Source organism: Flavobacterium sp., assembly GCF_027531905.1.
In the GTDB taxonomy this organism is placed as follows: domain Bacteria; phylum Bacteroidota; class Bacteroidia; order Flavobacteriales; family Flavobacteriaceae; genus Flavobacterium.
In genome coordinates this window covers 57,672-115,342 of sequence record NZ_JAPZSU010000008.1, presented here as the reverse complement: position 1 = coordinate 115,342, position 57,671 = coordinate 57,672, and the positions used below count along the sequence as shown (strand labels likewise).

The window sequence follows — 57,671 nt, the reverse complement described above, 5'->3', positions numbered from 1 at the left end:
AACATTACTGGTATTTGCTTGTGCAAATCCAAAGACCGAAACTAGCATCGCTGAGACGCTTAAAACTACTTTTTTCATAATAAATATATTTAATTGGTTATTAATACAACTTATCATGTAGGTTTTCAAAAAAGTAATTAGGGGCATCACTTTTTCGTTATAAGCAGGCTTAATCTGTAAAATAAATCAAGCTTTGCTTATTTGTTGAGCCAAAGATAGTATGGTTTAGAGACACATCAAAAATCTAATTTGTTGTATTTTAAATTATTAATCAACTTTTCGATGAAGTGTGTTTGTAGTCCGACTAACTGCAATTTGAAGTTAAAACTACGTAGGAAAAAATATATGTAAATAGAAAGAAAATACGTAAAAAAAAGGAACCTAAAATTAGGTTCCTTTCAAAGTAAGTAGTAGTTGTATATTATTTAGTAAACAATAACTCTCTGTATTTAGTCAAAGTCCATAATTCATTGTCTACTAAGAGCTCTAATTTATCACAGTGATTACGAATCTCTTCAAAATAAGGCTTTACCTTATTACAGTATGCTTCAGCCATTTCTTGTGCATCTGTCAAGTTATTTGCAACTTTTCTTTCATCAGTCATCAAAGCTACTTTAGAATTGATTCCTTCGATGTGACCAGAAATTTGTTTAATCAAAATAATTTGCTCTTTGGCAACGGTTTCATAATCCGAACCAAAAATATCTTTTAATCCTTTAACATTTTCGATCAAGGTATTTTGATAACGAATAGCTGTTGGAATCACATGGTTTTTAGAAATATCACCTAAAACACGTCCTTCAATTTGAATTTTCTTAGTGTATTCTTCTAATTCAATTTCATAACGAGCTTCAACCTCAACATGATTCATGATCCCTAACTCAGCAAATAAATCTAATGCTTTTTTAGACGCTCTAGCTTTTAATGCTTCAGGTGTAGTTTTGAAATTGCTTAGCCCTCTTTTTGCAGCTTCATTAGCCCACGCATCGCTGTATCCGTCTCCTTCAAAAAGAATCTTTTTAGATTGCTTAATATATTCTCTTAACACATTAAAAATAGCATCATCTTTTTTCATGTCCTTTGCTTCGATCAAAGCATCAACTTCCACTTTAAAATCTCTCAATTGTTTTGCAACAATAGCATTCAAAGTAGTCATTGCATTAGAACAGTTGGCAGAAGAACCTACTGCTCTAAACTCAAACTTATTTCCTGTAAAAGCAAATGGAGACGTTCTGTTTCTATCTGTATTATCCAAAAGTACGTCTGGAATTTTGCCAACAACGTTCAATTTTAAGTCTGTTTTTTCTTCAGGAGATAATTTTCCAGCGGTTACACCTTCTAACTCAGCTAGTACTTTTGTTAATTGCTCACCAATAAATACCGAAATAATTGCTGGTGGTGCCTCATTAGCCCCTAATCTATGATCATTACTAGCAGTAGCGATAGAAGCTCTTAACAATTCTTCATAATCATTAACGGCTTTGATTGTATTTACAAAGAAAGTTAAAAATTGTAAGTTGCTCATAGGTGTTTTACTTGGACTCAACAAGTTAACCCCCGTATCTGTTGCTAATGACCAGTTGTTATGCTTCCCTGAACCATTTACGCCTTTGAATGGTTTTTCGTGTAACAAAACCGTTAAGTTATGTCTTTCTGCAACTTTACCCATCACATCCATTAACAAACAGTTATGATCTACAGCTAAGTTTGTTTCTTCAAAAATAGGTGCTAACTCAAATTGGTTTGGTGCTACCTCATTATGACGCGTTTTTACAGGAATTCCTAATAACATACATTCTTGCTCCAAGTCTCTCATGTACATTAAAGCACGAGAAGGAATAGAACCAAAATAATGATCATCTAATTGTTGTCCTTTTGCAGAAGTATGTCCTAATAAAGTTCTACCAGTCATCATCAAGTCAGGACGAGAATTTGCCAAAGATTTATCAATTAAGAAGTATTCTTGTTCCCATCCTAGAGTAGCAGTAACTTTCTTAACGTTTTTATCAAAATATTTACATACTTCAGTAGCGGCTTCATCCATAGCTGACAAAGCTCTTAACAATGGAATTTTGTTATCTAAAGCTTCTCCTGTATAAGAAATAAAGATAGTAGGGATACATAAAGTTGTACCATAAATAAACGCTGGAGAAGTTGGATCCCAAGCCGTATAACCTCTTGCTTCAAAAGTATTTCTAATTCCTCCATTTGGAAAACTTGAGGCATCTGGTTCTTGTTGTACCAATTGTGCGCCACCAAATTTTTCTACAGGATCGCTTCCGTCATAAGATGTTTCAAAAAAAGCATCGTGTTTTTCAGCAGTTGTACCTGTTAAAGGCTGAAACCAGTGAGTATAATGAGTAACTCCTTTAGACAAAGCCCACTCTTTCATACCCATTGCGATATAATCAGCAATCTTTCTATCAATTTTTGTTCCGTGCAAAACAGCTCCTTTAACTGCTTTATAAGCGTCTGAAGTCAAATATTGCTTCATGGCTTTATCATTAAACACATTTGAACCAAAAAGAGATGATTTTCTATCTGATTCTTCAAATTTAACTGGCTTTCTTGTAGATGCTTCTCTTAAAGCTTGAAAACGTAATGTAGACATAAAAGATTATTTTTATTTATTAAACCCCTATTATTTTGTGCAAATATAAATGATTTATTAGTTTAATGAAATTTTACCTATACATTTTAAGGGGTACAAATTAAATTTTAAACATTTCTCATTTTAACCCCCAAATAATAACAAGTTGATAATTTTAAAGCTCTTTTATTTTTTACCTTCAAGAATTAAATTTCCTATTCTTAAAACTTTAGCGACTTGCAAATAACTTTTAATCAAAAAATTTCACTAATCTAAAACCAACAACTACATTTGTAGCAATTCTAATCTTATTTTTATGCTTGTTTGGATTTTATTTATCACACTGATTATGGGTATTTTGGCACTAGATTTAGGTGTCTTTAATAAAAATCCTCATATAATCAATACTAAAGAAGCCAGTAAATGGACATTAATATGGTTCACTTTATCCATGATTTTTTCGGGAGTAATCTATTGGCTTTACAATTATGGATATGTTGAAAATCCAACCGCTCTAAAACCTACTGTAGCTGCAATGAAGTTTATCACAGGCTACTTAATCGAATTATCATTGAGTGTTGATAATATTTTTGTTATTGCCATTATCTTTTCTGCTTTCAAAATTCCACAGAAGTATCAACATCGAGTGCTCTTTTGGGGAATATTAGGCGCTATCATTTTTAGAGGATTAATGATTTTCTTTGGTGTATTAATCATCAACAAATTTGCTTGGACAACTTATTTATTTGGAGCATTCTTGCTTTTTACTGCCATCAAAATGTTTTTTGCTGGCGAAGATGATGAATTTGAGCCCAAAGAGTCTTTTATTTACAAAACTCTTGGCAAAATCATGCCTTTAACTTCACATACAGACAAGGAACATTTTTTTATTAAAATCAATGACAAGAATCATGCGACTCCTCTTTTTGTAGCCTTAATAGTTATTGAAGTAATGGATGTCTTGTTTGCCGTTGATAGCGTTCCTGCTATTTTAGCCATTACTTCAGATCCATTTTTGGTATTTAGCTCAAACATTTTTGCTATTCTAGGATTACGTTCTATGTATTTCTTCTTAGCTAATATGTTGACTAAATTTAGCTATTTAGAATACAGTTTAATCGCAATTTTAAGTTTTGTAGGATTAAAAATGTTGCTCCATGACTATATTCAAGTTCCTGAATGGGCTTCGCTTGGATTTATTGCCCTATCACTACTTACCGGTGTATTAGTTTCTTTAAAACTAAGCAAAGACGAAGATGTAATCGAGTAATAAAAGCACAAAAAAAGCTGTGAATTATATACTTCACAGCTTTTTTTTTGTATTCAATTATAAAGTACAACTACAATCTAATTTGTTGCACTTGATTTTCTTTTAAATTCAAAGCTTTCATCACTGATATGTAATTATTTGTATCCAAAGTTTTGGAGAAATAACCCGGTACAATCACGATTCTAAAAGTTTGATTATTTAGAAATTGCGGCGTCAAAGCCAAGTTATAATTTCCACCAGCATAGATTGTAAAATCTTCTTTACTGAAATCAAAATCATAATCCAACTCTCCTTGAGTTGTGTACAAAGTTCTTGGAATTTGCTGCCAAACAGGTGTAGAAGAATCTATCGTTCCAATCATTCGATAAATTAGAATAACATCTGAAGAAAAAATTTTAGGATTTAAAGATCTATAAATATTATAACCATCTGTTGCATTATAATCAAAATTCACATTCTTTAACTCAAACACTTCAGCAATAGTATCTGAATCTACATTGTCTTCATTTGTACAACCTGAAAATGCTACTAATCCTATAATAGCAAATAATGTAATTATTCGTTTCATAATTATTTAATTTTTATGTTATGTAATGCGTTGTTCAAAAATCGAACCAAAGTTTTGAAATAAACCAAATTAACTATTTTCTAGAGACTATTTTGTTAAAAAACAAAACATGAAATGGCAGAGCGTTCTCCCAATATTCCCAGGTATGCGCACCAGGACGCTCGGTATAGTCATGTTCTATTTTATTATATAGTAATCTGCGGTGTAATTCTCTGTTGGGTTCGATTAAAAAATCATCAACGCCACAATCTAGTATTAAAGGCAATTTATTAGACTTAATGGTATCTAATAATTGTAACACGGAGTATTTTACGTACATCTCTTGATTAGCGCTTTGATCACCAAAAACAGGCTTCATGAGTTGTACGACTTGTGCTGATGATTCCCTATTAAGCATAGCACTCATGTCAACAGCACCACTCATACTTCCAGCCGCACAAAACAACTCTGGATGTTTGGCAGATAAATAAAGAGCACCATGACCTCCCATAGACAAACCCGTGATAGCACGAGCACGTTTATCTGCAATTGTTCTGTATGTTTTATCAACAGTACTAATAACTTCTTTGGTGATAAATGTCTCAAATTGGCTTCCCGAATTTATTGGGCTGTCCAAATAAAAACTGAACGTTTCTCCTTCTGGCATCACAATAATCAAATCATATTGATCCGCAAGATTTTTGACTACCTCTTTATTGGGCGTTCTACTTAACCAATCATTAAAATGACCGTAAGCACCATGTAACAAATATAATACTGGATATGCCGTTTTGCTTTTTGTATAAGAATTTGGAAGCACAACTGCGGCTTTGTATGTTTTATGCATCGCAATACTTGCTACTTGAAGGGTATCGACTTTGGCTGCAAAAAGAAATGGACAGCTAAAAAACAAACACCAATAGATAACGGATTTCAGTTTTTTCATTTTAAAAAATTTATAAACTGCAATTTACAAAACTTAAAGTTTGAAACTTCTATAAAATATAACAACTTACTTTAAAATTGTTTTCAATTCGTTACGGTATTGAGAAGCACTTTTGCCCGTATAAGCTTTAAAAGATTTATTAAAATGACTAAAATTATTAAAACCGCTCTCAAAACACACCTCATTAATACTCATGGGTTTTTCAGCTAAAAGCTTAGATGCATGTACGATTCTGTATTCGTTTACAAAAGTGGTAAAAGTCTTATTCGTTATTTTCTTAAAATACCTACAAAAAGAAGGAATCGTCATACTCACTAAATCAGCCACTTCTACCAATGCAATTGGCTCTTGAAAATGATCTTTTACATAATTAAAAACCACATTAATTCTGTCGTTATCTTGGACTTGCAATTCTAAAGAAAAACCAACTGCATTCAAAACAAGATTTTCATTAGACACACTCATATCATGAAGCACGCTCCAAAGTGCCATCAATCTATCAAAAGGATCCATTTGATTCATCAATTCAATTTTTGCTCCAATTTTTTCTTTAGTTCCTCCCAAAAAAGCTATGCCTGCTTTAGCTTGTTGCAACAAATTCTTTACTGCAGCCATTTCAGGAATAGAGAAGAAATCATTCCCCAAAAAATCAGGTTTCATTTGGATAACCGTTTCAGATTCATTACCCGTTTGAGAATTGGTAAAACCACAATGAGGTAAATTACTGCCAATCAGTATAAGATCACCATCAGTGAAATAAGAAAGATGACTTCCTATTTGACGCTTTCCTGATCCTCCATGCACATAAACCAATTCAATTTCTGGATGATAATGCCAAAGATTTGCCTTACTGTTGGTACTTTCTTCATATTTAGCTATGGTAAACGAACTACCATAGGACGGAGTAATAATTTCTAATGCAGCTTCTACTTTTTTCATTACGCCAGAATTGATTACAAACAAAACTACTAAAACACAACTCAATTTTACCTTTTTTTAACATAAAACGTTTTCTTAAATGGTAAAATAACACACATATATGAAAACCATGTTGCGTTAATTCTTTTAAAATCAGCGTAATTTAGCAAAATAATTAATGACTAATAATTTAAATAATAGAGATTATGAAAATGATGAAAAAATTAGGTTTAGTAGCAGTATTTGCATTAGCAAGTTTTAATACTTATGCAGTAGAGGGAGATTTTTTACTTAACGTAAAAAAAGGAAAAGGTAACGAAATTAGCTTTGCAATGAATGGCGTTGAAAAAGCCAGCATTGCTATATATGATGCAGAAAACAACTTAATTTTTTCTGAAAAAGCTTTGGGTCAGAATGGAATTGTAAAAAACTACAACTTAGATGAATTACCAATGGGAACTTACACATTGGTAGTAAAAACTGATCTTAAAGAAGTAACACACGAAATAAAAGTTTCAGCCTCTGAAGCTTCCTTGAGCAAAAGAGCTTACTTAGAAGTTTACAAGACTTCTTCTGCAAACCAAAATGTTGCTTCTAATTAAATAGTACTTCGACAATAAAAATTCATACTTTTTAAAAGGCTGCCCAAATTTTTTTCGGACAGCCTTTTTTTTTAGAACTTATTCAGCATTACATATTTCTTCTGTATTGTCCACCTACTTCAAACAAAGAAGCTGTAATTTGCCCTAAAGAACATACTTTTGTTGCTTCCATCAAATGATCGAAGATATTTTCATTCTTAATAGCTGCTTCTTGCAAGGTTTTTAAATGTTGAGCAACCAAATCTGCATTGGCTTTTTGCAAATTATTCAACATAGTGATTTGGTATTGCTTTTCTTCTTCGGTAGCTCGAATCACTTCCGCTGGAATTACCGTTGGAGATCCTTTAGAACTTAAAAATGTGTTTACCCCAATAATTGGAAACTCACCTGTATGTTTCAATGTTTCGTAATACAAACTTTCTTCTTGAATTTTAGAACGTTGGTACATGGTTTCCATAGCTCCAAGCACTCCACCACGCTCTGTAATTCTATCAAATTCTTGTAAAACGGCTGCTTCCACCAAATCAGTTAATTCTTCGATAATAAAAGCACCTTGAATTGGATTCTCATTTTTAGCCAAACCTAACTCTTTATTAATAATCAACTGAATAGCCATAGCTCTACGCACCGATTCTTCTGTTGGCGTTGTAATAGCTTCGTCATACGCATTGGTATGCAAAGAGTTACAGTTATCATAAATCGCATACAAAGCCTGTAAAGTCGTACGAATATCATTGAAATCAATTTCTTGAGCATGCAAAGAACGCCCTGAAGTTTGAATGTGGTATTTCAACATCTGAGCTCTTTCGTTGGCTCCATATTTATTTTTCAAAGCTTTCGCCCAAATTCTTCTGGCAACACGTCCGATAACTGCATATTCTGGATCTACACCATTCGAGAAAAAGAACGATAAATTTGGTCCAAAATCATTGATGTTCATTCCTCTACTCAAGTAGTATTCTACATAAGTAAAACCATTGGCTAAAGTAAAAGCCAATTGCGTAATAGGATTAGCTCCAGCCTCGGCAATATGATAGCCTGAAATAGAAACCGAATAAAAGTTTCGGACATTTTTCGCAATGAAATATTCCTGAACGTCACCCATTAGTCGCAACGCAAACTCCGTAGAGAAAATACAAGTGTTTTGTGCTTGGTCTTCTTTTAAAATATCCGCTTGAACGGTACCACGAACTTGCGCTAATGTTTTGGCTTTAATTTCATTATAAATTTCCAATGGCAACACTTGATCCCCTGTTACTCCCAAAAGTAGTAATCCCAAACCATTATTACCTTCTGGTAAATCACCTTGATATTTTGGACGCTCTACTCCTTTTTCTTGGTAAATCGCTTTTATCTTAGCTTCTACTTCATCCACCAAATCATTCTGCTTGATATACATCTCACATTGTTGATCGATAGCAGCATTCATAAAGAATCCAAGCAACATAGGCGCAGGTCCATTGATAGTCATACTCACCGAAGTCATAGCGTGCACTAAATCAAAACCCGAATACAGTTTTTTAGCATCATCCAAGCAACAAATAGAAACTCCTGCATTTCCGATTTTACCATAAATATCAGGACGAATGTGTGGATCGTTTCCGTACAAAGTCACACTATCAAAAGCTGTCGAAAGTCTTTTGGCTGGTAAACCTGCACTTACATAATGAAAACGTTTGTTCGTTCGCTCTGGACCACCTTCACCTGCAAACATTCGAGAAGGATCTTCACCTTCGCGTTTGAAAGGATACAATCCTGCAGTAAATGGAAATTCTCCTGGAACATTTTCTTGTAAACACCAACGCAAAATATCACCCCAAGCTTTATACTTTGGCAAAGCAACTTTAGGTATTTGTGAATGCGACAAACTTTCGGTATGCGTTGCCATTTTGATTTCACGATCTCTAACTTTAAAAGTATAAACAGGATTTTTATATTTATTTACTTTTTCATTCCAAGTCAGAATCATTTCCCAATTGTAAGGATCTAAATCCATTTTTACTTTGTCGAATTGATTCAAAAGTAAATTCAAAAAGATGCGGTTTTCATCATGCGGCGCTGTAGCAGATGGCAATACAGACGCGTCATCAATTCCAGCTTTATTGAGTTCTGGCTTCTTATTAGAAACTGTTTCGATTGTTTTATAAATTCCGTATAACTTTTGAGCCACTTGCTCTTGACTCAAAGCCGTTTCATCATATTTACGGTTGTTCTCCGCTATTTCAGATAAGTAACGCGTGCGATGTGGTGGAATGACAAAAATTTTCTCGCTCATTTCACGAGTAATCTCGAAAGTCGATTTTAAGTCCGAACTCGTTTTGGCTACAATTTTATCCATAATCGATTTGTAGAGCGTGTTCATTCCTGGATCGTTAAACTGAGAAGCAATAGTACCAAAAACAGGCATTTCATCAGGATTTACATCCCATAAATTATGATTGCGTTGGTATTGTTTTTTCACATCTCTAAGCGCATCCAAAGCACCACGCTTGTCGAATTTATTCAAGGCCACTAAATCGGCAAAATCAAGCATGTCAATTTTTTCCAATTGCGTAGCTGCACCAAACTCAGGTGTCATTACGTATAATGAAACATCTGAATGGTCCATAATTTCAGTATCCGATTGCCCAATTCCTGAAGTTTCTAAAATAATAATATCGTATTTCGCCGCCTTAAGCACCTGAATTGCTTCGGCTACATATTTAGACAAAGCCAAATTAGATTGACGTGTCGCCAACGAACGCATATAAACTCGAGGATTATTGATTGCATTCATACGAATTCTATCGCCTAACAAGGCGCCACCTGTTTTACGTTTTGATGGATCTACAGAGATTAATCCAATGGTTTTCTCTGGAAAATCAATTAAAAAACGACGAACCAATTCATCTACCAAAGAAGATTTTCCAGCTCCACCGGTTCCTGTAATTCCTAGAACGGGAATTTTAGAAGTTTCATTTTTAGTATGAATTGTATCAAAAACTGGTTTTGCAATTTCTGGAAAATTCTCTGCTGCCGAAATAAGTCTTGCAATCGCAGTTGGTGTTTTATCTTCAATTAATTCTAATTCATTAGACAATTGATCACCAATAGCAAAATCAGAACGTTCCACCAAATCATTAATCATTCCTTGTAATCCCATAGCGCGTCCATCATCTGGAGCATAAATTCTGGTGATACCGTACTGATGTAATTCCTCAATTTCTGAAGGCAAAATAACGCCTCCGCCTCCGCCAAAAATCTTGATATGCCCTGCTCCTTTTTCTTGAAGCAAATCATACATATATTTAAAGTATTCGTTATGTCCCCCTTGATAAGAAGTCATTGCAATCGCATTGGCATCCTCTTGAATAGCTGTATTTACTACTTCTTCTACACTTCGATCATGCCCCAAATGAATTACCTCTACTCCAGTTGACTGAATAATACGACGCATAATATTTATAGCGGCATCATGACCGTCAAAGAGTGAGGCTGCGGTAACAATTCTTACTTTATTAACAGGAATATAAGGTTTTTGTGGTTCCATTTTATGAATATGATAATTAATAGCGCCAAATTACACATTTTTTAAAATAAAAATTAGCATTTTATTGAATTACTATAAAACAACTAAATGCTGCTATTTCTTAAAAAAAATAAGTTAGTTTTGGTAAAAAAGGATAACTAATCGCAATAGAATCAAAAGAAAACGTTTTCTTTTGATTCTAAAACAAACAAGATTTTGTCCTCAAATAAACAAAAAAATAGTCATTCAGTACGTTTAATGATAAAAACATTTTAAAACCTAGTAATAAAGCACAATTAAAAGAAAAAATGCAAAAAATTACCATCCTCATTCATTGTAAAGATCAAAAGTCAATTATAGCCTCAGTTACCAACTATATCGCCTCGATAGAAGGAAACATTATTTATTTGGACCAACACGTGGATGCCGATGAAAATGTTTTTTTTATGCGATTGGAATGCGAATTAGAGTCAGAAAAATGGCCTATAGAAGCCATAAAAGCTGATTTTGAAAACAATTTAGCTCTTCCATTCGATATGGATTGGAAAATTTATCCGCAAAAGCAAAAACCGAGAATGGCTCTGTTTGTTTCTAAATACGATCATTGTTTATACGATATTTTGGGACGTTATAGTGCTGGCGAATTACCACTTGAAATCCCTGTAATCATTAGCAATCATGAAGATTTAAGAAAAGTAGCTGAACAATTTGCTATTCCTTTTTATTGCGTTCCTTTCACCAAAGAAATTAAAGAAATTGGAGAAAAAGGACAATTAGAGTTATTAGATAAATACAATATCGACTTCATTGTATTGGCGCGCTATATGCAAATCATTACCCCTAAACTGATTGAAAAGTACCAAAACAACATTATCAATATCCATCATTCTTTCTTACCCGCTTTTCCTGGGGCTAAACCTTATCATTCAGCATTTAAACGCGGTGTAAAAATCATTGGCGCTACTAGTCATTATGTCACCGAAGGTTTGGACGAAGGCCCAATCATCGAACAAGATATTGCTCGTGTAACCCACAGTCACTCTATAGAAGATTTTATTATGAAAGGACGTGATTTAGAACGAATGGTTTTGGCAAGAGCCATTAAATTGCATGCTGAACGAAAAACTATGGTGTATAACAACAAAACTGTAGTATTTTTGTAACTTATATCCATTCAATAAACCACAAAATCCTAATGAAGAAATTTTTAATCCTACTTATTGTATTACCTATTATGGGTAACGCTCAAATCAAAAATATTCTAAAAAAATCATCCGAAACGGCAACTGGTATTTTAAACAAAAACGGAACCGTAGATATCGCGGCTGGACTAAAAGAAGCTTTAAACAAAGGTATCACCGAACAAGTTTCGAAATTGACGCAAGTAGACGGTTTCTACAAAAATGAATTGGTCAAAATCGTAATGCCAGAAGAGTTAACCAAAGTCGACAAAACATTACGTAAACTAGGAATGGGTTCGCTAGCCGATGACGGAATTAAAGCCCTGAATAGAGCCGCTGAAGATGCCGTAAAAGAAGCAACTCCCGTATTTGTAGCTGCTATAAAAAACATCAAAATTGCGGATGCTAAAACCATTTTGATGGGTAATGAAAATGCTGCTACAACCTATTTACAGCAATCCACCAACAAAGAATTATATGCTAAATTTCTTCCTGTAGTACAACAATCCATCGGAAAGGTTGGTGCTGATAAAATTTGGAATGGAATCATTCAAAAATACAATACCGTTCCTTTGGTTTCAAAAATCAATCCCGACTTGAATGATTATGTAACCAACAAAGCACTAGAAGGCGTTTTTAAAATGATTGCCATTGAAGAAAAAAATATCAGAACTAATTTACAATCAAGAACTTCTACAGTTTTAAAGAAAGTTTTTGCTATGCAAGATTAACATATTATAACAAGAAAAAATGACCAAAAAAAAGCCATCAAATAGACTTAACTTATTGGCAACAAAGTAATAACATAATTTTAACAAAGACATACTAACTTATTCCTGACCTTTGTAGTGTAATAAACTGGTTATTTATTATTTGGTTTTGGTTAGTTATAAAAATGCCGACGTCTTTTGATGTCGGCATTTTTTATTGTGCAGTATCTAAGAAAGAAAGTACGGCTGTATTGAAAGCCAAAGGTTGCTCAACATTCACTACATGACCGCATTTTTCAATAACAAAAAGCTTTGAAGAGCGATAGTGATTTTCGACTACTTTTCGAACAGAAGGCAAAAACATATAATCCTCTTCTCCCATAACGTAAAGTGTTGGGATATTCAATTCTACTTGTCGGAACCACTTCAGAACAGGATTGATTTCGGCTGTGAGTTTAAACCATTTTATAAACTCCTTTTGGTATAATTTTTTAGCTTCATTGATAAACAATACTCTCGATTGTTTATGACTTTTCTTGGGCATAATGACAAAAGCAAAAAAGCGATACAATACCAAATAAGGCAATACATATTTGAAGGCATTACCCAAACGCATTAAAATTTGAGAACGGAAATTCATTTTCAAAATGGCACCACCCAAAATCATGCTTTGCACTTTTTGAGGATACATTTCTGCCAATTGACGAATCAAAATCGTTCCTAATGAAATGCCCACAAAATGAGAACGTTCAATTTTCAAATGCTCTAAAACCTCCACTATATCATTCGCCAAAGCCGAAAAAGTATATTTCTGTTTAAAAGCCGTTTTCAGGGTTGGTTTAGATTCTCCGTGTCCTCTGAGGTCCAAAAGTAAAACATTGTATTGCTTTTGAAAATCTCGAATTTGCTTAAACCATATCGACGAGCTTCCTCCTGCACCATGGACAAAAGTTACCCATTGTATACTTGTTTCATTCTTGTAGATAGTGTAATTAAGCATTCGTTAGTTTTTTTTTTGTAAAAATAGAATAATAATTTTAAAAGCCAATTCAATGTTTTGAAATTAGCAATCCTAATACAAATTACTAATTACCAACAACTTAAATATCCAAAACCAACTCTTGTTGTAATTCTTTAAAATAAGAAAGCGCCTTAAGTAATCGGCTACCGTGCCACGAAAAATACTCACCATCGACTAACCGTATTTTGGCATTTGGAAAAAAGGAAGTGAATTCGGCTACATCTTCATTCTTAAAAGGATAAGGTTCCGAAGAAAGCAACACCAATTCGACTGCCTCATATCGAGTTGACGCATCAACAGCTATTTCGGGATAACGGGATTGCGTTCCAAAAAAATTATCGAATCGATTCAATTGCAACAACTCGTTAATAAAAGTACCTGAACCTGCTACCATATAAGGCTTTTTCCAAATAAAATAAGCTGCTTTTTGAGTAGGAATGGTGGCTATAAAAGTTGTAAAATCAGCCAACGCCGAATGAATACTTTCATTCAAAATTTTGGCTTCGGCAGTTGTATCGAAAAGCAACCCAAAATCCGTAATCATTTGAAAATTATCTGCAATCGTAACCACATTCGTCACCCAAACTGGTGCAATTGCAGAAAGTTGTTGTACCATTTCCAGCGTGTTTTCTTCTTTGTTGCAGATAATGATATCAGCTTGTAAGGCTTTTATTTTATCAAAATGAACCTGTTTGGTTCCTCCTACTATTTTTTTGGTTTTAAGCAAATGCTTTGGATGCACACAAAACTTGGTGATTCCAACGATTTGGTCTTCCAATCCTAAATCAAACAACAACTCCGTTTGTGAGGGAACCAACGAAACAATTCGACGAGGTGTCGATTCAAAAAAATGAGAAGTACCGATTTGATCTGTTAGTTGTTTCATACTGATTGAATTTAACCGCAAAAAATTTAACCGCAAAGGGCGCAAGGATTTACGCAAAGGTCGCAAAGAAAAAACTTCAATGACCTTAAATGCCTTAAAATGGTTTGAAAAATTTAAACGCAAAGGACGCAAAGATTTACGCAAGGGTCACAAAGAAAAAACTTAAATGACCTTAAATACCTTAAATGGTTTGAAAAACTTAACCGCAAAGGACGCAAGGATTTACGCAACGGTCGCAAAGAAAAAACTTCAATGACCTTTAATGCCTTAAATGGTTTGAAAAATTTAACCGCAAAGGGCGCAAGGATTTACGCAAGGGTCGCAAAGAAAAAACTTAAATGACCTTAAATGCCTTAAATGGTTTGAAAAATTTAACCGCAAAGGGCGCAAAGATTTAAACAAACAACATTAAACCTTTAAACCTTAAACTTTTAAACCTTAAACCTTTACCCCCTTAACCTAAGAATCTCCTCCATTTCCTGTTGCATTTTCAACGCTTCGTTTCTAGCAACTTCGGCAAAATCTTCTTTATTCGAAGCATAAATAATGGCTCTAGACGAGTTGATCAACAAACCAACTTGACTATTCAATCCGTATTTGCAGACCTCAGACAGACTGCCGCCTTGTGCGCCAACACCAGGAACCAACAAGAAGCTATCAGGAACAATTTTACGAATCTCAGTAAAGTATTCGGCTTTGGTGGCACCTACGACATACATCAAGTTATGACTGTTTTTCCACGATTTTGAAGTTTCTAAAACCTGTTTGTACAATTCTGTACCATTTACCGATAAGGTTTGAAAATCAAAAGCGCCTTCGTTAGACGTCAAGGCCAACATTATGGTGTGTTTGTTTTCGAAAGCCAAAAATGGCTCCACCGAATCTTTTCCCATATACGGTGCTACCGTTACACTATCAAAATTCAAATCCTCAAAAAAGGCTTTGGCATACATTGAAGACGTATTCCCAATATCGCCACGTTTTGCATCTGCAATCGTAAAGAGTTCAGGATAATTCGCATTGATGTATTCAATGGTTCTTTGCAACGACTGCCAACCTTTTATGCCATACGCTTCAAAAAAAGCCGTATTGGGTTTGTAGGCCACACATAAATCGTGGGTCGCATCGATAATGGCTTTATTGAATTCGAAGATTGGATCTTCCGTTGCTAATAAATGAGAAGGTATTTTATTCAAGTCAACATCTAAGCCTACGCATAGAAAAGACTTTTTCAATTGGATTTGTTCTAGTAGTTGTTGTGTAGTCATTTTTGGGCAAATGGGTGTTGGGTGTTGGGTAATGGGTGTTGGGTGTCTTTTATCGATACGAATTAGACTTGAGAATCAACATACTTTTTTAAAGATTGAATTCTTTTTTGAATTACATTGAGCTCGTCAATAATTTCCATATACGAAATTCGATCTACAAAACCGATCTCTTTTGCTATTTCAATTTGTGTTTCTAATTCAAAAGCCGAACCTAGACTTATTTGTAAAAATCTAGAAAAATCTTTTTGAGAACTTCTGGAACAGCCTTCGGCTATGTTTGAAGGGATTGAAACTGCACATCTATTAATTTGAGAAACCAGTCCAAATTTTTCTTCGCTTGGAAAAGTGCCCGTTATTGTGTAAATCCTTTTAACAAATAAAACAGCACTTTGCCAAACCTCTAGATCTCTAAAGTTACGCATCTATAATAAATTTTAGTTTCACAAAATTCGTAGCCTAAAACCTCCCCCCAATACCTAAGACCTAAAACCCAATACCCAAAAACCTCTTTATTTAAAAAACCTCGCTAGCTTCTTTCAGTTTTTCCATATTGTTCACCAATTGTAATTCGGCTACAATTTTCTGAATATCACCGTTCATGATGTTACCCAAATCATATAAGGTCAAACCAATTCGGTGATCGGTTACACGACCTTGAGCGTAATTATAAGTACGAATTTTAGCAGAACGGTCACCTGAACTCACTTGCGAAGTACGTTTTGAAGCATCTTCCGCTTGTTTTTTGGCCAATTCCATTTCGTACAAACGAGAACGCAATACGTTCAACGCCTTGTCTTTATTCTTATGTTGTGATTTTTGATCCTGACATTGCGCCACCAATCCTGTTGGAATGTGCGTCAAACGAACAGCAGATTTGGTCGTATTTACCGACTGTCCACCAGGTCCTGACGAACAGAAAAAGTCCACACGAACATCGTTCATATCAATTTGTACATCAAATTCCTCTGCTTCTGGAAGCACCATAACTGTGGCTGCCGAAGTATGCACACGTCCTTGTGTTTCTGTTTGTGGGACACGTTGCACACGGTGTACACCTGCTTCAAACTTCAAAGTTCCGTATACATCTTCTCCTGTAACCTCAAAAATCACCTCTTTGAAACCACCCGAAGTTCCCTCGTTCATATCCACCACTGAGGTTCTCCAACCTTGACTTTCGCAATATTTAGTGTACATACGGAACAAATCGCCCGCAAAAATACTCGCTTCATCACCACCCGTACCGGCACGAATCTCCACCATCACGTTTTTCGCGTCTTCTGGGTCTTTTGGAATCAACATAAATTTGATTTCATCTTCCAGTTGTGGTAAACGCTCTTTGGCTTCTTCCAACTGCATTTTGGCCATTTCCACCATTTCGGCATCACTACCGTCAGCAATGATTTCGTTAGCCTCTTCAATATTGGCTAAGAGAATAATGTATTCTTCTCTTTTTTCAACCAACGCTTTGATGCTTTTATATTCTTGGTTGAGTTGCACATATCGTTTTTGATCCGCGATAACATCGGGCTGAATAATCAAATCCGAAATCTCGTCGAAACGCTGTTTTACATATTGAAGTCTATCTAACATATTCTTGTCCTTATATTTTGGACGGCAAAAATACAAAAAAGAAAGCAATTTACAGAAACCCCTTTTAAGATTTTTTTAGGAGCTAAATGCTTCGCCAGTTCGCTTCGCTCGTGCCCTGCTGTCCGCTATATCTGTGGCTCTGAACCTCAGAGCCACAGGATGCCGCTCCCATCAGGGCTAGAAACGGTAACGCGACACGAATCGAAATTCCAAATTTTAAATTCCAAATTCCAATAAATAAGAATTTATTATAAAAGCTCTAAAATTCGCGCAACTACTCCCCTCTTGAAATCGAGGATACAACGACTCCAAAAAAAAATGGAGTTATGCGAGTTTGGTGTGTGTGTGTGTGTGTGTGTGTGTTTAAAATTCCAAAAGAACATTTTTTTTTAAAAAAAAGCTCTAAAATTCACGCAACTACTCCCCTCTTGAGAGGGGCTGGGGGTGTGTTTTTTTTTATCCCAAACTTCATAAACAAACCAAAGACAATAAATTTTGTAATGAAAATTGTATATATTTGAAAAGCTAATGCGCTATGAGACTTATCATACCTAACTACCCAAAACTGGATGGCTTTGAATGATTTTGTAAGACTTATAAGCTAGTTAGAAAAACCTTTGAAAAAATCGTAAAAAACAACAATATATGGCAGGAGAAATCTCGAAAGCAATTGGTGAACGCGGAGAAGACGTAGCCAAAAAAATATTTACCGAAATATTAGGGTACGACAAAATTCAGACAGGAACTAATATTGGATGCTTTAAAGGTAAAGAGCATAAAATTGGTAAAGGCAAAGAAGATAGAAAATCACATGGTGCTGATGGACTAATTGGTGATATTAGCGAACTTTCAAACAGAACTTTAGATATTGGATATATTTCGGTAAAAAAAACTGAAAAAGTTGGCTACAAAAAAAGTGAATTTTCGAAGCATATTCGAGATTTAGCGTATGGACTTGAATGCTTTAAAAAAAGTAAAATTTTTTCCGAATTTAAAAGAAACTATTCTAACATAAAAGACGCACAAACTATTGGAATCCTCATTTACTTTTCTGATTTAGATGACTTATATGAATCTGTAAACGAGTATGTAAAAGATTATAACATTCCTTTTGAACTAGATTTTGAAAACATAATTGTTATTGATAACCGAAAAATATCATTTTGGATTGACAGCATACTTTTTGACAAAACAAAATTTGGAAATGAAAATGTATCGTTTGTTTATCATAACTCAGGATTAAATCCAGCAACCCAACATTATTACGGCACAAAAATGCCTTTATATTATCTATATTCTGACATTATTGTTTTAAGAATAACATACAATAACGAAATTATTCTTAAATTCTATTATGAAGAAGAATTTAGTGCTGATATTTTGCGAGGCATGATTGATTTAGCTATCGAATACGACAAATTAGATTCTATCAACGAAGTAATATTTTCTTTTAAGGACTACGTGAAATCTCAAAATGAAGCAAAAGTTCAAGAGGTTTTACTCCAATATCAACCTTACTTTAATCCAAATAAAGTAGACGTTACAGGTCATTTTCCAACCTTAAAAAATCTATAAATGAAAAGAGTTCCACAAGGTGACTTATTGCGCCAATATTTATTGAAAAATTCAATTAGCACTTCATTACTATCAGATATTTTGAAAAGTAAAAATGTATTAATAAAATCAAAAAACAAGAAGTCAACTTTACCATATTTCTTGAAAACAATAATTGATTCAAAACTATTTGATTTAATTGAAAGTAATGAAGTTATCAAAGAAAAGCAGCAAAAATTCACCAATGCTTCAATTCCTGTAAAGAAAGACTTTAAACTTGAGAAATTAGCTGACTTAAAACTAAATCTACACGAAGATTTAATTGAGCGAAGTGAATTTAAATTAAGCTACAATCTAAAAAATGCTCCAGAATTTTACATTGAAACAATAAGTAAAGACAAAATAAAAGTTGCGTTAGATATAGAAATTGAAATAGAAGATCCATTAGAAAATTTTAAATCTACTACAATAGATAGAAATGCAAAAATTGATGTTGTTTTAGAAAACAATGTGTTAATTATAAACAAAAATTATACTTCGCCAGAAACAAAAGAAGTTGTAGATTTTGTAGTTGAAAAAGTACGAAAGTTTTTAAAAGAAGAACATTACATCGATAAAGATGATGATTTTTTCATGATTAGATTTGATGATTTTGAAGATTCAAAACGTGTGGAATTTTTAAAAGCGTTTCAAAACATTTCTGTAACACAACTTAAATATAAATCAATTGTCGATTTAGATATTGTTTATAAGGACAATCATAAAGGTTTTGATAAATTACTTGATAGTATTTCAACTATGAAAGTAAGAGGATTGAATCTAGAAAACCATCCTTTTGTATCAGATTTGAATTATTACTCTAAAATTCTTGTAAGCGGTATAAAAATTAAGTATGAATTTGATTTAGGAACAGAAAAAGGTGAAATAATTTTAGATTTAGGTTTCCCAGGTTTTAAACACGACTCAATCGAAGAAAATCTATCAAATCCAATTTTTGTTTTTTCTATTAATGTAATTAACTGTTTACATAAATCAAATATTTATCGAATCACTAGCGATATTGCAATTATCATAGAAAAGTTCAAAAACGATATATATTCATATTACAAGAGATAAGGCACCGCGCTGTCCGAGGTGTTCTTACCCCGATAGCGCGGATTTGCAATCCGTGCCTACTCTAATAAACTAGTAGCAAAAAAAACACCCTTTCATAAACATAATTTTCAACTTAGTTTTTACTAAGTTCTTTATGAAAAACGAACAGAAATCAAAACCTAAAACCACTTAATTATGAATAGTTTAGAAATAGAAATTAGAGAATTGATAAACAAAACCAACGACTATCTAGTAAATGGAAAACACAAACTTCTATTTAAAATTATTGTAATTTCATTAAGTGTTCTTGCCATATACACATTAGGGAAAAGATTTGGTGAATTAATCTATTTCATAAAAAATTAAGAAACCAGTTGAAGAATTTGGAATTCACACCTACCCCGATAAGTTCATAACAAATCCGCCAAAAACAGCTTTGACTTCTAGCCATATTGGCTCATTTTTAAATTTACAAAATATCAACTATCGTCTGGTTTTTAAGGCTATTTTTTTTACATCGCTTCTTAAAATAGATATCAAACAAAATTGTTAATTCATTGCAACACGATCTCAAATTTTGTCAAACCAAAAAACACTTTCCTTTTTGTTCTGCCCCAATTAATTCCACTTGTTTCCTTCCTTTTTCATAAATTAGCGCCATCAATCCAAACAAAAAATTTGCATCATGTTTCAAAAAACGACACTTTTATTGGTCTTTTTAGCACTTGCGTCTTGTAACAACAACGCAAATAAAAATGAAAAAATCAAAGCTTCGCAATGGTTGTTGGGCAAATGGACCCAGCAATCTGAACAAGGAATTTTAGAAGAAACATGGAAATCCGTAAACGACAGCACTTTTGAAGGCACTTCGTATTTTATAAAAGGAAAAGATACTTTGCACAACGAAACAATTGTGTTGCAACAAAAAGAAGAAAACCTCATCTATAAAACTACTATAAAAGGCGAAAATAATGACGAAGCCGTATCGTTTCCCCTCACCTCCACCACCGAAAAAAACTTGGTATTCGAAAATCCAAAACACGATTACCCTCAAAAAATTAATTACAAATTAGCCAATACCAATACGTTGATCGCGAAAATTTCTGGAAAACAAGCGGGAAAAGTTACCTCAGAAAGCTATACCCTCAAAAAGGTAAAATAATACACACCCATTACTCTTTTACACCTCGATTCTAAAAAATCGAGTTTTTTTTTATCCGTAAAACACTATCGTTGAAACGGATAGAAAGTTGTCTTTGTTTTTATTTTTATTTATTCTAAATAAATTTTGTTTGTATAATAAAGACTTTTACATTTGCTTTGTTATTTTAATTAAATCTAAATAAGGTAAGAGAAATGTTTCCTATTATAAATAATATTAAGTCCAATACAACAATCTTCTATTTGATATTAGTCTTTTGTTCTTTAACTATTTATGGTCAAAAATCAACTACAGGTGTAATAATTGATCAAACTTCAACTCCAATAGTAGATACTACAATAGAGATCATTGAATTAAATATCGCTACCAAGACAGATGAAGATGGTAAATTTAGTATAGCATTACCTTCTGGAGAGTGGACTTTAAAAATAAGCCATTTTGGGTATGAGAATCATTCCTACAAAATAAATACCAATAGCAAACAAAATATACAAATTCAATTAAAAAAGCGCACCAATCAATTGGCAGAAGTTGCTATTAAAGGGAAAACAGCCGCAAAAAGACAAAAAGAGACTGGTTTTACTATAGAGATTATAAACACCAAAGAATTACAAAATTTAACATTAGATGCCAATCAAGTACTCAAAACCAAATCTGGAATAAACATAAGAGAATCAGGCGGATTGGGTTCTGGTTTTAATTTATCATTAAATGGTCTATCTGGGAATCAAATACGATATTTCATGGACGGTGTCCCTATGGAAAACTATGGTTCATCATTGACCTTAAATAATTACCCAATCCTTTTATTAGAATCTATTGAAGTTTACAAAGGTGTTGTACCTATTAATTTTGGAGGTGATGCTTTAGCTGGAGTGATTAATATGAAAACTGAAAATAAAAAAGAATCCTTTTTAGATGCTTCTTATAGCTATGGTTCATTTAATACAAGTAGGTTTGCCCTTAGTTCTAAATATTATAACAAAGAAAATCAGTACTATTTTAAACTAAACTCTTTTTATAATTATTCCGACAATAATTTTAAAACCGATAATGTTCCTGTATTTGATGCTTTAGGAAACATTACTGGTACTGCATCTGTTAAACGATTTCATGATCAATACAAATCAGCAATGTTATCAGGTGAATTTGGATTGGTAGACAAGTCTTTTGCGGACATACTTAGTTTTAAACTTACTTATGCCCAAAACAAAAAAAACCTACAACATCCTGAGTTTAATATATTAAGACCTTTTGGTGCGTTTAATACGAGAAATAACACCTATTTATTTTCTGCTAATTATAAAAAAGCATTTCAAAAATTAAGAATTAATGCAAATTTAGTTGGAGGTAGGGTTCAAGAAATAATAGACGATACCAGTGATAAAAGATACAACTGGTTGAATGAAGTAATTGAAACAAGAGATCCAGATGATTTCAAAGGAGAACTTTTTGAAAGAAGATCATTGTTTACATTACAAGATATACTATTTAATTCTCAAGTCTATATAAAATATCCATTTAATAAAAACCATGACTTATCTGTTAATCTGGTTCATAATTATTTAAAAAGAAAAGGAAATGATGCAGTAGACGAATTAAATAGGGCTTTCAAAACACCAAGTACTCTTCAAAAATATATAACAAGTATTGCCTATACATTTAAGGATAATAATGAAAAAATTGACTTTTCAGCATTTGCAAAAAGATATCAATTATTAGCGTCAATATCTTTGAATGATCCTTTGGACAATGTAGATGCAATCATTCTTTCTGAGCCAAATTATTCTAAGATAGGCTATGGTGCGTCTTTAGCACTGCATCCTTTTCGTTTCTTAACCACAAAACTATCTTACGAAAAAGCATACAGACTACCTGAATCTTATGAAATATTAGGAAATGGTGTTAGTCAGAGTCCTAATATTAGATTAAAACCCGAAACTAGCGATAATTTTAATATTGGGGTTATCATACAAAAAAACATTTCGAATGTGGAATTAGAATATGAATCAAATATATTTTTAAGAAAATCAACTGATTTTATTCGTTTTTCACCACAGGGTCCTTTCGGAAATTATGAAAATTTACAAGATGTTTTGAGTAGAGGAATCGAAAACAGTATTAGCATTGATTATAAAAAGATAGCTAAACTTTCTACCAATGTTACCTATCAAAATATTACAGAAGAAAATCAATTTAATGAAGGTGTTTTAAATAGTAATTACAAAGGAAAAGTAGCTAATATTCCAACATTTTTTATGAATATCAATCTATCGGTAAAACCTTTTTATAAAAAATTTGACAACAGGTGTACACTATATTGGAGTACATATTTTGGAGATGATTTTTACTTAGCAGAAGAAAATGGTGGTGCTTCAGGAGAAAAAAACACCATCCCTTCTCAATTGACGCATAGATTCGATCTAGAATATATTTTTAAAAATAAAAAATTTAGTATTTCTGGTTCTGTCACAAATCTAGCAGATGCAAAAGTTTACGACAACTTTAGAATTCAAAACCCCGGAAGAGCAGCATACATAAAATTACGCTATTCCATTAAATAACTCAAATATAAATATCTATGAAAAATTTAAAAAACTTAAATTGGGCATTAGCAGTGGCATTGCTAACATTAGGATCTTGTGATAGCGATGATAATAAATCGAACACGAACGATCAAAAATCCTCAGGAATTTCAATGTCATTGATTACCTCTGGAGCAGCTGGAACTGAATACATTGTAAGTAAAGAAGATGTAATGTCTGGAGAAATTTCAGCTCAAGGAACAGGAATAGAACAAACAGGATGGCGTTTTTATTATCCAGTGGGCAAAACTTTATTTGCATCGGGATTTAGTACTGATAATCAATGTGCTGGCTATGCAGCAAATAATGAAGGGGTTATTCAGCTAAAAGGGCAATTCATTTTTGAAAACTCATTAGAAATGTTCGGGAAATCAGATGATAACAAAACATTACTAGCAATGGAAATTCCACGTGTTGGCTTTGCAAACAGAAGATTACATTTTATTAATGTAGATAATGTATCGGTTCAAAAAATTGTGGGCACAAAAATTTTCTCTGACGAAGCAAACAAGCAAGTAGCTTGGCCAACAGCTTTAGAAGTTAGATCAGATAAGTTATTTATCCCTTATCATGTCTTAGATTCAGAGGGTAACTTTTCTACACTTGATGCCAATAAAGCCTATGTAGCTGTATATTCATATCCAAATGTTGGGACAACTCCCGAAAAAATAATCAGTGATGATAGAACTTCAAATATTGGACTAAACGGAGGAACAACAGGATTAATAGAAACAGAAAGCGGCGATTTATATTCGTTTTCTTGCGGAACAGTTTCAGCTGGTTTTTCGACTGCATCAACAAAACCTTCTGGAATTTTAAAGATCAAAGCACAAACAACAGAATTTGATAAAGACTATTTCTTTAATATAGAAACAGCAACCAATGGCGGAAAAATATTTTGGTTTGACTATATCGGAGGGAACAAAGCTTTGGCTAGAATATTGAAAGCTGACACCAATATTCCTTGGGATGCTTTTTCTAGAAGCCAAACAGCATTTAATCAAAAGTTAGTCATCATAGATTTAGTTGCAAAAACCGTTACTGATGTAGCCAATGTCCCTTTACATGCTAAAAGATATACTTCTCCTGTATTTATCCAAGATGGAAAAGTTTACGAAAGTATAGAAACAGAAACAGAAGCCTATGTATATCAAATAGACATTGCTACAGCTACTGGCAAAAAAGGAGCTAAAATAGTAGGTCAATCTATCAAAGGATTTTACAAATTATAATCTAAATGTTTAAAAAATAGATTTGTATTTCTAACACTTCAAAACAAATTATTGTTTTGAAGTGTTAATCGTTTATAAGGTATTTACAAGATGAAAAAAAATAATTTTAAAAATACAATTCGACAAATACACCTTTGGTTAGGGTTGAGTACTGGTTTGGTTGTTTTTATAGTAGCTATCACTGGCTGTTTGTGGGTTTTTAAAACTGAAATAGAGAGTTTATATTCAGATTATAAAAAGGTAATTCCAATTAATCAGGAATACATTAGTGCTTCAAAAATAAAAGAAATTGCAAGTAAAGAAAATCCAAATCGGAAAATTCATGGTGTACTATTTGGACAACCAGACGAAGCTATAGAAGTAATTTATTACGAAGCCGAACCTGAAATATTTTACCAAAGCCTATTTTTAAATCCATATACTGGAAAAATAATTCACCAAGTAGATAATGATGGTGGTTTTTTTGGATTTATACTAAAAGGACATATACGCTTATGGTTACCAGAAGCAGTTGGTTCATTAATAGTATCGTACTCAATATTATTATTTTTTGTATTGATAATTACTGGATTAATCCTTTGGTTACCCAAAAAAAGAAAAAATTTGGGTCAACGACTACAATTCGATTGGAATAACAAAACACGATGGAAACGCAAAAACTTTGATTTACATACCGTAGTTGGATTTTATACCTCAGTATTCGCTATAATCTTAACTTTTACAGGATGTGTAATGGCTTTTGGATGGTTTTACTACATCACTTATATCGCTACGGGTGGTGATAAAAATCCTAGATTTGTAAACCCTAAAAACGAAAAAGTCTTTACCCAAGTTGCTCCCAAAAATCTAGTTGATGGATTAATCCCAAACTTAAAAAAAGAATATAAAAACGTAAGAAGTTTTGAACTACATTTTCCTGAAAATGACACAACTTCAATTTTGGTTGAAGTTTCTAATTCTGATGAACTTCATTACGACATGGATTATCTTTTCTTCGATCAAAATACTTTAAAAGAGCTTGAACCCAATAGCATCTATAGTAAATACAAAAACGCAAATTTTGCAGACAAAGTTATTCGTATGAATTATGACATTCATATTGGTGCTATTGGTGGGATTACAGGTAAGATTATTGCATTCATAGCGAGTTTACTTTGCGCATCACTACCTATAACTGGTTTCTTATTATGGTGGGGCAGAAAATTTAAATAACAATAAAAAAATAAAACAAGAAGCTGGACTCATTTAATTGAGTAGTATCCTCTTGATTTTATCGAATAATTCCGTTTTGTTACGAAGTTTGATGGGTAATATTAATTAAAAAAAATATACTTGATATTGATAAAAACTTCTTAACTCCAATATTTTTAAGCATTTAAGTTTTCTAAACAAACCATACTTGCCGTTTTTTATTTGGTATGGTAAAATAAAACAATGATTTCACATTAAATTATGAAACTCCATTAAACCTTTTACCTTTATTTGTGTCTATATATAGATATCAAAAGCGGTATACAAACGCTAAATAAATATTGGTAAATTATTATTTATTTTTACCTTTGCTATTATTTTTATTTATTCTAAATAATACTAAAAAACATATCGTTTTACCTTTTCAAACATGAAAAAATACTTTTTAACCCCATTAGTCTTTACTGTTACTCTATTATGCAGTGCCCAACAAAAAAATAGCCTACTCGATCAATCCTTTTGGAAAACTTCGCCAGATGTGGCTGCTGTAAAAGCCGAAATCGAAAAAGGCAACAGCCCAACTGCGGCAACACCCAATGCTTTTGATGTAACCGTAATGGCTATCAATAATGATGCGCCAGCTGCTACCATTAAATTCTTATTGGAACAACCCGGAAACGAGGTAAACAAATTGACCCACGACAACCGAATTTACTTGCATTGGGCGTCTTACAAAGGTAATGTAGAAATTATAGAATACTTAATCGCCAAAGGCTCTGACATTCATCTGGAAGACAGTAAAGGGGAAACACCGCTTACCTTTGCGGCCATTGCAGGACAAGCAAATCCAAAATTATACGAAGCTTTTTTTAAAGCTGGCATTGATCCAAAGAAAAAATACAAAGACGGTCTTACTTTATTACTAATGGCCATTCCAACGGACAAAAATTTAGCAGTTAGCGACTATTTGACAACAAAAGGATTATCCATAAAAGATGTAGATAGCAACGGCAATACAGCATTTGATTATGCTGCAAAAACTGGCAATGTTGCTTTCTTGAAAACCCTTTTAGCAAAAGGAGTAAAATACACTAACAATGCGCTTCTTTTTGCCGCTCAAGGTACACGTAAAGAAACAAGCACGCTCGAAACATACAAATATTTAGTAGAAGAATTGAAAATCAAGCCTACTACTAGCAGTAAATCTGGTGAAACGGTGCTTCACTATTTAGCAAACAAACCCAATCAAACAGAAATCATAGCCTATTTTCTATCCAAAGGTGTAGATCCTAACCAAGCAGATAAAGAAGGAAACATACCGCTGATGCTTGCTGCTGCTGGTCGTGAAACTGCTACTTTGGAACAATTAATAGCGGTAACTAAAAACACCAATGCGCAAAACTCAAAAAAAGAAACTGCCTTAACTTTTGCCGTTAAATCAGGAACACCTGAAGCAATCACGCAACTTTTGAATCATGGTGCTGACATCGCGGTAACCGATAAAGATGGCAACAATTTAGGCTACTATTTGATTCAATCGTATCGCCCTCAAATGGGTGCAGGACGAGGCCCTGAAGGAACGAACACGCCAAAAGAAGATCCTTTTGAAGCTAAAATAAAGATTTTACAAGACAAAGGTTTACGTCTTTCTTCACCTCAAAAAGATGGAAACACACTCTATCATTTGGCGGTTATCAAAAACGATTTAAATTTGCTCAAAAAATTAGCCTATTTAAAAATAGCGCTCAACGCAAAAAATAATGATGGCTTAACGGCTTTACACAAAGCGGCTATGACTACAAAAGACGATACGATTTTAAAATATTTAGTATCTATTGGTGCTCAAAAAGAAAGCAAAACAGATTTTGACGAAACCCCGTACGCATTGGCCAAAGAAAACGAAACATTAACCAAAAACAAAACAGATTTAGAGTTTTTGAAATAGTTTAGTTAGTGGTTAGTGGTTAGTATTTAGTCCTTAGTGATTAGTCTTTAGTGATTAGTCTTTAGTGATTGGTGGACTAGCAATTAGTTTCAAAAAACTCATAATTCATAACTCATAATTCATACTTATAATTTATCCTCATAATGAAATCATTCTTAAAAATAAGCTTACTTGTACTTATCAGTTTTTTATCTTTTCAAGCCACTGGCCAAACTAGCAAATACAAATGCATGTTGCAAATGTCTAATTATGTGGGCGAAGGCGCCTATGTTGTAGTATCGTTAATCAATCCAAAAGGAGAATATGAGAAAACGCTTTACGTAATGGGTGACGATAAAAAATGGTACAAAACCGTCAAAGAATGGCATAAATTCCAATCGAAAAAACAAGAAAACATAAGTGCCAAAACTGGAGCTTCTGTAACTGGAGGAGATCGCAGCATTACCACTATTGAGATAGAAGATGCCAAAATCAACAAAGGCTACAAACTCCGTTTTGAAAGTGCTGTAGAAGATAACAAATACTATGTTGCCGATGCCGAAATTCCATTAACAACAGAAGGATTGGCTACCAAAACGGATGGCAAAGGGTATATCCGCTATGTACGATTCAATAAAATCTAAAAGCATCTTGTAAAAAATAGGTAAAGTCATTTAAGATTGAGGAACCACAGCCTTCATCTTACAGGGCATTCGCTTTTAAAAATATCCACCACGACCCGAGCGATAGCGAATAGGCGAAGCAATTCACTAATGAATCACGAATTAAAATGTGTTTTAATGACACGAATTATTAATGTTGCTGGAATTCGTGACATTCAATTTCAGTTTCGATGACAATTAGTGTCAATTGGTGTAATTTGTGGCTAACTTTTTTTAAATGCGAATGCCCTGTCTATCTTATTTGACTTCGTTTTTTTCAATTTGTACATCATAAAAACTAAAAGTCCTTTTTCTATGACTCTCTCCTTTTGGCGCTACGCACATTTGGTTCTAGCGATTTTCTCTTCCCTTTTTTTAGCCCTAGCAGCCGGTACGGGTACCATTTTAGCTGTAGATGCCATTCAAGAAAAAATACCTTCTTACCAAGTCAGTAATTTCGATAGAATAACGTTAGCAGAAACGCTTCCTGTTTTACGAAAAACCTATCCTGAAATAACAGCAGTAAGTGTAGATCACAATCAATTTGTTCTTCTTGAAGGAATAGATCAAGAAGGCAATGACGTAAATGCCTATATAGATCCAACCAATGGTAAAATTCTAGGAAAACCAACCCCAAAAAGCGAATTCATACAATGGACCACGGCTTTGCACCGCTCTTTGTTTTTAAAAGAAACCGGACGATTTATAGTAGGCTTTATTTCATTTTTATTGGCGCTTATTGCACTTTCTGGCTTGGCGTTACTCATTAATCGTCAAAGAAGCATTCGAAGTGTATTTACTAAAATAATAAAAGAAAACTTCGCCCAATATTATCACATTATTACTGGAAGATTAGCACTGTTGCCGATACTCATCATTGCGATTACTGGTGCGTATCTTACCCTTGAAAAGTTTCATTTTTTTATAGAAAACGATGCTTCAGCAACCGAAACGGTAGCCCAGCCTTCGTCCAAAAAACAAAAAACATCTTTTTTCAACACCACGCTTTTGGCTGATGTCACCAAAATAGAATTTCCTTTTTCGGATGATCCTGAAGAATACTTTATCATTCATCTAAAAGATAGAGAAATAGAAGTACATCAAATAACTGGAGCTGTAGTTACCGAAAAACCAACAGCAACCACCACACAATTGAAAGACCTAAGTCTCGATTTACACACCGGAAGAACTAGCATTTTATGGGCTGTAATTCTAGGTTTGGCTAGTATCAATCTGTTGTTCTTTATTTATTCTGGATTTGCGATGACGTTGCGACGCAGAGCCAGTCGCATAAAAAACAAGTTCAAGGCCAAAGACAGCGAAATCATTCTACTCGTAGGTTCAGAAAACGGAAGTACCCTGCGATTTGCCAATGCCGTGCAACAGCAATTTATTGCTCTTGGCAAAAAAACCTATCTCGCCGAGATGAATTCCTATACCCTGTTTCCAAAAGCAGAACAATTGCTAGTTTTTGCAGCAACTCACGGTATGGGCGATGCTCCATCTAATGCGAATCAATTTATTGAATTATTGAGTAAAACTACACAAAAACAAAAAATCAAAACCGCTATTATTGGTTTTGGGTCTAGATCCTATGAGGATTTTTGTGGTTTTGCTTATGATTTAGAAGTTGCATTAGCAAAACAAAATTGGAGCGAAACCATCGTACCGTTACATACCATAAACGACAAATCAACAGAAGAATTTGTGGCTTGGATTCAGTTATGGAATACTGCAACTTCCTTACCTCTTGCTACTACTCCATCGCTTTACAATACAATTCCAAAGGGTCTACAAACTTTTGAAGTTGTATCCAAAACACAAGTATCAACGGACGAAGACACCTTTTTGGTCAGCTTCAAAACGCCTTGGACGACCAAATTCCAATCGGGAGATTTGTTAGCCATTTATCCTGCTAACGACAGTAGAGAGCGTTTATACTCCATCGGTAAACACGACGAACAACTACAATTGGTGGTCAAATTACACGAATACGGATTAGGTTCGGGTTATTTGAATCAACTTGAAATAGGTGCCAAAATAAAAGCACGAGTAATCACGAATACCGCTTTTCACTTCCCGAAACAAGCGACCAAAGTTGCTTTAATTTCTAATGGAACTGGAATTGCGCCGTTCTTAGGAATGATTCAAGAATCGACACCCAAAACGGAAACGCATTTGTATTGTGGTTTTAGAACCGAGACAAAAAGCGTTACAAGCTATACAAAACTAGCCCAAGAAATGATGGACCTACAAAGGCTTCAAAGCTTTAATTTGGCCTTATCTAGAACAGCAAACGGCTGTCGTGTAACACAGTTGGTCGAGCGTGATGCCGCTTTTTTCAAAGCGCTGTTAAATGAAAATGGCGTTATAATGATTTGCGGTTCTTTGGCGATGCAAAAAGATGTAGAAAAAGTGCTCGAAACCCTTTTGGGTGAGACCAATTCCAGCGTTTCTGATTATAAAGCCAAAGGGCAAATCTTGACGGATTGTTATTAGAATGCCTTTCCCCGAACCTCTCCAAAGGAACGGGAGAAGCTATTTAAAGATTAGTCGCAATGTAACTATTTCCTGCAAGGTTTTCAAAACCTTGTAGGTATCTTTGTTTGATTCAATATAACTGCCGTAACTCATACCAAATAGTCAAAGTATTTTATTCACTTTGCGTCTCTGCGACTTTGCGTGAAATTGAACTCGCAAAGTCGCAGAGACGCAAAGAAAAGAAAAGAAAAGAAAAGAATGAAGCAAGCTTAATAATAGCGGAGAACTAATTTAAGCTATGAAATGGTCCTAGTCACGAATAGTCATATAATTCAAATACCTACAAGGTCAAAAAAAGACCTTGCAGGAATAAAAAAAATAAGGAGTGCCTATGATAGTTTGTAGAGCTTTACATCGTCCCGTTTTTACCTACAATTCGAATAGTGGAACGCTAATTTTCTTTAGGAACGGTTGCGTGAGGGATGGCAGTGGAGCTCTTTTTTGAGCATTTTTTTTGCTCAAAAAAAGCGGGAACGTACAGCCCGACCCGACCTTTTTCGGGAGGGGCGCGCCCAAAATCAATATATTTATCTGAAATAAAAAATATGTCAACCAAAAACCTTTTTCTTTTAGCACTTATTTGGAGTGTTTCGTGTGAGAGCCAAGTGCTACGAAAAAAAACGACTTTGCTTATGGGCGGACGTTTTGACATTACGATTGTAGCTAAAGACTCTGCCGCGGCAAAAGAAAATATCGATGCTGTTGTTGCCGAAATCACTCGTATTGAGCATTTGATTTCGGACTGGAAACCCACTTCTCAAGTTTCGGAAGTGAATCAAAATGCGGGTATTCGCCCCGTAAAAGTCGACAAAGAAGTATTTGATTTGACCCAAAGAGCGCTTGAATTTTCTAGGATTACCAAGGGTGCGTTTGACATTAGTTTTGCGGCTATGGATAGGATTTGGAAATTTGACGGGTCGATGACCGAGATGCCAACGGCAGAAGCCATTAAAAAATCGGTTGAAAAAGTAGGCTATCAAAACATTATTTTAGACTCTGTTCAATCGACCATTTTCTTGAAAGTAAAAGGAATGAAAATTGGTTTTGGCGCTTTGGGCGAAGGCTACGCCACCGATAAATGTCGCGCTATGATGCTGGCTAAAGGCATTCCCGCTGGAATCATTAATGGCTCTGGCGATATGAGTACGTGGGGTACGCAGCCTAATGGCAAACCTTGGAATATTGGCATTACAAACCCTTTTCGACCTGAAAAAATTATGGCGGTTGTTCCCTTAAGGCAAGAAGCCGTAACCACTTCGGGGAGTTATGAAAAATATGTCGTTTTTGATGGCAAACGCTATTCGCACATCATCAATCCCGCCACGGGATATCCTGCTACGGGTTTGTGTAGCGTAACCGTTTTTGGTCCCAATGCCGAAACTGCCAATGGTTTGAGTACTTCGCTAATGGTTTTAGGACAACAACAAGGATTGCTTTTACTCGAAAAATTTGCGGACTACAGCTGCATTATGATTACCGATAACGGAAAAGTGATTCGGTCCAATAACTTCAAAAAGAAATTGAAGGCTAAACTTTAGTCGATTTTGCTTTCAATACACCTAAAAAAAAATGGTTTTCTTTCATGAAATTGGCACAATAAGACTTTTTAAGTCACGAATGCATCACGGAAAAACATTTCAAATTACTGACAAACAAATAGTTCAAAACTAATCATAATTTTTATTCGTATTTAATCTAAATAAGCTTTGTGATTTCATAGAAGGAGTTTATATTTGCATAGTTATTTTTAATTATTCCAAATAAACAAAATGAAATATATTTTACTCCCCGCAATACTATTAAGCTATTTTGCTAGTAGTGCACAAGATACAAATCAAGCACAGGCTACTACAGCCGATAAAAAAACTGAAATTGAATCGTACGAGTTTGAAAATGATACGGTAAAAAACAAGAAAGGTGGTACTTTGAACGAAGTTATCGTTACGGCACATAAACAAAGAAAGCCCATTTCTGCTATCCGTTCGGGTTTAAAACCTATGGATAATCCACAAACGGTACAGGTAATTGGAGCCGAAATTATCGAGCAGCAACAATCCATTCGTATGAGTGATGTAATCAAAAATGCTAATGGTATTTATGTTGGATCAGCACGAGGCGGAGCACAAGAGTCATTTTGGTCCAGAGGTTATGATATGACCGCGAACAATATGTTCAAAAACGGATTCAGATTTAACGGCGGATCTATACCAGAAATTTCAGGACTTGAAAAAGTAGAATTCTTAAAAGGTGGTGCAGCTCTACTTTATGGCAATGTAGCTCCAGGCGGTATCCTAAACATGATTACCAAAACACCAAAATTTAATGAAGGCGGGGAATTCTCTATGCAAATGGGAAGCTACAATTATTACAAACCAGCCTTTGATGTATATGGTCCTTTGAATCAATCCATCGCCTATCGCTTCAATGGTTCTTATGAAAAATCAGAAAGTTTTAGAGATTTTGTGACTAATGATAGAATTTATTTTAATCCTTCGTTCTTGTTTTTACTTTCTGAAAAAACACAAATTACATTACAGGGAGATTATCTAAGTGCCGATTGGACACCGGATTTTGGAACAGGATTGGTTGGAAAAGAAATTTTAGATTTACCAAGAAACCAATTCTTTGGCGCAAAATGGTCCAATGGAAATACTAAATCCTCAAGTGCTTCTGTTTTAGTAGAACATGATTTTAACAGCAATTGGAAATTGAATTTCAATAGTTCCTATCAAACCTACAGAAGAATGCAACTATCTACAGCTCAAATGTCTGGTTTAGTATACACTACAAATGCTGCTGGAGTAAAAGAAGTAAATTGGAAACGTGGTTTAACTCGCTTAGATGCTTCAGAAAATATATTTGGAAATCAATTGAGTTTACAAGGAACATTTAAAACAGGAAAAATTAAACACCAAATTTTTACAGGTGCAGATTTCGAAGACTCAATGGCACCTAATTATACTTTTGGATTCTTTAACCCTTCAAAACCTGCTGACTTAATAACAACTGAATCGACTGCTATTAATATCTTAAACTACGATTACAATACTCAAAGTAGAAATGTACCTTACGACAGCAGAATTACACAGCTAGCTACAACCTTCACTCAACGTTTTGGTGTTTATGCGCAAAATTTAATCACGATTAATGATTATATTAAAGTTTTGGCTGGAATTAGATGGTCATGGCAAGAAAATTATGTTACGACTACCAAAGAAACTATCGAAAAAATAAACAACGTTAATACCATTACCACCTCATACCAAAACGCAAAACCTGTAGAAGGCGCAAAAACAATCAACACGGCATTTTCGCCAAAAGGTGGTATTGTAATTCAACCTAACAAAACAACAAGTTTGTTTGCTAGTTATTCCAACTCCTTCACAACAAACACAGGTACGACAGTAGATTTAAAACCACTTGATCCTTCAATTATTGACCAATACGAGGTTGGAATCAAAAAAGACTTTATGAAAGGTTTAATTACTACAAATGTAACTGCTTACATTATAGAAAACAATAATCTAGCGCAAACTGCAGCATTTGGTTCAGATGGTGTTACACCAAACGTAAATACCAATTTAAAAGAATTAGTTGGTGGAACTAAAGGAAAAGGAATTGAAATTGATATCAATGCCAATCCGATGAAAGGACTTAACTTGATGGCAGGATACAGCTTTAATGAAACAAAAATCACCAAAACTTCAGGCACTAATGGAAGTTTGATTGAAGGCGATCTATTAACCAGAACTCCTAAACACACCGCCAACTTTAGCGTATTTTACAAAATTCCAGAAGGATTTTTCAAAGGAATAACCCTAGGTGGTATGGCCAGTTATATAGGTGATCGAGTGGGCGGATGGAATGACCGTTACGTATGGACTGAAAACAAACCTGCAACAAATCCAAAAACGTATACGATAACCATTGAAGATAGAGACATCCCATTAAAAGGATATACTACCGTTGATTTATCGGTTGGTTATGAATGGAAAAAAGTTTCATTGTTGTGCAAAGTTTCTAACATCACCAACGAATTGAACTACACCGTTCACGAAAACTATAGTGTAAACCCAATTGCGCCAACACAAGTTATGGCAATCTTGAAATACAAATTGTAATCAGTAATTAGTAATCCATAAAAAAACCAATGTTGGCAATTCAACATTGGTTTTTTTGGTTTTATATTTTAGTACAACCTATTTTAAGCTTGCTAAACTTTTTCAATAGTGGCAATCTAAAGTATCTTTTCAAAGAATTAAAATGCTAAATAGTTTATTAAATTTACATAAAAATTTAAAAATGATAAACGAAGAACTAGGTTATAAAGATCAATTAGAAAGATTAAAAAGAGCACGAGAAAAACTCAATGATTACAATGTAAATCAAATAATTTACAAAGATAATTTGTGGTCTTTCTTTCAAAATGCTTATCATTTAAAAGATTGGTTAAAAAATGATAGTAATTTCACATTAAGCAATAAAAGTATTGAAGATTTTATTACTGATAGTAAATTTGTCAAAATTGCAGCTGATTTAGCTAATCGTTCAAAACATTTAAAATTAACTAATGAAAGAGGACATAATTCAGATTGTAATAAAGAAAGCGTAACTATATTTGTAAACACTATCAGCTTTGATAATGAAGTAAACAAATTAATGCCTAAACCTAAAGTTATCTACTATTATTTAATAGAAAATGATAATAATGAATCTTTTAATCACATTGACTTAGCAGATAATATTATAAATGAATGGACTGAATTAATAGAAAAATATATTCTGTAAAACTAAAAAATCCCAATACTGAAAAAATTTCAGTATTGGGATTTTTATATTTAAAAAAATGTCTAGTTATTATTTCAATCCCACCAAACTTTGCTCAATAGTAGCAATTTTTGCTAAGGCATCCGCTTCTTTTTTACGTTCCATTTCAATTACTTTCTCAGGTGCACCAGCTACAAATTTTTCGTTAGCTAATTTTCCTTGTACCGATTTCAAAAAGCCTTTGGTATAGTTTAATTCCTCGGTCAATTTAGCAATTTCGGCTGCTACATCAATATTTCCAGTAATCGGAATAAAATATTCGTTGGATTTTACACGGAAAGACAAAGCACCATCCACTTTTTCTGAAACGTATGCTAATGAAGTTATATTCCCCAATTTAGTTACTATTGCATCGAAATACGTAGAAGCTTTATCATTGTTCACCACTTTCAATTCAATAGTATCTTTAAACGGAATATTCTTGTCTTTACGGATGGTTCTAATTCCAGAAATTACTTCGATTGTATTTTCGAAATCAGCTATCAATTGAGCGTTGAACGGCTTAATCTCTGGCCAAGTCGAAACAATTAAAGCCTCTTCTTTGGTTCTATCCGCGATTAAATGCCAAATTTCCTCTGTTAGGAAAGGCATAAATGGATGCAACAATTTCATATTGTTTTCTAACATTTCGATGGCTTTATCAAACGTAGCTTTATCAATTGGTTGTTGATAAGCAGGTTTGATCATTTCTAAGAACCAAGAACAGAAATCATCCCAAACCAATTTATAAATTCCCATCAAAGCATCTGAAATTCTATACTTTTCAAAATTGTCTTCAATCTCAGCCAAGGCTTGTTGCAACTTCGCTTCGTACCATTCAATGGCAACTTTTGAAGATTCTGGTTGTGGAATCGTTTCAGAAACTTCCCAACCTTTGATTAATTTGAAAGCGTTCCAAATTTTGTTAGAAAAACCTTTTCCTTGATTACATAATTCTTCGTCGAACATAATGTCGTTCCCTGCAGAAGCACTTAAAAGCAATCCTACACGAACACCATCAGCACCAAACTTTTCAATTAATTCCAAAGGCTCTGGAGAATTCCCCAAAGACTTCGACATTTTGCGACGCTGTTTATCACGAACCAAACCTGTTAAATACACATTCGTAAATGGTTTTTCACCAGCATATTCATATCCTGCAATAATCATTCTGGCTACCCAGAAAAATAAAATATCTGGCCCTGTAACCAAATCATTGGTTGGATAATAGTATTTGAAATCTTCATTTTCAGGATCCATTATGCCACCAAAAACAGACATTGGCCATAACCAAGAAGAAAACCAAGTATCAAGGGCATCAGGATCCTGACGAAGGTCAGAGGTTAGAAGTGAGGAGTTAGAAGTTTTTTCTTTGGCTAAGACTAAAGCCTCTTCAATGTTTTCAGCTACTACAAAATCTTCTTTACCGTCACCATAGAAATAGGCAGGAATTTGTTGTCCCCACCACAATTGACGAGAAATATTCCAATCGCGAATGTTGTTCAACCAATGGGCATAGGTATTGTTAAAACGAGAAGGATGCAATTTAACATCGCCATCTTCTAAAACCGATTTAATCGCTGGTTTTACTAAATCATCCATTTTTAAGAACCATTGGTCAGACAATCTTGGTTCGATTACTGCCTTCGTTCTTTCAGAGGTTCCTACTTTATTTAAATGAATTTCTGTTTTAGCCAAAGCACCTATTGACTCTAATTCCTTAGCAATTTCGGTACGAACTACAAAACGATCTTTGCCTTGGTAATGTAAACCAAAACTATTTAAAGTCGCATCTTCATTGAAAATATCAACAATCTCTAAATTATGTTTCTCTCCTAGCGTCTTATCATTCATATCGTGTGCTGGAGTCACTTTCAAACAACCTGTTCCAAACTCCATGTCTACGTACTCATCGGCTATAACAGGAATTTCTCTACCACAAATAGGCACTACAACAGTTTTACCTATCAAATGCGAATATCTTTCATCGTTTGGATTGACACAAATTGCGGTATCACCAAAGATTGTTTCTGGTCTAGTTGTAGCAACAATAACTCCTTCAGAATTAGTTGAAGCTCCCCCTTCGGGGGTTGGGGGGCTATACTTTAGAAAAAATAACTTTCCTTGTTGTTCTTCGTAAATTACCTCTTCATCAGATAAAGTAGTTTTTGCTTCAGGGTCCCAATTTACCATTCGGTAGCCGCGGTAAATCATTCCTTTGTTATACAAATCCACAAAAGATTTGATAACAGATGCCGACATATCTGGATCCATTGTGAATTTGGTTCTATCCCAATCACAAGAGCAACCTAATTGTTTCAATTGTTCTAAAATAGTTCCACCATATTTATCTGTCCAATCGTAGGCGTGTTTCAAAAATTCTTCACGCGTTAAATCGGCTTTATTGATGCCTTCTGATTTTAATTTAGCCACTACTTTTGCTTCTGTAGCAATCGATGCGTGGTCCGTTCCTGGCACCCAACAAGCATTAAAACCTTTCAAACGAGCTCTTCGGATTAAAACATCTTGAATTGTATTATTCAACATATGTCCCATGTGCAGCACTCCAGTAACGTTAGGAGGTGGAATTACAATGGTATAAGGCGTTCTATGATCTGGTGTTGAATGAAAGTAATTATTTTTCATCCAGTAGTTATACCATTTTGTTTCAATAGTTTTAGCGTCAAATTGTGCAGGAATACTCATTTGTATTGGTTTAAATCAATTATTTTATATGGTTTGATTGGTCATTGGTTATTCTACAAATAGTTAAATTAGTACTTACTGATCGTTTTTTTTTACTGCTCTTATTTTCAAAAACTCATAAACAGAAGACAATTAAACGATTAAAAAAATAAGCAATAAAACTAAAAGTGGTTCGGTATTTGTTACTAATCAGCTGGCAAAAGTAATTAATTAAAGTAGAGTATAAAAAGCGATTTAATAATTTGTACTCTAATTAAAAGAAACTATATTTACTCAACCAAAAAAACATCTACTTATATGAAAAATCTTATTATTGTAATGGTAACTTTGCTTTTTTCCGTTGCAACTTACAGCCAAAGTGGTCCAAAAATAGAATTCTCTACCCCAGACAACACCATTGATTATGGAAAAGTAAGTAAATCAAATGATAACGGCATTCGTTCCTTTGAATTTAAAAACACTGGAGATGCCCCTTTACAAATCATTAATATACTATCTACAAAAGAATGTAGCATTTTGAGTAAACCAACAACAGCTATTCAACCTGGTGAGAGCGGAAAAATCGAAGTAAAATACAATATGACTCCTGGCCCTATTAGAAAAACTATTACCGTTGAAACCAATGCTGTGAATCAAGAAAATGGTCGAATTGCATTGAAAATAAAAGGGGAAGTCCTTTAAACCTATTAAAGTTCGCTTTCTAACTTGAGAGCGAACTTTAATTTATTATTATCTCTTAACACTACTATGGCGATGTATTTCTCTTCTTCCTCCATAAATAAACTATTAATTTTCTGAAGGGTGTACCTAAATACTGGAGTTCCTCCGATAGAAACAATCTCATCACCTACTTTCAATCCACATTTTTCAGCAGCTGATTTTTTGCGAATGTTAGCAATAATATAGTTGGGTTTCAACTCGAATTTATATTTATACTCATTTCTTACAGTCACCTTATTTGATTCTTGCTTGCCAAAACCACTTGAAGTTAAAAGACTATTTTCAAGCTTTATATAGTCTTCTACCCATTTCAATCCATTTTGCTCAATCTCAATACCGCTTTTATTGTACTTAAAATGGGATTTGAAATTCGCATTTTTCTTAAGATAAATCATTCCTCTTTCATAATCAAAAACCACTTTGAATCTCCTGAAAATTTCAGCACCAATAGACCCTACTCTATTCTCGACCATTTTAACATGTTTCAAAGAACTCGAATCTGGGAATGCGACAATTGGAGTACTAAACTTGAAATCGGATATCTTTATTTCAGTAATTTTTGCTCTTTTACCCTCAATATCTCCACTAAATCCTTTTCCCAAAAAATCATCAAAATTTTTCTTGGGCACATTAATTCCGCTTGTGGTGTTTTGAAAAATCCAAACAGCATCACTGTTACCAATATCAATCAACATTTTGGATTCGATGTAAGCATCCTGCATTTTCAGTTGAACCTTGAAGTAGGGCTTGGATTTTTCAATTGAAATGGGAAGGCTCACAAATTTTTTATCCAGCTTTTGTTGATACTTCGAATTGCGTTTTGTTACAGTTATCTTTTTTCTGGTGTAGTCAATCTCGATAAGATTATTAATAAAAAACTGTTTCCCAATAATCCCATTTACAGGAATTCCAATATGTGACGAGAGATTGAAATTTTGGTCTAAAATGATATAAAAATTTTGTTTTGAAGAGAGTAATCCTTTTACAAACATATAATTATTAGTAGACTTTAATCCCTCTATTGACTCTTCACTACCTAAACCTCGCAGTTGAATTTTATCTATATTGTAGAGGTTTAGTTCTTTTTTATCATCCAAACTAAACAATAAAGTTTCCTCTACTCCTGTATCTAATAGAAAATTAAGTTCGATTCCATTAACCGTAATCGGTACAAAAATCAAGTTATTAATCAATTGAAATGGTATCTCAACTTGAGTTTGATTGGCTAAAAACTGAAACCCTTCTTGAGCACGGTTAGTAAACTGTCCAAGAAAAAATAGCAGAAAAAATAGAGTTATTCTCATTAAAAAAGGGTTTCGGTAATAGTACAAAAAATTCAACATATTTGTTAGAATTTGATAACAAATAGGAATTAAATTTACATTTAATTTGGAAAAAAAATCGCAATTTTGCACCAAATTATAAAAAACATGCCTAGTATTTCAATCAGAGGTAAAAAAATGCCTGAATCGCCAATTCGAAAATTAGCCCCTTTTGCAGATTTGGCCAAATCAAAAGGACGCAAAGTCTATCATTTAAACATTGGTCAACCCGATATAAAAAGCCCCGAACTCGCTATTGAAGCTATCAAAAATATACAACTAGATATTATTGAATATGGACCATCTGCTGGTTATGAAAGCTATAGAAAAAAATTAGCCCAATTTTATCAAAATCAAAATGTTTCAGTAGCTACTGAGGACATTATGATTACAACAGGAGGTTCAGAAGCTTTACTTTTTGCCTTAGGAAGCATTATGGACCCCGAAGACGAAATAATTATTCCTGAACCTTTTTATGCTAATTACAGTGCTTTTTCGGCTGAATCAAGCGCACGAGTTGTTCCAGTAATTTCCAACATTGAAAGTGGCTTTACTCTTCCAACGATTGAAGAATTTGAAAAAGCTATTACTAGTAAAACGAAGGCAATATTAATTTGCAACCCTAATAATCCTACTGGATATCTCTACTCTGAATCTGAAATAAATCAGCTTGGTGCATTGGTTAAAAAATATGACCTCTTCCTCATAGCTGATGAAGTATATCGCGAATTTATTTACGACGAGAAAGACCAACATTTCTCTGTAATGAACCTAAAAGGAATTGAACAAAATGTCATTATGATTGATTCAGTTTCCAAAAGATACAGTATGTGTGGCGCTAGAATAGGCTGCTTGGTAACCAAAAACAAAGAAGTTATTGCCGCTTCAATGAAGTTTGCACAAGCACGTTTGTGTCCACCTACAATTGAACAAATTGCCTGTGAAGCCGCTATAGACACGCCAAAAAGTTATTTTGACGAAGTAATTGCAGAGTACAAAGAAAGAAGAGACATTTTAATCCATGAACTTAACAAAATAGATGGAGTACTAGTAAAAAGCCCAAAAGCCGCTTTTTATTGTATCGCTCAACTCCCAATAGACAATGCCGACGATTTTGCACAATGGCTTTTAGAAACCTATGATTTTAATGGAGAAACAGTTATGGTAGCGCCTGCTGCTGGTTTTTATTCTACTCCCGGTGTGGGTTTAAATCAAGTTCGTATTGCCTATGTTTTAAGTAAAGAAGAGCTCATAAAAGCGGTTCACATTCTAAAAGAAGCAATAAAAGAATACAACCAACGTTCTTAGAAACAAAAAATAGAAGTATAAAAAGACAATAATTCAAAGGAGTTATTGTCTTTTTTTGTTAAAATTACACCCGAAATATTAAGAAAAACAAGGCAATTAATTCCCTCAAGCGATTGAATTTGTTACTATTTATTATTTATCTTTACCCCTTGAAAAATACACACCCAACAAATAGTAATTTTTAATGACAAATAACGAAGAATTCCACGACGAAATAGGAAATAATCATATTAGTACCAACGCTAATAATCCGATAAGAGAAGATGCTTTTGCTATTTCGGATGAAGAAAAAATTGAACGCATCAAGAAAGATGTAGAAAATATGTTGCTTACTTTGGGTATGGATTTAACGGATGATAGCCTAAAAGGCACCCCAAATCGTGTAGCAAAAATGTTCGTAAAAGAAATTTTTGGCGGTTTAAATCCGAATAAAAAACCAAAAGCTTCAACTTTTGACAACAACTACAAATATGGTGAGATGTTGGTTGAAAAAAACATTACCTTATATTCTACCTGTGAACATCATTTGTTGCCAATAATAGGAAGAGCACACGTGGCTTATATTTCTAATGGTACTGTAATTGGCTTGTCTAAAATGAATAGAATTGTTGAATATTATGCAAAAAGACCTCAAGTACAAGAGCGTTTGACTATGCAAATTGTTCAAGAACTTCAAAGAGCATTAGGAACAGAAGACGTTGCTTGTGTAATAGATGCCAAACATCTTTGCGTAAATTCTAGAGGAATAAAAGATATCGAAAGTAGTACGGTAACCTCAGAATTTGGTGGAAAATTCAAAGAAGCACAAACCAGAAGAGAATTCTTGGATTACATTAAATTAGAAACGAAATTTTAAAATATTGTTTAATCGTTAATTTGTTTAATTGTTAAATCGGAATAAATATGTATGTTTTTTCATTCGAAAAACTTGACGTTTGGCAAAATTCCCGAGAATTTGTTTTAGCAATTTATAAACTGACAAATAATTTTCCACAAAGTGAAATTTATGGCATTACTTCTCAAATAAAAAGAAGTTCATCATCAATCGCAACAAATATAGCAGAAGGAACTTCTAGAAATACAAATAAAGATAAAGCTCATTTTCTGACTTTATCATATTCTTCTGCCACAGAAACATTAAACCATTTAATAATTTCAAAAGATCTGGATTACATTTCCGAAGAAGAATATTTAGTTTGTAGAGAAAAACTTGAAAAAATTTGCAATCAAATTAACAGCTTAAAAAAATATTATCTTTCACAATAATAAACAGTTAAGTCGTTGAATTGTTTAATCGTTAATCCACCAAACAATTCAACGGATAAACCAAAAACGATTAAACAAATTAACGATTAAACTTTAAAAACATCATGTCATTACATAAAAGCCAACCCCTCAAAATATACAATTCTCTATCTGGAGAAAAAGAAGCATTTGTACCCGTTCACGAAGGAAATGTAGGAATGTATGTTTGTGGTCCCACTGTTTACAGTAATGTTCACTTGGGGAACGTGAGAACTTTTATGTCATTTGATGTAATATTCAGGTATTTATTGCATTTGGAATACAAAGTTCGCTATGTGCGTAACATTACCGATGTAGGTCATATTGTGGACGATGTAGATGAAGGAGAAGATAAAATTGCTAAAAAAGCGAGATTAGAACAATTGGAACCGATGGAAGTAGTACAGCGCTATACTGTTGATTTTCATCGTATTTTGAGCGCCTTTAATTTTTTACCTCCGAGTATTGAACCTACAGCTACTGGACACATTATTGAGCAAATTGAAATTATCAAAAAAATAATAGACAATGGTTTTGCATATGAAGCCAATGGGTCTATTTATTTTGATGTAGTAAAATTTAATGAAGACCATCATTACGGAATTTTGAGTGGCAGAAACATCGAAGATATGTTAGCTAATACTCGAGATTTAGACGGTCAATCCGACAAAAGAAATCCTCAAGATTTTGCTTTATGGAAAAAAGCAGAACCACAACACATTATGCGTTGGCCTTCGCCGTGGAGTGATGGATTCCCGGGTTGGCACTTAGAATGTACAGCTATGAGTACAAAATATTTGGGCAATCATTTTGACATTCACGGTGGTGGAATGGATTTGAAATTCCCACATCACGAATGTGAAATCGCGCAAAATGAAGCGTGCACAGGGCACACGCCTGTAAATTATTGGATGCATGCTAACATGCTTACTTTAAACGGTAAAAAAATGGCAAAATCGACTGGAAATAATATTTTGCCAGGAGAGATTTTAACCGGAGACAATACTATTTTGAGCAAACCTTTTTCTGCTTCGGTGACGCGTTTCTTTATGTTACAAGCACATTACAGAAGCATACTTGATTTTTCGGATGATGCTATTGTGGCGGCCGAAAAAGGATACAAACGATTAATGGAAGCTCTTTCGTTATTAAAAGACTTACCTACAAGCACTCAATCGTCTGTTGCCATTGAAGATTGGAAACAATTGTGTTATGATGCGATGAATGACGATTTTAACACACCTATCCTAATTGCGCATTTGTTTGAGGGTGTTCGTTATATTAATGTCATCAAAGATGGTAAAGAAACTATAACGGCAGAAGATTTGGCTTCATTTACAACCGCTATAGAAGCATTTGTATTTGAGGTTTTGGGTCTTGAGAATGAAAAAATTTCGGATAGCAGTAACGACAAACTAGAAGGCACCATTCAGTTATTGATTGACATGAGAAAGCAAGCCAGAGAAAACAAAAACTTTGCGCTTTCTGACCAAATTAGAGATCAATTATTGGCACTAGGCATTCAGTTGAAGGACGGTAAAGAAGGAACTACTTTTAGCTTGTAGTTTATTGTTTGTAGTTTGTTGTCCCATAAGCTTTCGGGATTGTTTAATGTTTATTATTTTTTGGTGTTAGTTCATAATACTAAGGACTTTCAATTATGAACTAAGAACCATGAACTAAGAACTAAGGACTTTAAAAAAAAAAAATGAAATTAAACTCCATTCTTACCTACCCATTAATTCTTTTGGTACGCTTTTATCAAGGAGCCATCTCCCCTTTTACACCAGCCGCATGTAGGTACGAACCCACTTGCTCGAGCTATATGATTGAAGCGTTGCAAAAGCACGGTTTTTTGTTTGGTGGTTATTTGGGATTGAAACGCATTTTGAGTTGTCATCCTTGGGGTGGAAAAGGTTATGACCCTGTTCCTGAAAAAAAATGCTCACACAAATAGTAATTAAACGTTTTCAATTTGATTACATTTAAAGTTTATATTTACAAAAAAATTACACATGACACACGCTTTGAACTTGGTTTGGAATCCATCTGAAGGATTAGATTTAGGCTTTTTTATGATTCGATATTACAGTCTAATGTTTGTAGTAGCTTTTGGATTGGGTTGGTACATCATGAAACATATTTTTGAACGCGAAGGAGAATCGATTGACAAATTGGATTCATTATTTATATGGACTGTTTTAGCTACATTGCTAGGCGCTCGTTTGGGTCATGTCTTTTTTTATGATTGGGAATATTACCGAAATCATTTGCTTGAAATCATACTACCATTTCGTTTTGAACCCAAATTTGAATTTACAGGTTTTCAAGGATTAGCCAGCCATGGCGCAGCTGTTTCTATAATCATTGCTATGTATTATTACAGTAAAAACATCTTGAAACGCCCACAATTGTGGATTCTGGATCGCGTAGTTATTCCTGTGGCTAGTGGTGCTATTTTTGTGCGTTTGGGTAATTTTTTCAATTCTGAAATTATTGGAAAAGACACAACTTCTGTTTTTGGAATTCGTTTTTTGAGAGATCAGTTTAGTCCAAGAGATGCTGTCAATGCTACTGGAATTGCCAATCCAAATGACGCATATAATGCAATTGCAACCGATCCAAAGTTTGCTGATCTATTAGCTCAAGTTCCTGCGAAACATCCTACACAATTGTATGAAGCTTTTTGTTATATCTTCGTTTTTGCCATTTTGTTTTTCTTGTATTGGAAAACAGAAGCGAGAAAGAAATCAGGCTTTTTGTTCGGATTATTTCTAGTACTTTTATTTACAGTTCGTATCATTGTGGAATCCGTAAAAGAAAGTCAAGGCGGTTTTGAAAGCGAATTAGGCAACATTCTTTCTACCGGACAATGGTTGAGCATTCCTTTTATCCTTATTGGTCTGTTTTTTGTTTTTAGAGCAAAAAAAGAGGCTTAGATTATAATAAAAAAGGCTGTCCTCATTTTGGACAGCCTTTTATAAAAAATAAAAATTTATATTATTTAGGAATCGATTTAAATCCCATATTGAACAAAGTAAACGCCTGAATATCGGCAGCTTCTTCAATTGTTTTAGAAACAGGTTTTCCAGCACCATGTCCAGCATTGGTCTCAATTCGAATCAAAACAGGATTACTTCCTTTTTGTTTTTCTTGCAATTCGGCTGCAAATTTAAAACTATGAGCTGGCACAACACGATCATCATGATCTCCGGTGGTTATTAATGTCGCAGGATAGCTCATCCCTGATTTTACATTATGTACTGGTGAATAGCCCTTTAAATAATCAAACATCTTTTTAGAATCTTCGGCTGTACCATAATCATAAGCCCAACCCGCGCCAGCAGTAAAGATATGGTAACGCAACATATCCAAAACACCAACCGCAGGAAGTGCTACCTTCATCAAGTCTGGTCTTTGTGTCATCACAGCACCAACCAATAAACCACCGTTAGAACCACCGCGAATTGCTAAGAAATCAGAAGAAGTATATTTTTGAGCGATCAAATATTCACCTGCTGCAATAAAATCATCAAATACATTTTGTTTTTGCATTTTGGTTCCCGCGTCGTGCCATTTTTTACCATATTCTCCGCCTCCACGCATATTGGCAACAGCATAAATTCCACCCATTTCTAACCAAACCGCATTAGCAATACTAAAACTTGGTGTTAAACTCACATTAAATCCGCCATAACCGTACAAAATGGTTGGATTCTTACCGTTTAATTGCAATCCTTTCTTATGGGTTATAATCATCGGAACTTTGGTACCATCTTTTGAAGTATAAAACACTTGCTTAGATTCATAATCTTCTGAAACAAAATCAACTTTGGGCTTAACATAAACAGAAGATTTACCACTCTCTGGAAAATACGTATAAGTTGTTCCCGGGGTAACATAGTTGGTAAATGAAAAATACAATTCTTTATCTTTGGTTTTACCACCAAAACCTGAAGCTGTTCCAACACCCGGCAAAGCAATGGTGCGGATTAAATTTCCTTTATAATCAAATTGTTTAACCACAGAAACCGCGTCTTTCATATAATTAGCAAAAATATACCCTGAACCTATAGATGCATTTAATACTTGCTCCGTTTCTGGAATTAAATCTTTCCAAATTTTAACACTTAAATCCGTAACATCTACTGTAACTATTCTTTTGTTAGGCGCATTTAAATTGGTCACTATTAAAAGCGTACTACCTACATTATCCAATACGTCAACATCATACTCAAATCCTGTATGAATAGGAATAACAGGGCCATTTGGAACAGATAAATATTTTATGTACAATTCATTTCCTGAAGTAGAATTAGCCGCCGAAATAAACAAATAACGATTATCATCTGATACATAGCCACCAACATATCTACGCTTTTCTTCATCACCAAAAATTACAGCATCATCCGCCTGTTTGGTTCCGAGTTTATGAAAAAATAAACGGTGTTGATCCGTTTTAGCCGAAAATTCACTCCCATCTGGTTTTTCGTAACTAGAATAAAAAATCCCATCATTCCCTTTCCAAGATAGACCACTAAACTTTACATCCACTAAAGGTTCGCCAATACTCTGTTTCGTTTTAGCATCAATAAAAATAACCTTTCTCCAATCACTTCCCGCTTCTGAAATAGAATAAGCTACTAAAGAACCGTCTTTAGAAAAACTTACACCATCCAAAGAAGTTGTGGCATCTTTAGAGAAAGTATTAGGATCTAAAAATACCTCTTCAGTCCCTTTAGCATCTTTTCTATACAACAGTGATTGATTTTGCAATCCATTATTTTTATAATAGTAAGTATAGTCACCTTCTTTAAAAGGCGCCGAAACTTTCTCATAATTCCAAAGTTTTTCCATGCGTGCTTTAATCGTATTTCGAAATGGAATAGCCGCTAAATAATCAAAAGTAACTTTGTTTTGCTCTTTAACCCATTCGGCCGTTTCAGCTGAACGGTCATCTTCCAACCATCTAAAAGGGTCTGGAATGGAATTACCAAAATAAACATCTACTTTGTCTATTTTTTTAGTGGCAGGATACTTTATCGTGGATTGCCCATACGAAAGCAAAGAAGAAGAAATAATCATAGTACTTAAAATTACTTTTTTCATATTTGTGAAATTAATTTAAAATGGAAGACAATTTGATAAAAATACTTCAAAACAAATCTAATAAATTACCCTCAAAGTAAATATAAAACAAAAGTTATTTTTGGGCGTGCCCCTCCATAAAAATTCCGGGTCGGGCTGTACGTTCCCGCTTCCCGATGAAAAATCGGGAGAGCTCCACTGCCATCCCTCACGCAACTGATCAACAATTCCTATTTTAGTAAACACAACTATAAACCTAAAATATATAAACAAAAAAAAGGGCGCATCATACAATGCGCCCTTTGTTATAAACAGACTATAACTTATTTATTCTCGTTATGTCTTTCTTCAATTAATTTTTTATCAGCAATTGAAATGGTATCTACTAATACTGGTGTTGCAATAAATAGTGAAGAATACGTTCCAACTATAATACCAATCAACATAGCAAAGATAAATCCTCTAATAGACTCACCTCCAAAGATGAACATAATTAACAATACAGCGATCATAGTTAATGAAGTATTGATTGTTCTAGACATTGTAGAGTTGATAGAATTATTTACAATTTCAGCAAAATTACCTTTTGTTTTACCATCTAAGAATTCACGAACTCTGTCAAATACAATTACAGTATCATTCATAGAGTAACCAATAACGGTTAGGATTGCTGCGATAAAATGCTGGTCAATTTCCATTCCGAATGGCATGAATTTGTAACATAATGAATAGATACCCAATACAAAGATAACATCATGCGCTACCGCAGCAAGAGCACCTAAACTATATTGCCATTTTCTGAAACTGATTACCAAATACAATCCAACAATAAGCATGGCACCTAAAACTGCCCAATAAGCATTCGTTTTAATATCTTCTGCAACAGTTGGTCCAACTTTCGAAGCCATAACAACCCCAACTTTCTTACCATCATAAGCATTTACAAATTTCTCATAAGTAACATCAGCAGAAAAATGTTTCTTCAAGCTTTCATACAATAATTTGTTCACTTCTTCGTCGGCTTCGCTTCCGTGTTCTTGAACTTTGTATTTAGTTGTAATTTTTAATTGGTTATCATTACCAAATACTTTAGCTTCTGCACTACCAAAAACTTTAGTCAATTCTTCTTTAACCTCTTCTGCTTTTACAGGTTTCTCAAAACGCACTTGAAACGTTCTTCCTCCAACAAAATCAACCCCTTGGTCAAAACCATTAGTAGCAATTGAAACAATAGATACTACAGTAACGATAGCTGAGAATACATAAGACCATTTTTTAATTCCTAAGAAATTAAAGTGGAAATTAGTAAAGAAGTTTTTAGAGAAATTAGTAACAAATGACAAGTCATTTTTACCAGCAATATTTCTATCGATAAAAATTCTAGCAATAAAGATTGAAGTAAATAAAGACGTTACAATACCGATTAACAATGTTGTTGCAAAACCTTTAATTGGTCCTGATCCAAATATAAACAATACCGCACCAGTCAAAATATGCGTTACGTTGGCATCAACGATTGAACGCATAGCCCCTTTCCAACTGTAAGAAGCAATAACAGCCTCATTTAAAGTTTTTCCTGCACGTAATTCTTCTTTCGCTCTTTCATAAATAATGATGTTCGCATCTACTGCTGTACCCATTGTTAATACTATACCAGCAATACCAGGCAACGTCAATACAGCACCTAAACTTGCTAAAATTCCAAACAAGAACAATAAGTTTACTGCCAAAGCTAAGTTTGCATACCAACCTGCCTTTCCATAATATACCATCATCCAAAGAGATACTAACAATAATCCAACAAGAGCAGAAGTAGTACCGTTATCGATAGCTTCTTGACCTAAGGAAGGTCCTACCACTTCAGATTGAACGATATCAGCAGCAGCTGGTAATTTACCCGCTCTTAAAACGTTAGCTAAATCTTTAGTTTCTGTGATATCAAAATTACCAGAGATTTCAGATCTTCCGCCAGCAATTGGACCACTAGACACCCCTGGTGCTGAATACACTACGTTATCCAATACGATAGCAATATATCCTTTTGATGTATAAGCTCTTCCTGTTAATTCTTCCCATTCTTTAGCTCCTTTGCTATTCATTTGCATAGAAACCGCAGGTTTACCCATTTGGTCAAATGTATCAGTAGCGTCTGTTACTACACCACCTGCCATAGATGGCGCATCATTTCTATTTCCTTTTAACGCATATAATTCTACTGCATCAATTTTTTTACCTTTTGTTTTTGCATCTTCAATAGAAGTTGGCTTACCCCAAACAAATTTAGCATAACGTTGTTCTCCTGCTAATAAGTTTTTTACATCAGGTCTTTTTAAATACCCATTAACAACAGCTGTATCTTTAGGAGAAAACATTCCTAATACAGGTCCACCACCTTGAGCAATAATTTTATCGAATAAAGGATTTTTCCCTGCTTTTGTAGTAGTTGAATCTTTTTCGTCAGTTAACAAAGCACTCAAAGTATCTTTTGCTACTTTTTTAGTTTCTACTTTAGCTACTTCAGTTTTTTTCAAAGCATCATTAGCAGCTACTAAGAAATTACCAATTTCTTCAATTTTATAAGTTTCCCAGAATTGTAATTCTGCTTTACCTTGTAATAATCTTTTGATTCTATCAACATCTTTTGCTCCAGGTAATTCTACAAGAATTCTTCCTGTTTCACCAATTTTTTGAATGTTGGGTTGCGTAACTCCAAATTTGTCGATACGCTCTCTTAAAACTCCAAAAGCACTCTCAACAGATTCGTCAACTTTTCTTTTAATCACTTTTTGAACTTGAGCATCGGTCATTTGAAAATCAACACCACCATCACCTTGCAAGCTTCTGTTTGCAAAAATTTCAGGAGAGGCTAATTTTGTAGTCCCATTGGCATTGGCTTCAAAAGCTTCAAAAAAGGCATCTAAATAGGTTTGATTTCCTTTTTGATTAGTAGTAGCATCAGCTAAGGACTTGTTGAAAACAGGATTTTTTGAATTATTAGATAATCCTTTCAAAATGTCTTTTACAGAAATTTGAAGAATTACGTTGATTCCACCTTCTAAGTCAAGACCTTTATTAATTTGTTTGTCTTTAACCTCATTATAGGTAAAATCAGTAAACCCTAGATTAAACACTTTTTCTTTCCCTATGGAATCTAAATATTTTACTTCTTTTTCAGTGTTTCCACCAGCGAAAGATTTAGCATCACTTTGAATCTTATCCGATACAAATGTGAAAGAAAGTTGGTAAATACTTACCAATGCAAATAGAATTGCGAAAAATTTAATAAGTCCTTTATTCTGCATTATTACTAAAAATTAATTATTTTTTAATTACTCTTTTTGTTTTAAACCCCAATAAAATAAGCATTGACATCGTTTTTTTAAAACAAAAAAATCAATCTTGCATTATATCATTTTTTTTAAACCGAGCAAATATATCATTAACGAAAAGATTAACCAATTTTTTTATTAATTAATCTCAAAAAAAAAACTGCAAAAGCGCAGTTTTTTTTTCATATTACATAAAACGTTATACTAACACCGATTTCAAATCAGCATTCATTCCTCTAACTGCTTCTGCGCTTTTAGCAAACGCTGCCTTTTCTGATTCATTCAGGTTGATATCGATAATTTCCTCTACCCCATTTTTACCAATAATACATGGCACACCGATGCAAATATCGTTTTGACCGTATTCGCCTTCCAAGAAAACAGAACACGCAATCATTTTCTTTTGATCGTTCAAAATACTATCCACTAAGTAAGCTACAGAAGCTCCTGGCGCATACCAAGCAGATGTACCTAGCAATCCTGTTAAAGTAGCTCCACCTACCATAGTATCTGCAGCAACTTTATCTAATACTTCCTGCGAAGCAAATTGAGAAACAGGAATACCATTATAAGATGCCAAACGTGTCAATGGAATCATGGTTGTATCCCCATGCCCACCAATAACCATTGCTGAGATGTCATTAGAAGGCACATCTAACGCTTTTGATAAATAATATCTAAAACGAGAGCTATCTAAGGCTCCACCCATTCCTATGATTCTATTTTTTGGTAAACCTGTTGCTTTTAATGCTAAATAGGTCATGGTATCCATTGGATTTGAAACCACTACTACAATACAATTTGGTGAATGAGCTAAAACATTTTCCGCTACAGATTTTACAATTCCAGCATTGATACCGATTAACTCTTCTCTTGTCATTCCAGGTTTTCTTGGAATTCCAGAGGTAATCACAACCACATCACTGTTAGCTGTTTTGGAGTAATCGTTGGTTACACCAACTACTTTGGTATTAAAACCAGTATTAGTAGCGCATTGAGAAATGTCCATCGCCTTTCCTTCGGCAAAACCTTCTCTGATATCTAATAAAACTACTTCACTTGCAATTCCTCTATAAGCAATTACATCTGCGCAGGTTGCTCCAACATTTCCTGCTCCTACAATGGTAACTTTCATTTTTTTTCTAATTTTGTTTATATGTAAAATTGATTCTTATAATCAATCTCCTAATTTACGCATCTATATTGGCATAAACAGCATTTTTTTCAATAAATTCTCTACGAGGCGGTACCTCATCTCCCATTAACATAGAAAAAACGCGATCTGCTTCAACCAAACTATCAATATTCACTTGACGTAAGGTTCTAAAATTAGGATCCATAGTAGTTTCCCACAATTGCTCAGCATTCATTTCTCCAAGACCTTTATAACGTTGAATCGAAGCACTACCTCCCATTCTTTCGTTAGCTTGATCTCTCTGAACATCAGTCCAAGCATACTCTTTTTTATTCCCTTTTTTAACAAGGTACAAAGGTGGTGCTGCGATATAAACGTGTCCTTCTTCAATTAACTCTTTCATAAATCGGAAGAAGAAAGTTAATATTAAGGTAGCAATATGACTACCATCGACATCGGCATCACACATAATAATTACTTTATGATAACGTAGTTTAGAGATATTAAGCGCTTTACTATCTTCTTCTGTTCCTACAGTTACACCAAGTGCTGTAAATATATTTCGAATCTCTTCGTTTTCAAAAACTTTGTGGTGCATGGCTTTCTCCACGTTCAAAATCTTACCTCTCAAAGGCAAAATAGCTTGAAACGCACGATCACGTCCTTGTTTTGCTGTTCCACCTGCCGAATCTCCCTCGACAAGATACACTTCACATCTTGCAGGATCTTGTTCTGAACAATCGGATAATTTACCAGGTAAACCTCCACCGCCCATAACGGTTTTACGTTGTACCATTTCACGAGCTTTCTTAGCTGCGTGACGCGCTTGAGCGGCTAAAATTACTTTTTGTATAATGATTCTAGCATCATTTGGATTTTCTTCCAAATAATTCTCTAACATTTCTCCTACCGCTTGACTTACAGGAGAAACTACTTCTCTATTTCCTAATTTGGTTTTTGTTTGACCTTCAAATTGTGGCTCTGCTACTTTTACAGAAATAATCGCAGTTAACCCCTCACGGAAATCATCTCCAGTAATTTCAAACTTTAATTTATCAAGCATACCTGAGGCATCGGCATATTTTTTAAGTGTTCTTGTCAAACCACTTCTAAAACCTTGCAAATGCGTTCCTCCTTCGTGTGTATTGATATTGTTTACATACGAAAAAATGTTTTCAGAATAACTTGTGTTGTATATCAAAGCTACTTCAACAGGAATTTCTCCTTTTTCGTGATCCATAGAAATCACGTGTCCAATAATTGGCTCACGGTTTCCGTCTAGATAACGAATATATTCCTTTAATCCTTCGGTAGAATGAAATACTTCTCCAAGGAAATTACCATCTTTATCAACTTCTCTTTTATCTGTAAATGTGATTGAAATTCCTTTATTCAAAAAAGACAATTCACGCATACGTGCAGAAAGTGTATCATATGAATACTCTGTAGTTTGCGTGAAAATGGTTGGATCAGGATAAAAAGTTACAATAGTTCCTCTTTTGGTAGTATCTCCAATTTGTTTTACCGGATATAAAGCTTTTCCTCTTTCGTATTCTTGCTCATACACTTTACCATCACTACTATGAACGGTTGCTCTCAAGTGAGAAGATAAGGCATTCACACAAGACACCCCAACACCGTGAAGACCTCCAGATACTTTATAAGAATCTTTATCAAATTTACCTCCAGCTCCAATTTTGGTCATTACTACCTCAAGTGCTGAAACGCCTTCTTTTTTATGAATCCCTACTGGAATTCCACGACCGTTGTCTTCAACTGTAATAGAACCATCTTCATTTATAGCTACACTAATGGTATCACAATGACCTCCCATTGCTTCATCTATAGAGTTATCTACCACCTCATACACTAAATGATGCAAACCACGTACACCTACATCTCCAATATACATCGATGGACGCATTCTTACGTGCTCCATTCCTTCTAATGCCTGAATACTGTCTGCCGAATAATTGTTCTTATTGATTTCCTCGCTCATATATATTTATTCTAAAAATGTATTTTTTGTATAACACGCAAATATACAAAAGCCGAAAGGAATTTAGGTCAAAAATGCCTTTTTAAGCGCTTAAGTTATCAACATTTATGGTTTATATCCCAACAAAAAAAACACGCCCTAAAAAGAGCGTGTTTTCAATAGTACAACTAATAATCTAATTCAAATAATAAATTATGCTTTTACATAGGCATCGTCGTGAACATTAGCCACGGCTCTACCTGATGGATCGTTCATGTTTTTAAAAGCTTCATCCCATTCTAAGGCGATTTTGGTACTACAAGCCACACTAGCTTCTTGAGGAACACACAAAGCCGCTGCATCACTTGGGAAATGTTCTGCAAAAATAGAACGGTAGTAATACTCCTCTTTTGAAGTTGGTGTTTGCAAAGGGAATTTATATTTAGCATTAGCCAATTGTTCGTCAGTTACTTCTTCAGCAACAACTGCTTTCAAAGTATCAATCCAGCTGTATCCCACACCATCACTAAATTGTTCTTTCTGTCTCCAAGCTACACTTTCAGGCAACATGTCTTCAAAAGCCTTACGAACCACCCATTTCTCCATTGGATGCTCTTTATTGATCATTTTATCTTGAGGATTAATGCGCATCGCTACATCCATAAACTCTTTGTCTAAAAATGGCACACGTCCTTCAATTCCCCAAGCAGCCAAACTTTTATTCGCTCTCAAACAATCGTACATATGAAGTTTCCCTAATTTACGAACGTTCTCTTCGTGAAATTCTCTTGCATTCGGCGCTTTATGGAAATACAAATAACCTCCAAATAACTCATCGGCACCTTCACCAGACAATACCATTTTAATTCCCATTGATTTAATGACTCTTGCCATCAACCACATAGGAGTTGACGCTCTTACAGTAGTAACATCATACGTTTCAAGATTGTAAATCACATCACGAACGGCATCCAATCCTTCTTGAATGGTAAATTTAATTTCGTGATGAATCGTTCCAATATGTTCTGCCACTTTTTGAGCAGCAGCTAAATCTGGTGAACCTTCTAAACCAACAGAAAACGAGTGCAATTGTGGATACCAAGCATCTACTTGATCGTCTGACTCAATACGTTTTTGAGCGTATTTTTTGGCTACCGCAGATGTAATTGACGAATCCAAACCTCCTGAAAGCAATACTCCATAAGGCACATCACTCATTAATTGTCTGTGAACCGCAGCTTCTAAAGCTTCTTTAATCGCTGGAATACTAGTTTCATTGTCTTTTACCGCTTCATAGTCTGTCCAATCTCTTTTGTACCATTGTACAAACTCCCCATCTTTACTGGACAAATAATGTCCCGGAGGAAACAACTCTATTTTTGTACAATAGCCTTCTAATGCTTTCAATTCAGAAGCCACATAAAAAGTTCCGTGTTGATCCCATCCTATATATAAAGGAATAATTCCCATATGATCACGAGCTACGAAGTACTCGTCTTTTTCAACATCATAAATAGCAAATCCGAAAATTCCATTCATTTCGTCAATAAAATCAACTCCTTTTTCTTTATATAAAGCCAAAATTACTTCGCAGTCACTTTCGGTTTTAAATTGATATTTACCATCAAACTGTTTGCGCAAATCGCGGTGGTTATAAATTTCGCCATTGGCAGCCAAAATCAAATTACCATCTTCGCTCAACAATGGTTGTTTCCCTGAAGCTGGATCTACAATAGCCAAACGTTCGTGAGACAAAATCGCTTTTTCATTACTAAAGATTCCACTCCAATCTGGTCCACGGTGGCGGATAATTTTAGACATTTCTAAGACTTGAGGCCTTAGGCTTTCTGATTTCTGTTTTAGGTCAAAGGCACATACAATTCCGCACATAACTATATTTTTATTCTGATTATTTAATTTGATGAAGCAAAGATGCTATAACAGATATAAATAGAAAACACAAAATCGATTTTTAGTTATAAATTACAACTAAAAATCGATTTTTAAGTAAAATATGAAATATAAAACAGAAACATTTAGAAGAAAAACTTAAAATCTGTAAATCGAGAACGCTATCTAATTCCAAACACTATTTCATTATAGCCAATACTATTTTTGTCGTATCGAGCGCAGTCGAGACATTACAAGGGTTCTCGACTGCGCTCGAACTGACAAAATGGACTATTAAAAATAAGTTATTGCTATAATCACGATTATTTTTGCTTTGATCCTTTGATATAAGTACTTGAAGGCTTCATCTTAACAATCTGACTAGCTTCCACTTGCATCAAATCGACATCAAAAACCACAAAATCCGCCCACTTACCGACTTCCAAACTTCCTTTTTCGTTTTCTTCGAAATTAGAATAGGCGGCCCAAAGCGTCATTCCTTTTAAGGTTTCTTCGCGAGACAAAGCATTTTCGATTTGGAAACCATTTTTAGGAAATCCCTTTACATCTTGACGTGCTACTGCAGCGTGAAACGTAAGCATTGGATTGACTTCTTCCACAGGAAAATCAGTTCCTAGGGCTATTGTACCTGCTTTTTGAAGTAGCTTTTTATACGCATAGGCATTTTTCAAACGGTCTTTCCCTAAACGATCACCTGCCCAATACATATCCGAAGTGGCGTGTGTAGGCTGAACGGAAGGAATGATTCCGAGTTTGAAATAATCAAAATCGGGTTCCTGAATTACTTGTGCGTGTTCAATTTTCCAGCGACGGTCTTTTTTACCTGTCAATACTTCTTTGTAGATTTTAAGCAAAATAGTATTGGCCGAATCTCCGATGGCGTGCGTATTGAGTTGAAAAGGCGAATTGGCAATTTGTTGAGCTACTGCTTTCAATTGAGGCACTGGAGACAACAAAGCTCCAAATTGTTTAGGACTATCCGAATACGGTTTGTGCATACAAGCGCCTCTGGACCCCAAAGCGCCATCGCCATACATTTTGAATGAACGCACATTCAGTTGATTGGTTTTGTAGATTCCTTTTTTGAAATACAAATCCATA

The 57,671-nt window shown here is 34.2% G+C and carries 42 protein-coding genes (2 of these 42 cut by a window edge); 23 read left to right on the top strand and 19 right to left on the bottom strand.

Annotated elements, in window-relative coordinates:
• On the bottom strand, positions 1–78 hold the start of the coding sequence (locus tag O9307_RS02655; protein ID WP_298295061.1) for a hypothetical protein. 768 nt of this gene lie to the left of the window's left edge; only the first 78 of its 846 coding nucleotides appear in the window; it begins with the start codon at positions 76–78; its stop codon lies beyond the left edge, outside the window.
• 343 nt (positions 79–421) lie between these two features.
• On the bottom strand, positions 422–2,611 hold the full coding sequence (locus O9307_RS02650; protein ID WP_298295059.1) for a glutamine synthetase III: 2,190 nt from the start codon (positions 2,609–2,611) through the stop codon (positions 422–424).
• Positions 2,612–2,906: 295 nt separating this feature from the next.
• Here O9307_RS02650 and O9307_RS02645 point away from each other — a divergent pair, with 295 nt between their 5' ends.
• Positions 2,907–3,860 carry a TerC family protein gene (locus tag O9307_RS02645; RefSeq protein WP_298295057.1) on the top strand — a complete coding sequence of 318 codons (954 nt, stop codon included), beginning with the start codon at positions 2,907–2,909 and terminating at the stop codon, positions 3,858–3,860.
• A 70-nt stretch (positions 3,861–3,930) separates the two neighbouring features.
• On the opposite strand, the gene O9307_RS02640 is transcribed toward O9307_RS02645, so the two are convergent.
• The 3 genes from O9307_RS02640 to O9307_RS02630 all read right to left on the bottom strand — a co-directional run bounded on the left by O9307_RS02640 (position 3,931) and on the right by O9307_RS02630 (position 6,292).
• On the bottom strand, positions 3,931–4,428 hold the full coding sequence (locus O9307_RS02640) for a hypothetical protein (protein WP_298295055.1): 498 nt from the start codon (positions 4,426–4,428) through the stop codon (positions 3,931–3,933).
• Between the two features lie 73 nt (positions 4,429–4,501).
• Positions 4,502–5,353 (bottom strand): alpha/beta hydrolase-fold protein, encoded by an 852-nt coding sequence (locus O9307_RS02635; RefSeq protein ID WP_298295053.1) that lies wholly within the window; start codon positions 5,351–5,353, stop codon positions 4,502–4,504.
• Between the two features lie 66 nt (positions 5,354–5,419).
• Positions 5,420–6,292 carry an AraC family transcriptional regulator gene (locus O9307_RS02630; RefSeq protein WP_298295051.1) on the bottom strand — a complete coding sequence of 291 codons (873 nt, stop codon included), beginning with the start codon at positions 6,290–6,292 and terminating at the stop codon, positions 5,420–5,422.
• A 185-nt stretch (positions 6,293–6,477) separates the two neighbouring features.
• On the opposite strand from O9307_RS02630, the gene O9307_RS02625 reads away from it, so the two are divergent.
• Positions 6,478–6,873 (top strand): FimB/Mfa2 family fimbrial subunit, encoded by a 396-nt coding sequence (locus tag O9307_RS02625; protein WP_298295049.1) that lies wholly within the window; start codon positions 6,478–6,480, stop codon positions 6,871–6,873.
• Between the two features lie 88 nt (positions 6,874–6,961).
• Here O9307_RS02625 and O9307_RS02620 read toward each other — a convergent pair whose 3' ends face one another.
• Positions 6,962–10,402: a methylmalonyl-CoA mutase family protein gene (locus tag O9307_RS02620; protein WP_298295047.1), complete on the bottom strand. Its 3,441-nt coding sequence runs from the start codon at positions 10,400–10,402 to the stop codon at positions 6,962–6,964.
• Between the two features lie 287 nt (positions 10,403–10,689).
• Between O9307_RS02620 and purU the strand changes: the two genes are divergently transcribed.
• On the top strand, positions 10,690–11,544 hold the full coding sequence (gene purU, locus O9307_RS02615) for a formyltetrahydrofolate deformylase (RefSeq protein WP_298295045.1): 855 nt from the start codon (positions 10,690–10,692) through the stop codon (positions 11,542–11,544).
• Between the two features lie 32 nt (positions 11,545–11,576).
• The gene (locus O9307_RS02610) at positions 11,577–12,293 is read left to right on the top strand and encodes a DUF4197 domain-containing protein (RefSeq protein ID WP_298295043.1); all 717 of its coding nucleotides are present in this window, start codon (positions 11,577–11,579) and stop codon (positions 12,291–12,293) included.
• Between the two features lie 193 nt (positions 12,294–12,486).
• On the opposite strand, the gene O9307_RS02605 is transcribed toward O9307_RS02610, so the two are convergent.
• The 5 genes from O9307_RS02605 to prfA form a co-directional block, all read right to left on the bottom strand.
• Positions 12,487–13,272 (bottom strand): alpha/beta hydrolase, encoded by a 786-nt coding sequence (locus O9307_RS02605; RefSeq protein ID WP_298295041.1) that lies wholly within the window; start codon positions 13,270–13,272, stop codon positions 12,487–12,489.
• Between the two features lie 100 nt (positions 13,273–13,372).
• Positions 13,373–14,179: a helical backbone metal receptor gene (locus O9307_RS02600; RefSeq protein ID WP_298295039.1), complete on the bottom strand. Its 807-nt coding sequence runs from the start codon at positions 14,177–14,179 to the stop codon at positions 13,373–13,375.
• 446 nt (positions 14,180–14,625) lie between these two features.
• Positions 14,626–15,447 (bottom strand): orotidine-5'-phosphate decarboxylase, encoded by an 822-nt coding sequence (pyrF, locus tag O9307_RS02595; protein WP_298295037.1) that lies wholly within the window; start codon positions 15,445–15,447, stop codon positions 14,626–14,628.
• Positions 15,448–15,509: 62 nt separating this feature from the next.
• A complete protein-coding gene (locus O9307_RS02590) occupies positions 15,510–15,869 on the bottom strand; it encodes a four helix bundle protein (protein ID WP_298295036.1) in 360 nt (119 codons plus the stop codon).
• Positions 15,870–15,960: 91 nt separating this feature from the next.
• Positions 15,961–17,037: a peptide chain release factor 1 gene (gene prfA / locus O9307_RS02585; protein ID WP_298295034.1), complete on the bottom strand. Its 1,077-nt coding sequence runs from the start codon at positions 17,035–17,037 to the stop codon at positions 15,961–15,963.
• A 645-nt stretch (positions 17,038–17,682) separates the two neighbouring features.
• Between prfA and O9307_RS02580 the strand changes: the two genes are divergently transcribed.
• The 12 genes from O9307_RS02580 (at position 17,683) to O9307_RS02525 (ending at position 35,771) form a co-directional block, all read left to right on the top strand.
• Positions 17,683–18,612, top strand: a complete 930-nt coding sequence (locus O9307_RS02580; RefSeq protein WP_298295032.1) for a hypothetical protein — start codon at positions 17,683–17,685, stop codon at positions 18,610–18,612.
• On the top strand, positions 18,613–19,707 hold the full coding sequence (locus O9307_RS02575; RefSeq protein WP_298295030.1) for a hypothetical protein: 1,095 nt from the start codon (positions 18,613–18,615) through the stop codon (positions 19,705–19,707).
• A 664-nt stretch (positions 19,708–20,371) separates the two neighbouring features.
• A complete protein-coding gene (locus O9307_RS02570) occupies positions 20,372–20,848 on the top strand; it encodes a DUF6265 family protein (protein ID WP_298295028.1) in 477 nt (158 codons plus the stop codon).
• A gap of 194 nt (positions 20,849–21,042) precedes the next feature.
• Positions 21,043–23,412: a TonB-dependent receptor plug domain-containing protein gene (locus tag O9307_RS02565; protein WP_298295026.1), complete on the top strand. Its 2,370-nt coding sequence runs from the start codon at positions 21,043–21,045 to the stop codon at positions 23,410–23,412.
• Positions 23,413–23,429: 17 nt separating this feature from the next.
• Complete coding sequence (locus tag O9307_RS02560; RefSeq protein ID WP_298295024.1) at positions 23,430–24,665, top strand: DUF4374 domain-containing protein; 1,236 nt, start codon at positions 23,430–23,432, stop codon at positions 24,663–24,665.
• Between the two features lie 90 nt (positions 24,666–24,755).
• On the top strand, positions 24,756–25,877 hold the full coding sequence (locus O9307_RS02555; protein WP_298295022.1) for a PepSY-associated TM helix domain-containing protein: 1,122 nt from the start codon (positions 24,756–24,758) through the stop codon (positions 25,875–25,877).
• Positions 25,878–26,286: 409 nt separating this feature from the next.
• Positions 26,287–27,801: an ankyrin repeat domain-containing protein gene (locus O9307_RS02550; RefSeq protein ID WP_298295020.1), complete on the top strand. Its 1,515-nt coding sequence runs from the start codon at positions 26,287–26,289 to the stop codon at positions 27,799–27,801.
• A gap of 143 nt (positions 27,802–27,944) precedes the next feature.
• The gene (locus O9307_RS02545; protein WP_298295018.1) at positions 27,945–28,424 is read left to right on the top strand and encodes a DUF2271 domain-containing protein; all 480 of its coding nucleotides are present in this window, start codon (positions 27,945–27,947) and stop codon (positions 28,422–28,424) included.
• A gap of 333 nt (positions 28,425–28,757) precedes the next feature.
• Complete coding sequence (locus O9307_RS02540; RefSeq protein ID WP_298295016.1) at positions 28,758–30,941, top strand: PepSY domain-containing protein; 2,184 nt, start codon at positions 28,758–28,760, stop codon at positions 30,939–30,941.
• A 587-nt stretch (positions 30,942–31,528) separates the two neighbouring features.
• Positions 31,529–32,521 (top strand): FAD:protein FMN transferase, encoded by a 993-nt coding sequence (locus tag O9307_RS02535; RefSeq protein ID WP_298295014.1) that lies wholly within the window; start codon positions 31,529–31,531, stop codon positions 32,519–32,521.
• Positions 32,522–32,752: 231 nt separating this feature from the next.
• Entirely contained in the window at positions 32,753–35,104 is a 2,352-nt protein-coding gene (locus tag O9307_RS02530; RefSeq protein WP_298295012.1) for a TonB-dependent siderophore receptor, read from the top strand.
• 181 nt (positions 35,105–35,285) lie between these two features.
• Entirely contained in the window at positions 35,286–35,771 is a 486-nt protein-coding gene (locus O9307_RS02525) for a hypothetical protein (RefSeq protein ID WP_298295010.1), read from the top strand.
• Between the two features lie 69 nt (positions 35,772–35,840).
• On the opposite strand, the gene O9307_RS02520 is transcribed toward O9307_RS02525, so the two are convergent.
• Positions 35,841–38,495: a valine--tRNA ligase gene (locus O9307_RS02520; RefSeq protein WP_298295008.1), complete on the bottom strand. Its 2,655-nt coding sequence runs from the start codon at positions 38,493–38,495 to the stop codon at positions 35,841–35,843.
• A 297-nt stretch (positions 38,496–38,792) separates the two neighbouring features.
• Between O9307_RS02520 and O9307_RS02515 the strand changes: the two genes are divergently transcribed.
• A complete protein-coding gene (locus O9307_RS02515; RefSeq protein WP_298295006.1) occupies positions 38,793–39,176 on the top strand; it encodes a DUF1573 domain-containing protein in 384 nt (127 codons plus the stop codon).
• A gap of 5 nt (positions 39,177–39,181) precedes the next feature.
• Here the strand turns inward: O9307_RS02515 and O9307_RS02510 are convergent, their stop codons facing one another.
• Positions 39,182–40,519, bottom strand: coding sequence for an aspartyl protease family protein (locus O9307_RS02510; protein WP_298295004.1), 1,338 nt, complete (start codon positions 40,517–40,519; stop codon positions 39,182–39,184).
• Between the two features lie 126 nt (positions 40,520–40,645).
• On the opposite strand from O9307_RS02510, the gene O9307_RS02505 reads away from it, so the two are divergent.
• From O9307_RS02505 to lgt, 6 genes are all read left to right on the top strand, one after another.
• Entirely contained in the window at positions 40,646–41,845 is a 1,200-nt protein-coding gene (locus tag O9307_RS02505) for a pyridoxal phosphate-dependent aminotransferase (RefSeq protein WP_298295002.1), read from the top strand.
• Positions 41,846–42,029: 184 nt separating this feature from the next.
• Positions 42,030–42,701 carry a GTP cyclohydrolase I FolE gene (folE, locus tag O9307_RS02500; protein ID WP_298295000.1) on the top strand — a complete coding sequence of 224 codons (672 nt, stop codon included), beginning with the start codon at positions 42,030–42,032 and terminating at the stop codon, positions 42,699–42,701.
• A 47-nt stretch (positions 42,702–42,748) separates the two neighbouring features.
• Entirely contained in the window at positions 42,749–43,111 is a 363-nt protein-coding gene (locus tag O9307_RS02495; protein ID WP_298294998.1) for a four helix bundle protein, read from the top strand.
• A 104-nt stretch (positions 43,112–43,215) separates the two neighbouring features.
• Positions 43,216–44,694 carry a cysteine--tRNA ligase gene (cysS, locus tag O9307_RS02490; RefSeq protein ID WP_298294996.1) on the top strand — a complete coding sequence of 493 codons (1,479 nt, stop codon included), beginning with the start codon at positions 43,216–43,218 and terminating at the stop codon, positions 44,692–44,694.
• Between the two features lie 143 nt (positions 44,695–44,837).
• On the top strand, positions 44,838–45,086 hold the full coding sequence (gene yidD, locus O9307_RS02485) for a membrane protein insertion efficiency factor YidD (protein WP_298294994.1): 249 nt from the start codon (positions 44,838–44,840) through the stop codon (positions 45,084–45,086).
• A gap of 58 nt (positions 45,087–45,144) precedes the next feature.
• Complete coding sequence (gene lgt, locus O9307_RS02480; protein WP_298294992.1) at positions 45,145–46,068, top strand: prolipoprotein diacylglyceryl transferase; 924 nt, start codon at positions 45,145–45,147, stop codon at positions 46,066–46,068.
• Between the two features lie 61 nt (positions 46,069–46,129).
• Here the strand turns inward: lgt and O9307_RS02475 are convergent, their stop codons facing one another.
• The 6 genes from O9307_RS02475 to O9307_RS02450 all read right to left on the bottom strand — a co-directional run.
• Positions 46,130–48,238, bottom strand: a complete 2,109-nt coding sequence (locus tag O9307_RS02475) for a prolyl oligopeptidase family serine peptidase (protein ID WP_298294990.1) — start codon at positions 48,236–48,238, stop codon at positions 46,130–46,132.
• 302 nt (positions 48,239–48,540) lie between these two features.
• Positions 48,541–51,519: a protein translocase subunit SecDF gene (secDF, locus tag O9307_RS02470; protein ID WP_298294988.1), complete on the bottom strand. Its 2,979-nt coding sequence runs from the start codon at positions 51,517–51,519 to the stop codon at positions 48,541–48,543.
• Between the two features lie 226 nt (positions 51,520–51,745).
• Positions 51,746–52,681 carry a malate dehydrogenase gene (mdh, locus tag O9307_RS02465; protein WP_298294986.1) on the bottom strand — a complete coding sequence of 312 codons (936 nt, stop codon included), beginning with the start codon at positions 52,679–52,681 and terminating at the stop codon, positions 51,746–51,748.
• Positions 52,682–52,736: 55 nt separating this feature from the next.
• Positions 52,737–54,680, bottom strand: a complete 1,944-nt coding sequence (gene gyrB, locus O9307_RS02460) for a DNA topoisomerase (ATP-hydrolyzing) subunit B (protein WP_298294984.1) — start codon at positions 54,678–54,680, stop codon at positions 52,737–52,739.
• Positions 54,681–54,872: 192 nt separating this feature from the next.
• Positions 54,873–56,549 carry an asparagine synthase B gene (gene asnB / locus O9307_RS02455; protein ID WP_298294982.1) on the bottom strand — a complete coding sequence of 559 codons (1,677 nt, stop codon included), beginning with the start codon at positions 56,547–56,549 and terminating at the stop codon, positions 54,873–54,875.
• A 323-nt stretch (positions 56,550–56,872) separates the two neighbouring features.
• On the bottom strand, positions 56,873–57,671 hold the 3' end of the coding sequence (locus tag O9307_RS02450; RefSeq protein ID WP_298294980.1) for an amidohydrolase. 827 nt of this gene lie beyond the right edge of the window; 799 of the gene's 1,626 nt are visible here — the last part of the coding sequence; the start codon falls outside the window, past its right edge; its stop codon occupies positions 56,873–56,875.

Excerpts from the sequence above, each read along its gene's own strand:
- O9307_RS02605 (WP_298295041.1), bottom strand. The coding sequence starts at position 13,272 with ATGCTTAATTACACTATCTACAAGAATGAAACAAGTATACAATGGGTA.
- cysS (WP_298294996.1), top strand. The coding sequence starts at position 43,216 with ATGTCATTACATAAAAGCCAACCCCTCAAAATATACAATTCTCTATCT.
- O9307_RS02635 (WP_298295053.1), bottom strand. The coding sequence starts at position 5,353 with ATGAAAAAACTGAAATCCGTTATCTATTGGTGTTTGTTTTTTAGCTGT.
- O9307_RS02640 (WP_298295055.1), bottom strand. The coding sequence starts at position 4,428 with ATGAAACGAATAATTACATTATTTGCTATTATAGGATTAGTAGCATTT.
- O9307_RS02630 (WP_298295051.1), bottom strand. The coding sequence starts at position 6,292 with ATGAAAAAAGTAGAAGCTGCATTAGAAATTATTACTCCGTCCTATGGT.
- O9307_RS02570 (WP_298295028.1), top strand. The coding sequence starts at position 20,372 with ATGTTTCAAAAAACGACACTTTTATTGGTCTTTTTAGCACTTGCGTCT.
- O9307_RS02495 (WP_298294998.1), top strand. The coding sequence starts at position 42,749 with ATGTATGTTTTTTCATTCGAAAAACTTGACGTTTGGCAAAATTCCCGA.
- O9307_RS02530 (WP_298295012.1), top strand. The coding sequence starts at position 32,753 with ATGAAATATATTTTACTCCCCGCAATACTATTAAGCTATTTTGCTAGT.
- O9307_RS02625 (WP_298295049.1), top strand. The coding sequence starts at position 6,478 with ATGAAAATGATGAAAAAATTAGGTTTAGTAGCAGTATTTGCATTAGCA.
- O9307_RS02610 (WP_298295043.1), top strand. The coding sequence starts at position 11,577 with ATGAAGAAATTTTTAATCCTACTTATTGTATTACCTATTATGGGTAAC.
- O9307_RS02645 (WP_298295057.1), top strand. The coding sequence starts at position 2,907 with ATGCTTGTTTGGATTTTATTTATCACACTGATTATGGGTATTTTGGCA.
- O9307_RS02510 (WP_298295004.1), bottom strand. The coding sequence starts at position 40,519 with ATGAGAATAACTCTATTTTTTCTGCTATTTTTTCTTGGACAGTTTACT.
- O9307_RS02600 (WP_298295039.1), bottom strand. The coding sequence starts at position 14,179 with ATGAAACAACTAACAGATCAAATCGGTACTTCTCATTTTTTTGAATCG.
- O9307_RS02540 (WP_298295016.1), top strand. The coding sequence starts at position 28,758 with ATGACTCTCTCCTTTTGGCGCTACGCACATTTGGTTCTAGCGATTTTC.
- yidD (WP_298294994.1), top strand. The coding sequence starts at position 44,838 with ATGAAATTAAACTCCATTCTTACCTACCCATTAATTCTTTTGGTACGC.
- O9307_RS02535 (WP_298295014.1), top strand. The coding sequence starts at position 31,529 with ATGTCAACCAAAAACCTTTTTCTTTTAGCACTTATTTGGAGTGTTTCG.
- folE (WP_298295000.1), top strand. The coding sequence starts at position 42,030 with ATGACAAATAACGAAGAATTCCACGACGAAATAGGAAATAATCATATT.
- O9307_RS02580 (WP_298295032.1), top strand. The coding sequence starts at position 17,683 with ATGGCAGGAGAAATCTCGAAAGCAATTGGTGAACGCGGAGAAGACGTA.
- O9307_RS02475 (WP_298294990.1), bottom strand. The coding sequence starts at position 48,238 with ATGAAAAAAGTAATTTTAAGTACTATGATTATTTCTTCTTCTTTGCTT.
- O9307_RS02525 (WP_298295010.1), top strand. The coding sequence starts at position 35,286 with ATGATAAACGAAGAACTAGGTTATAAAGATCAATTAGAAAGATTAAAA.
- secDF (WP_298294988.1), bottom strand. The coding sequence starts at position 51,519 with ATGCAGAATAAAGGACTTATTAAATTTTTCGCAATTCTATTTGCATTG.
- O9307_RS02520 (WP_298295008.1), bottom strand. The coding sequence starts at position 38,495 with ATGAGTATTCCTGCACAATTTGACGCTAAAACTATTGAAACAAAATGG.
- O9307_RS02555 (WP_298295022.1), top strand. The coding sequence starts at position 24,756 with ATGAAAAAAAATAATTTTAAAAATACAATTCGACAAATACACCTTTGG.
- lgt (WP_298294992.1), top strand. The coding sequence starts at position 45,145 with ATGACACACGCTTTGAACTTGGTTTGGAATCCATCTGAAGGATTAGAT.
- gyrB (WP_298294984.1), bottom strand. The coding sequence starts at position 54,680 with ATGAGCGAGGAAATCAATAAGAACAATTATTCGGCAGACAGTATTCAG.
- O9307_RS02620 (WP_298295047.1), bottom strand. The coding sequence starts at position 10,402 with ATGGAACCACAAAAACCTTATATTCCTGTTAATAAAGTAAGAATTGTT.
- purU (WP_298295045.1), top strand. The coding sequence starts at position 10,690 with ATGCAAAAAATTACCATCCTCATTCATTGTAAAGATCAAAAGTCAATT.
- O9307_RS02545 (WP_298295018.1), top strand. The coding sequence starts at position 27,945 with ATGAAATCATTCTTAAAAATAAGCTTACTTGTACTTATCAGTTTTTTA.
- O9307_RS02550 (WP_298295020.1), top strand. The coding sequence starts at position 26,287 with ATGAAAAAATACTTTTTAACCCCATTAGTCTTTACTGTTACTCTATTA.
- pyrF (WP_298295037.1), bottom strand. The coding sequence starts at position 15,447 with ATGACTACACAACAACTACTAGAACAAATCCAATTGAAAAAGTCTTTT.
- O9307_RS02560 (WP_298295024.1), top strand. The coding sequence starts at position 23,430 with ATGAAAAATTTAAAAAACTTAAATTGGGCATTAGCAGTGGCATTGCTA.
- O9307_RS02650 (WP_298295059.1), bottom strand. The coding sequence starts at position 2,611 with ATGTCTACATTACGTTTTCAAGCTTTAAGAGAAGCATCTACAAGAAAG.
- prfA (WP_298295034.1), bottom strand. The coding sequence starts at position 17,037 with ATGTTAGATAGACTTCAATATGTAAAACAGCGTTTCGACGAGATTTCG.
- O9307_RS02565 (WP_298295026.1), top strand. The coding sequence starts at position 21,043 with ATGTTTCCTATTATAAATAATATTAAGTCCAATACAACAATCTTCTAT.
- O9307_RS02505 (WP_298295002.1), top strand. The coding sequence starts at position 40,646 with ATGCCTAGTATTTCAATCAGAGGTAAAAAAATGCCTGAATCGCCAATT.
- asnB (WP_298294982.1), bottom strand. The coding sequence starts at position 56,549 with ATGTGCGGAATTGTATGTGCCTTTGACCTAAAACAGAAATCAGAAAGC.
- mdh (WP_298294986.1), bottom strand. The coding sequence starts at position 52,681 with ATGAAAGTTACCATTGTAGGAGCAGGAAATGTTGGAGCAACCTGCGCA.
- O9307_RS02590 (WP_298295036.1), bottom strand. The coding sequence starts at position 15,869 with ATGCGTAACTTTAGAGATCTAGAGGTTTGGCAAAGTGCTGTTTTATTT.
- O9307_RS02515 (WP_298295006.1), top strand. The coding sequence starts at position 38,793 with ATGAAAAATCTTATTATTGTAATGGTAACTTTGCTTTTTTCCGTTGCA.
- O9307_RS02575 (WP_298295030.1), top strand. The coding sequence starts at position 18,613 with ATGAAAAGAGTTCCACAAGGTGACTTATTGCGCCAATATTTATTGAAA.